Origin of the sequence: Sphingomonas flavalba (genome assembly GCF_004796535.1) — a bacterium.
Lineage (GTDB): Bacteria > Pseudomonadota > Alphaproteobacteria > Sphingomonadales > Sphingomonadaceae > Sphingomonas_L > Sphingomonas_L flavalba.
This window is the reverse complement of the sequence record NZ_SPHY01000004.1, coordinates 167,129-223,102: the sequence shown is the minus strand read 5'-3', so window position 1 is coordinate 223,102 and position 55,974 is coordinate 167,129. Positions and strand designations below refer to the sequence as shown.

At 69.3% G+C, this 55,974-nt stretch carries 51 protein-coding genes and 1 tRNA gene (2 of these 52 only partly in view); 30 read left to right on the top strand and 22 right to left on the bottom strand.

The features are described from left to right. Both dinB and E4A53_RS06440 read right to left on the bottom strand, forming a co-directional pair. Nucleotides 1-902, bottom strand: partial view of a DNA polymerase IV gene (gene dinB, locus E4A53_RS06445; RefSeq protein ID WP_136162266.1) — the 5' portion only. Its footprint begins 178 nt before the window's first position; only the first 902 of its 1,080 coding nucleotides appear in the window; the start codon lies at nucleotides 900-902; the stop codon falls past the left edge of the window. A 25-nt stretch (nucleotides 903-927) separates the two neighbouring features. Continuing rightward, on the bottom strand, nucleotides 928-2,316 hold the full coding sequence (locus E4A53_RS06440) for an MATE family efflux transporter (protein ID WP_136162265.1): 1,389 nt from the start codon (nucleotides 2,314-2,316) through the stop codon (nucleotides 928-930). A gap of 196 nt (nucleotides 2,317-2,512) precedes the next feature. Here E4A53_RS06440 and E4A53_RS06435 point away from each other — a divergent pair, with 196 nt between their 5' ends. Both E4A53_RS06435 and E4A53_RS06430 read left to right on the top strand, forming a co-directional pair. Beyond that, nucleotides 2,513-4,072, top strand: a complete 1,560-nt coding sequence (locus E4A53_RS06435) for a hypothetical protein (RefSeq protein WP_136162264.1) — start codon at nucleotides 2,513-2,515, stop codon at nucleotides 4,070-4,072. A 73-nt stretch (nucleotides 4,073-4,145) separates the two neighbouring features. Then, entirely contained in the window at nucleotides 4,146-6,851 is a 2,706-nt protein-coding gene (locus E4A53_RS06430; protein ID WP_136162263.1) for a TonB-dependent receptor plug domain-containing protein, read from the top strand. A 79-nt stretch (nucleotides 6,852-6,930) separates the two neighbouring features. On the opposite strand, the gene E4A53_RS06425 is transcribed toward E4A53_RS06430, so the two are convergent. Next, nucleotides 6,931-7,566, bottom strand: coding sequence for a prolyl hydroxylase family protein (locus E4A53_RS06425; protein ID WP_136162262.1), 636 nt, complete (start codon nucleotides 7,564-7,566; stop codon nucleotides 6,931-6,933). Between the two features lie 103 nt (nucleotides 7,567-7,669). Here E4A53_RS06425 and E4A53_RS06420 point away from each other — a divergent pair. The 10 genes from E4A53_RS06420 (at nucleotide 7,670) to E4A53_RS06375 (ending at nucleotide 15,962) form a co-directional block, all read left to right on the top strand. Continuing rightward, a tRNA-His gene (locus tag E4A53_RS06420) sits at nucleotides 7,670-7,746 on the top strand. 29 nt (nucleotides 7,747-7,775) lie between these two features. After that, complete coding sequence (locus E4A53_RS14610; RefSeq protein ID WP_168694323.1) at nucleotides 7,776-8,819, top strand: Glu/Leu/Phe/Val family dehydrogenase; 1,044 nt, start codon at nucleotides 7,776-7,778, stop codon at nucleotides 8,817-8,819. A gap of 48 nt (nucleotides 8,820-8,867) precedes the next feature. Beyond that, a complete protein-coding gene (ccmC, locus tag E4A53_RS06405; RefSeq protein ID WP_136162261.1) occupies nucleotides 8,868-9,584 on the top strand; it encodes a heme ABC transporter permease CcmC in 717 nt (238 codons plus the stop codon). Beyond that, a complete protein-coding gene (locus E4A53_RS15005; RefSeq protein WP_275401797.1) occupies nucleotides 9,581-9,712 on the top strand; it encodes a hypothetical protein in 132 nt (43 codons plus the stop codon). The genes ccmC and E4A53_RS15005 overlap by 4 nt, the downstream gene beginning before the upstream one ends. Beyond that, on the top strand, nucleotides 9,709-10,146 hold the full coding sequence (gene ccmE, locus E4A53_RS06400) for a cytochrome c maturation protein CcmE (protein ID WP_136162260.1): 438 nt from the start codon (nucleotides 9,709-9,711) through the stop codon (nucleotides 10,144-10,146). Before E4A53_RS15005 ends, ccmE begins: the two co-directional genes overlap by 4 nt. Then, nucleotides 10,143-12,365 carry a heme lyase CcmF/NrfE family subunit gene (locus E4A53_RS06395; protein ID WP_420822610.1) on the top strand — a complete coding sequence of 741 codons (2,223 nt, stop codon included), beginning with the start codon at nucleotides 10,143-10,145 and terminating at the stop codon, nucleotides 12,363-12,365. The genes ccmE and E4A53_RS06395 overlap by 4 nt, the downstream gene beginning before the upstream one ends. Then, nucleotides 12,362-12,889 (top strand): DsbE family thiol:disulfide interchange protein, encoded by a 528-nt coding sequence (locus tag E4A53_RS06390; protein WP_136162258.1) that lies wholly within the window; start codon nucleotides 12,362-12,364, stop codon nucleotides 12,887-12,889. The genes E4A53_RS06395 and E4A53_RS06390 overlap by 4 nt, the downstream gene beginning before the upstream one ends. Next, on the top strand, nucleotides 12,886-13,290 hold the full coding sequence (locus tag E4A53_RS06385; protein ID WP_136162257.1) for a cytochrome c-type biogenesis protein: 405 nt from the start codon (nucleotides 12,886-12,888) through the stop codon (nucleotides 13,288-13,290). The genes E4A53_RS06390 and E4A53_RS06385 overlap by 4 nt, the downstream gene beginning before the upstream one ends. Next, nucleotides 13,287-13,913, top strand: coding sequence for a tetratricopeptide repeat protein (locus tag E4A53_RS06380; protein WP_136162256.1), 627 nt, complete (start codon nucleotides 13,287-13,289; stop codon nucleotides 13,911-13,913). Before E4A53_RS06385 ends, E4A53_RS06380 begins: the two co-directional genes overlap by 4 nt. A 126-nt stretch (nucleotides 13,914-14,039) precedes the next feature. Next, a complete protein-coding gene (locus E4A53_RS06375) occupies nucleotides 14,040-15,962 on the top strand; it encodes a potassium transporter Kup (RefSeq protein ID WP_136162255.1) in 1,923 nt (640 codons plus the stop codon). Nucleotides 15,963-15,996: 34 nt separating this feature from the next. Here E4A53_RS06375 and E4A53_RS06370 read toward each other — a convergent pair whose 3' ends face one another. Next, the gene (locus E4A53_RS06370) at nucleotides 15,997-16,278 is read right to left on the bottom strand and encodes a hypothetical protein (RefSeq protein WP_136162254.1); all 282 of its coding nucleotides are present in this window, start codon (nucleotides 16,276-16,278) and stop codon (nucleotides 15,997-15,999) included. 134 nt (nucleotides 16,279-16,412) lie between these two features. Between E4A53_RS06370 and dnaE the strand changes: the two genes are divergently transcribed. Together dnaE and E4A53_RS06360 are read left to right on the top strand one after the other, a co-directional pair. After that, on the top strand, nucleotides 16,413-19,892 hold the full coding sequence (gene dnaE / locus E4A53_RS06365) for a DNA polymerase III subunit alpha (protein WP_136162253.1): 3,480 nt from the start codon (nucleotides 16,413-16,415) through the stop codon (nucleotides 19,890-19,892). A gap of 58 nt (nucleotides 19,893-19,950) precedes the next feature. After that, nucleotides 19,951-21,549, top strand: a complete 1,599-nt coding sequence (locus E4A53_RS06360; protein WP_206366258.1) for a long-chain fatty acid--CoA ligase — start codon at nucleotides 19,951-19,953, stop codon at nucleotides 21,547-21,549. 178 nt (nucleotides 21,550-21,727) lie between these two features. Here the strand turns inward: E4A53_RS06360 and E4A53_RS06355 are convergent, their stop codons facing one another. Further along, nucleotides 21,728-22,795, bottom strand: a complete 1,068-nt coding sequence (locus E4A53_RS06355) for a PA0069 family radical SAM protein (RefSeq protein ID WP_136162251.1) — start codon at nucleotides 22,793-22,795, stop codon at nucleotides 21,728-21,730. Continuing rightward, nucleotides 22,731-23,069 carry a hypothetical protein gene (locus E4A53_RS14870; protein ID WP_239018162.1) on the bottom strand — a complete coding sequence of 113 codons (339 nt, stop codon included), beginning with the start codon at nucleotides 23,067-23,069 and terminating at the stop codon, nucleotides 22,731-22,733. The genes E4A53_RS06355 and E4A53_RS14870 overlap by 65 nt, the downstream gene beginning before the upstream one ends. 3 nt (nucleotides 23,070-23,072) lie before the next feature. Between E4A53_RS14870 and E4A53_RS06350 the strand changes: the two genes are divergently transcribed. After that, nucleotides 23,073-23,702: a TetR/AcrR family transcriptional regulator gene (locus tag E4A53_RS06350; protein WP_239018161.1), complete on the top strand. Its 630-nt coding sequence runs from the start codon at nucleotides 23,073-23,075 to the stop codon at nucleotides 23,700-23,702. On the opposite strand, the gene E4A53_RS06345 is transcribed toward E4A53_RS06350, so the two are convergent. From E4A53_RS06345 to E4A53_RS06305, 9 genes are read right to left on the bottom strand one after another with little or no spacing between them, the layout of a single operon-like run. Beyond that, nucleotides 23,681-25,681: a pyrroloquinoline quinone-dependent dehydrogenase gene (locus tag E4A53_RS06345; protein ID WP_136162249.1), complete on the bottom strand. Its 2,001-nt coding sequence runs from the start codon at nucleotides 25,679-25,681 to the stop codon at nucleotides 23,681-23,683. The genes E4A53_RS06350 and E4A53_RS06345 overlap by 22 nt on opposite strands. A 1-nt stretch (nucleotide 25,682) precedes the next feature. Further along, nucleotides 25,683-25,922: a lipoyl domain-containing protein gene (locus E4A53_RS06340; RefSeq protein ID WP_136162248.1), complete on the bottom strand. Its 240-nt coding sequence runs from the start codon at nucleotides 25,920-25,922 to the stop codon at nucleotides 25,683-25,685. 12 nt (nucleotides 25,923-25,934) lie between these two features. Then, on the bottom strand, nucleotides 25,935-26,927 hold the full coding sequence (locus tag E4A53_RS06335) for an alpha-ketoacid dehydrogenase subunit beta (RefSeq protein ID WP_136162247.1): 993 nt from the start codon (nucleotides 26,925-26,927) through the stop codon (nucleotides 25,935-25,937). 12 nt (nucleotides 26,928-26,939) lie between these two features. Next, complete coding sequence (locus E4A53_RS06330) at nucleotides 26,940-27,935, bottom strand: thiamine pyrophosphate-dependent dehydrogenase E1 component subunit alpha (RefSeq protein WP_136162246.1); 996 nt, start codon at nucleotides 27,933-27,935, stop codon at nucleotides 26,940-26,942. Nucleotides 27,936-27,944: 9 nt separating this feature from the next. Next, nucleotides 27,945-29,243: a M24 family metallopeptidase gene (locus tag E4A53_RS06325; RefSeq protein ID WP_136162245.1), complete on the bottom strand. Its 1,299-nt coding sequence runs from the start codon at nucleotides 29,241-29,243 to the stop codon at nucleotides 27,945-27,947. Between the two features lies 1 nt (nucleotide 29,244). Next, a complete protein-coding gene (locus E4A53_RS06320) occupies nucleotides 29,245-29,718 on the bottom strand; it encodes a cupin domain-containing protein (RefSeq protein WP_136162244.1) in 474 nt (157 codons plus the stop codon). A 14-nt stretch (nucleotides 29,719-29,732) separates the two neighbouring features. Continuing rightward, nucleotides 29,733-30,494 (bottom strand): SDR family NAD(P)-dependent oxidoreductase, encoded by a 762-nt coding sequence (locus tag E4A53_RS06315; protein ID WP_136162243.1) that lies wholly within the window; start codon nucleotides 30,492-30,494, stop codon nucleotides 29,733-29,735. Beyond that, nucleotides 30,491-31,282 (bottom strand): SDR family NAD(P)-dependent oxidoreductase, encoded by a 792-nt coding sequence (locus E4A53_RS06310; RefSeq protein ID WP_136162242.1) that lies wholly within the window; start codon nucleotides 31,280-31,282, stop codon nucleotides 30,491-30,493. Before E4A53_RS06310 ends, E4A53_RS06315 begins: the two co-directional genes overlap by 4 nt. Continuing rightward, entirely contained in the window at nucleotides 31,279-31,620 is a 342-nt protein-coding gene (locus E4A53_RS06305) for a putative quinol monooxygenase (RefSeq protein WP_239018160.1), read from the bottom strand. The genes E4A53_RS06310 and E4A53_RS06305 overlap by 4 nt, the downstream gene beginning before the upstream one ends. A gap of 14 nt (nucleotides 31,621-31,634) precedes the next feature. On the opposite strand from E4A53_RS06305, the gene E4A53_RS06300 reads away from it, so the two are divergent. Continuing rightward, nucleotides 31,635-33,149 (top strand): tetratricopeptide repeat protein, encoded by a 1,515-nt coding sequence (locus E4A53_RS06300; protein WP_136162241.1) that lies wholly within the window; start codon nucleotides 31,635-31,637, stop codon nucleotides 33,147-33,149. A gap of 96 nt (nucleotides 33,150-33,245) precedes the next feature. Here E4A53_RS06300 and E4A53_RS06295 read toward each other — a convergent pair whose 3' ends face one another. Then, nucleotides 33,246-35,588, bottom strand: coding sequence for a TonB-dependent receptor (locus E4A53_RS06295; protein ID WP_136162240.1), 2,343 nt, complete (start codon nucleotides 35,586-35,588; stop codon nucleotides 33,246-33,248). A 316-nt stretch (nucleotides 35,589-35,904) separates the two neighbouring features. On the opposite strand from E4A53_RS06295, the gene E4A53_RS06290 reads away from it, so the two are divergent. Both E4A53_RS06290 and E4A53_RS06285 read left to right on the top strand, forming a co-directional pair. Continuing rightward, on the top strand, nucleotides 35,905-36,246 hold the full coding sequence (locus E4A53_RS06290; RefSeq protein ID WP_136162239.1) for a VOC family protein: 342 nt from the start codon (nucleotides 35,905-35,907) through the stop codon (nucleotides 36,244-36,246). Nucleotides 36,247-36,305: 59 nt separating this feature from the next. Then, nucleotides 36,306-36,827, top strand: coding sequence for a YbjN domain-containing protein (locus tag E4A53_RS06285; protein WP_136162238.1), 522 nt, complete (start codon nucleotides 36,306-36,308; stop codon nucleotides 36,825-36,827). Here the strand turns inward: E4A53_RS06285 and E4A53_RS06280 are convergent. After that, entirely contained in the window at nucleotides 36,814-38,571 is a 1,758-nt protein-coding gene (locus E4A53_RS06280) for a lytic transglycosylase domain-containing protein (protein WP_136162237.1), read from the bottom strand. The genes E4A53_RS06285 and E4A53_RS06280 overlap by 14 nt on opposite strands. Next, nucleotides 38,571-39,299, bottom strand: coding sequence for a uracil-DNA glycosylase family protein (locus E4A53_RS06275; protein WP_239018159.1), 729 nt, complete (start codon nucleotides 39,297-39,299; stop codon nucleotides 38,571-38,573). The genes E4A53_RS06280 and E4A53_RS06275 overlap by 1 nt, the downstream gene beginning before the upstream one ends. Before the next feature lie 106 nt (nucleotides 39,300-39,405). On the opposite strand from E4A53_RS06275, the gene E4A53_RS06270 reads away from it, so the two are divergent. From E4A53_RS06270 to E4A53_RS06230, 9 genes are all read left to right on the top strand, one after another. After that, nucleotides 39,406-41,055, top strand: coding sequence for an electron transfer flavoprotein-ubiquinone oxidoreductase (locus E4A53_RS06270; RefSeq protein WP_136162236.1), 1,650 nt, complete (start codon nucleotides 39,406-39,408; stop codon nucleotides 41,053-41,055). A 28-nt stretch (nucleotides 41,056-41,083) separates the two neighbouring features. Continuing rightward, entirely contained in the window at nucleotides 41,084-42,721 is a 1,638-nt protein-coding gene (locus E4A53_RS06265; protein ID WP_136162235.1) for a tetratricopeptide repeat protein, read from the top strand. Further along, nucleotides 42,721-43,551, top strand: coding sequence for a 4-(cytidine 5'-diphospho)-2-C-methyl-D-erythritol kinase (locus tag E4A53_RS06260; protein ID WP_136162234.1), 831 nt, complete (start codon nucleotides 42,721-42,723; stop codon nucleotides 43,549-43,551). Before E4A53_RS06265 ends, E4A53_RS06260 begins: the two co-directional genes overlap by 1 nt. Nucleotides 43,552-43,776: 225 nt before the next feature. Continuing rightward, nucleotides 43,777-44,589 (top strand): enoyl-CoA hydratase/isomerase family protein, encoded by an 813-nt coding sequence (locus E4A53_RS06255; RefSeq protein ID WP_239018158.1) that lies wholly within the window; start codon nucleotides 43,777-43,779, stop codon nucleotides 44,587-44,589. Next, nucleotides 44,590-45,324, top strand: a complete 735-nt coding sequence (locus E4A53_RS06250) for an N-formylglutamate amidohydrolase (RefSeq protein WP_136162233.1) — start codon at nucleotides 44,590-44,592, stop codon at nucleotides 45,322-45,324. Nucleotides 45,325-45,354: 30 nt separating this feature from the next. After that, nucleotides 45,355-47,076, top strand: a complete 1,722-nt coding sequence (gene ilvD, locus E4A53_RS06245; protein WP_136162232.1) for a dihydroxy-acid dehydratase — start codon at nucleotides 45,355-45,357, stop codon at nucleotides 47,074-47,076. Further along, nucleotides 47,057-47,431 (top strand): hypothetical protein, encoded by a 375-nt coding sequence (locus E4A53_RS06240; protein ID WP_239018157.1) that lies wholly within the window; start codon nucleotides 47,057-47,059, stop codon nucleotides 47,429-47,431. The genes ilvD and E4A53_RS06240 overlap by 20 nt, the downstream gene beginning before the upstream one ends. Nucleotides 47,432-47,433: 2 nt before the next feature. Next, complete coding sequence (locus tag E4A53_RS06235) at nucleotides 47,434-48,801, top strand: NAD(P)H-hydrate dehydratase (protein WP_136162231.1); 1,368 nt, start codon at nucleotides 47,434-47,436, stop codon at nucleotides 48,799-48,801. Further along, complete coding sequence (locus E4A53_RS06230; protein ID WP_136162230.1) at nucleotides 48,798-50,000, top strand: class I SAM-dependent RNA methyltransferase; 1,203 nt, start codon at nucleotides 48,798-48,800, stop codon at nucleotides 49,998-50,000. The genes E4A53_RS06235 and E4A53_RS06230 overlap by 4 nt, the downstream gene beginning before the upstream one ends. 51 nt (nucleotides 50,001-50,051) lie before the next feature. Here the strand turns inward: E4A53_RS06230 and E4A53_RS06225 are convergent, their stop codons facing one another. The 4 genes from E4A53_RS06225 to E4A53_RS06210 all read right to left on the bottom strand — a co-directional run bounded on the left by E4A53_RS06225 (nucleotide 50,052) and on the right by E4A53_RS06210 (nucleotide 54,267). Beyond that, nucleotides 50,052-51,155, bottom strand: coding sequence for a ScyD/ScyE family protein (locus tag E4A53_RS06225; RefSeq protein ID WP_168694322.1), 1,104 nt, complete (start codon nucleotides 51,153-51,155; stop codon nucleotides 50,052-50,054). Between the two features lie 280 nt (nucleotides 51,156-51,435). Next, nucleotides 51,436-51,855: an MAPEG family protein gene (locus E4A53_RS06220; RefSeq protein WP_136162228.1), complete on the bottom strand. Its 420-nt coding sequence runs from the start codon at nucleotides 51,853-51,855 to the stop codon at nucleotides 51,436-51,438. 68 nt (nucleotides 51,856-51,923) lie between these two features. Beyond that, nucleotides 51,924-52,973: a 1,9-bis(guanidino)-5-aza-nonane synthase gene (locus tag E4A53_RS06215; protein ID WP_136162227.1), complete on the bottom strand. Its 1,050-nt coding sequence runs from the start codon at nucleotides 52,971-52,973 to the stop codon at nucleotides 51,924-51,926. A 106-nt stretch (nucleotides 52,974-53,079) separates the two neighbouring features. Further along, a complete protein-coding gene (locus E4A53_RS06210) occupies nucleotides 53,080-54,267 on the bottom strand; it encodes a type III PLP-dependent enzyme (protein WP_136162226.1) in 1,188 nt (395 codons plus the stop codon). Between the two features lie 200 nt (nucleotides 54,268-54,467). Here E4A53_RS06210 and E4A53_RS06205 point away from each other — a divergent pair, with 200 nt between their 5' ends. The 3 genes from E4A53_RS06205 to E4A53_RS06200 form a co-directional block, all read left to right on the top strand. Further along, entirely contained in the window at nucleotides 54,468-55,361 is an 894-nt protein-coding gene (locus tag E4A53_RS06205; RefSeq protein WP_420822609.1) for a threonine ammonia-lyase, read from the top strand. After that, complete coding sequence (locus E4A53_RS14605) at nucleotides 55,358-55,528, top strand: hypothetical protein (RefSeq protein WP_168694321.1); 171 nt, start codon at nucleotides 55,358-55,360, stop codon at nucleotides 55,526-55,528. The genes E4A53_RS06205 and E4A53_RS14605 overlap by 4 nt, the downstream gene beginning before the upstream one ends. Before the next feature lie 169 nt (nucleotides 55,529-55,697). After that, on the top strand, nucleotides 55,698-55,974 hold the 5' portion of the coding sequence (locus E4A53_RS06200; protein ID WP_136162224.1) for a PEPxxWA-CTERM sorting domain-containing protein. 425 nt of this gene lie beyond the right edge of the window; 277 of the gene's 702 nt are visible here — the first part of the coding sequence; its start codon is at nucleotides 55,698-55,700; its stop codon lies beyond the right edge, outside the window.

The window sequence follows — 55,974 nt, the reverse complement described above, 5'->3', positions numbered from 1 at the left end:
GTGACGGTGCGGAATCCGGCGTAGCGCAGCTTCAGCGTCACCGTTCGCCCGCCGACCCCGATCCGCTCGACCCGCGTCCATAGCGCGGCGATGACCACGTCGAGCGCCTCGTGCATCGCCGCGTCGGCGGTCAGGTCGGGGAAATAGGTGCGTTCGGCGCTGACCGAGCGGTGGGCACGGTGGGGGCTGACCGGCCGGTCGTCGATCCCGCGCGCGGCGCGGTGGAAATAGCTGGCCGAGTGGCCGAACTCGGCCTGGAGGAAGGCGAGGCTTTTGGCGCGCAGGTCCGCGCCGGTGGCAATGCCGAGCCGCGCCATCTTCGCCGCCGTCACCGGCCCGACGCCGTGGAACCGCCGGATCGGCAGCGCGGCGACGAAGGCCGGCCCCTTCGCCGGGGTGATGATGCACAGCCCGTCCGGCTTGTTCTGGTCCGACGCCAGCTTGGCGAGGAATTTGTTGTAGGACACGCCGGCCGAGGCGGTCAGCCCGGTTTCGGCGCGGATGGCGGCGCGGATCGCCTTGGCGATCGCGGTGGCGGAGGGGGCGCCGCTCACGTCCAGATAGGCCTCGTCCAGCGCCAGCGGCTCGATCAACGCGGTGTGGCGGGCGAAGATCGCGCGGATCTGCCGCGATATCGCTGAATAGGCGTCGAAGCGCGGCGGCACGAAGATCAGGTCCGGGCAGCGGCGCAGCGCCTGCGCCGACGGCATCGCCGAGCGCACGCCGAACACCCGCGATTCATAGCTGGCGGCAGCGACGACGCCGCGCGCGCCGGCATCGCCGACCGCAACCGGCCGGCCGCGCAGCGCCGGGTCGTCGCGCTGCTCGACCGACGCGAAGAAGGCGTCCATGTCGACATGGATGATCTTGCGCAGCGGCGAGGCTTCGGCGGGCTGGTCCACGCCGCCGTGGATAGCGCCGTCGCCGCTAGCGTGCCAGCAACCCCAGCGGTTCGCGCCGGACCCAGCGCCAGGTCATCAGCACCGCGACGACGGCGAGGCCGCTGGCCAGCCCGATCCAGATGCCGATGCCGCCCAGCCCCGCGCCGAAGCCAAGCCCGGCGCCAACCCCCATGCCGATCGCCCAGTAGCCGAACAGCGCGAACAGCATCGGCACGCGGGTGTCGTGGATGCCGCGCAGCATGCCGGCGGTGACCGTCTGGGCGCCGTCGACGATCTGGAAGATCGCGGCGATCAGCAGGAAATGCACCGCCAGCGTCGCCACCCGCGCATTGGCGGGATCGGCGAGGTCGATGAACAGGCTGACGATCGGCCGCGGCAGCACCAGCAGCACCAGCGCCATCACACACATGAAGCCGGTGCCGAGGCCATAGGCGGTCCAGCCGGCGCGGGCGATGCCGGCGGCGTCGCGCCGGCCGAAGGCGAGGCCGACGCGCACCGTCGCCGCCTGGCCGATGCCGAGCGGGACCATGAACGACAGCGCCGCGATCTGGATGGCGATGGCGTGGGCAGCGATCTCTGCCGTGCCGATCAGCCCCATCAGGAAGATGGCGGCGTTGAAAACCGTCACCTCAAAGCCAAGCGTCATCGCGATCGGCAGGCCGAGCCGCCACAATTCCAGCAGGCGCGCCCAGTCCGCGTTCCAGAACCGCCCGAACAGCCGGTAGCGCCGGAAGCGTGGGTGGACGGAGACGACGACGACGGCGGCGATGAAGCCGAGCAGGTTGGTGATCGCGCTGCCCAGCCCGGCGCCGACGACGCCCATCGCCGGCATGCCGAGCTTGCCGAAGATCAGGCCGTAGTTCAGCACCGCGTTGACCACGACGGTGCCGGCGCCGATGACCAGCGCCCAGTTCGGCATTTCCAGCGCCGCCATGAACCAGCGCAGCACCAGGAACAGGAAGAAGGGCAGCATCCCCCACATCATCATGTGGGTGAAGGCGGCCGCCTCGCGCGCCAGCGCCGGATCCTGATCGAGCAGACCGAAGATCGGCCGGGCGAAGGCGAGGATCGCCCAGAACAGCAGGGCGAGCAGCGCCGCGCTCCACATCGCCTGGCGCACGGTGCGGCGGACGTCGCGCACCGAATGCGGCTTGCGTCCGATCTCGCGCGCGATCATCGGCGACACGGCGGTGATCAGGCCGATGCCGAAGATGAGGAAGGCGTTGACCAGGTTGACGCCGAGCGCGCCGGCGGCGAGCGCGTCCGGCCCCAGCCGGCCGAGCAGCAGCACATCGGTCGTCGCGATCATCGCCTGCGCCAGGTTGCTGAGCACCAGCGGGGTGGCGAGCACCAGCGTCGCCCGCGCCTCGCCGCGCCAGCCCGGAGGGCGCCGTATCGACTCGCCGTTGGTCATCCGGCCCGCTTGCGGGCAAATCGCGCCGCCGTCCATCCCGCCCGTCCCGGCCCGGCACCTGTCATCGAACCGTCATCTTATCGTCACACAACCATAACCGGAGCGCCATCAAAGCATCATCGGCCGTCCCTAGAGCCCCCTCAGCCCGGCCGTGCCGGCAGGGTACAGCTTTTCAACATTCGATGGGGGTTTCCCGATGCCGCGGATTCGACTGCTTCTCCTGCTCGGCGCCGTCATGCCGCTTGCCGCCTGTGGCGCCGACGATGTCGCGTCCCCCGGCGAAGGCGTGATCGTCACGCCGGCGCCGACACCGGCGCCCACTCCGGCCCCGACGCCGACGCCGTCCGGCCCCGGCCTGGTCACCCCGGCGGCGGCCTGCCCGGCCGGCCCCTATACCAACCTCGGCACCATTTCCGGCCCGACCGGCACCTATCTCAACTGCGCCTTCCCGGACCGCTTCACCGCCAACACCCAGGTGCCTTACGTGCCCGGCGTCATCTATTCGCTGCCCGGCCGCGTCGACGTCGGCACCGACCAGGGCGCCGCGAGCACCAACACCGTCGTGACCCTGACCATCGACCCGGGCGTGGTGATTTTCGGCTCGACCGGCGTGTCCTACCTCGTCGTCAACCGCGGCAACCGGATCGATGCGGTCGGCTCCCCGACCCGCCCGATCGTCTTCACCGCGCGCGGCAACGTCACCGGCTCGGTCGACGACCAGAGTTCGCAGCTATGGGGCGGCGTCGTGCTGCTCGGCCGCGCCCCGGTCACCGACTGCCTGGCGCCCGGCGCGGCGGAAGGCACGGTGGCGTGCGAGCGCGATACCGAAGGAACGTCGAACGCGCTCTACGGCGGTGCCCAGCCGGCCGACAACAGCGGTCGGATGAGCTATGTCCAGATCCGCTATTCCGGCTTCGTCCTGTCGGCCGACAAGGAACTGCAGGGCCTGACGCCGAGCGGCGTCGGTTCCGCCACCCAGATCGACCACATCCAGATCCACAACAGTTCGGACGACGGCATCGAGGTGTTCGGCGGCCGTCCGAACATGAAGTATCTGGTGCTGACCGGCAACGAGGACGACAACCTCGACACCGACGTCGGCTACAAGGGCTTCATCCAGTTCGTCATCGCCGTACAGCGCGCCGGCGGCGGCGTCGGCGACTCGATGATCGAGGCCGACTCGAACGGCAACGAGGATGCGAAGCCGCGCCAGAACGTCCGCCTGGCCAACTTCACCTTCATCTCGCGCGTCCCGACCAACTCCAACAACGCCGCGGTGCTGATCCGCGGTGGTGCCGACTACACGATGGTCAACGGCATCCTGTCGACCCAGGTCGGCCTGCCGTGTCTGCGCGTCAACGCCCCGGCGGCGATGCAGGCCGCCGACGCGGCCAAGGACGAGGCCGGCCCGCCGAAGTTCAACTCGGTGGTGCTGACCGGCTGCACGACCCCGTTCAGCGGCACCGGCGGCGTCACCAATGACGCGGTCGCGGCGCTGTTCGCGGCCGGCACCAACAACAATTCGGCCTTCACCGCGACGCTGACCGACCTGTTCGTCAACGGCGCGAACGAGCGGGGCGTCACCGCGTTCGACGCCTCGACCCTGAACGACGCGACCAACTTCCTGGTCAAGACCGACTATATCGGCGCCGTCCGCGACGCCGCGGACACCTGGTACCAGAACTGGACCTGCAACTCGGCGACCGCCCAGTTCGGCGGCGCCGGCAGCCTGTGCACCAGCCTGCCCGTTTACTGAGAATGCGACTGCGCGGCGGCGGCCAGCGGGGCCGCCGCCGCACCCATATTCCTTGATCCCTGGGGGACCATCCATGTCAAAGCCGCTTTCCCTGGCGTGCTTGTTCTTCGCTTCGACGGCGTTGGTAGCACCGCCAGCCGTCGCTCAGGCCGGGCAGCCGACCACGCTGGCCCTGGCGACGGCGGCCCCCGAACCGGCAGCGCCCGCCGCCCCCGCGGATCCCGCCGCCGGCCCGCCCGGATCGGTCGACATCTCCGTGCCCGGCGGCGCCGACAACGACATCGTCGTCACCGGCCGCGCCAACGTCGACGTGCTGCAGGCATCGCCGCAGGTCATCTCCGTGCTCTCCAACGTCGACATCGCCCGCACCGGCGAAGGCGACATCGCCGGCGCGCTGCAGCGCGTGACCGGGCTCAGCGTCGTCGGTTCCGGCTTCGTCTATGTCCGCGGCCTTGGCGACCGCTACTCGCTGGCGCTGCTCAACGGATCGCCGCTGCCCAGCCCGGAACCGCTGAAGCGCGTCGTTCCGCTCGACATCTTCCCGACCGAGGTGATCGCCTCGTCACTGGTGCAGAAAAGCTATTCGGCGAACTTCCCCGGCGAATTCGGCGGTGGCGTCATCAACCTGACGACGATCGCGACGCCGGACGAGACGTTCTTCAAGATCAGCGGATCGATCAGCGGCAACAGCGAGACCACCGGCAAGCTGGGCTACACCTATTTCGGCAGCCCGACCGACTGGACCGGCTTCGACAACGGCGCGCGCGACATTCCGGGGCCGCTGGCGGCGGCGCTGAACAGCGGCAAGCCGATCCTGGAAGGCGCCGACTTCACCAAGGCCGACCTGGGCCTGATCGCCTCGAGCCTGGCCAACGCCAGCACCAGCCTGCTCCAGAAGAACAACAACATCCCGGCCAATTTCTCCGCCGATCTCAGCGCCGGCGGGTCGTTCGACCTGGGCGGCGCGACGCTGGGCGTGATCGCCTCGGCCGGGATCAGCAACAAATGGGAAACCCACCAGACGCTGCAGCAGTTGTCGCTCGATGCCGACCTGTCCGGCATCCAGACCAGCTACGACCACGTGATCACCGACAACCGCGTCGTGGTCAACGGGCTGCTCGGCTTTGGCCTCGACTTCGGCGACAACCGCGTCCGCTGGACCAATCTGTACATCCGCGACACGCTGAAGCAGGCGGACTTGTCCGCCGGGACCGACGCCAACCAGCAGGGTCGCGACATCCTGAAGCAGGGCACCGCCTGGTACGAGCGCCAGTTGATCAACACCCAGGTCGTCGGCGCGTTCAATCTGGGCGACGTCAACCTCGACGTGCGCGGCGGCTACGCCAATTCGCAGCGCGAGGCGCCGTACGAGCGCAGCTTCACCTATGTCCGCACCAACCAGACGGCTGACCCGACCGGCGCCAAGTTCGTCAACGACCTTGGCGGCAACAAGGGCGACGCGCGGATCGCGTTCAGCGACCTGAACGAGGACCTGTATTCGGGCGGTCTCGACCTTGGCTACCGGATCAGCCCCGCGCTGAAGGTCGGCGTCGGCTACGCTTATTCGGACACCACCCGCAACTCCGTCCGCCGCGAGTTCCAGTTCCGCGCGTCGGGTCTGCCGGTCAGCGTGCAGCAATTGCGGCCCGACTTCCTGCTGTCCGACTACACGATCCAGACCTACGGCGTCACGATGCTGGAGACGACGGCGAGCGACGGCACCGCCGCGTTCGACGCCGGGCTCGAGGTCCACGCCGGCTACGGCCAGGTCATCGCGCAGGTGCTGCCGGCCGTGAACATCACCGCCGGCGTCCGCTACGAGCGGGGGCTGCAGACGGTGGAGGCGGTCGACCTGTTCGGCACCGGCCTCGGCACCGCGTTCAACACCCGGCTGCAGAAGGATTACTGGCTGCCGGCGCTGACCGCGACGATCGACGTCGCGCCGCAGATGCAGCTGCGCTTCAACGGATCGCGCACGCTGGCGCGGCCGCAGTTCCGCGAGCTGATCCGCCAGGTCTATATCGACACCGATTCGAACCGCACCTTCCAGGGCAACCCGTCGCTGGTCGACAGCACGCTGTGGAACGCCGAGGCGCGCTACGAATGGTTCTTCGCGCCGGAGCAGCGGGTGACGTTCGCCGGCTTCTACAAGAAGCTGGACAACCCGATCGAAGCCTATTCGTCGATCTTCAGTTCCGACATCACGACCAGCTTCGCCAACGCGCCCAAGGCCGACCTGTACGGCGTCGAGGTCGAGGCGCAGAAATATATCGACCTGTCGCGCTGGTCGGACGGCGATTTCTTCGCCAGCCGGCGGCTCGTTCTGATCGGCAACTACACCTACACCCAGTCGAAGCTGAAGGTTGGCGCAGGCGACGTGACGGTCATCAACGGCGTTGTCCAGCCGGCGCTGAACTTCTTCCATGACGGCGCGCCGATGACCGGCCAGTCCGACCATCTGGTCAACCTGCAGATCGGCCTGGAGGACACCGACCGGCTGTCGCAGCAGACGCTGCTGCTCAGCTATGCCAGCGACCGGGTGACGACGCGCGGCCCGTCCGGCCAGCCCGACGTGCGTGAGCGGCCGGGCCTGCGGCTTGACTTCGTCGCCCGCCAGGCGGTGTCGCTGTTCGGCATCAACGCCGACATGAAGTTCGAGGCGCGCAACATCACCAACCAGAAGTACAGCGAGTTCCAGCAGGCCGGCGGCAACCGGATCTACTATAACCGCTACATCCCGGGCGTGTCCTTCTCGTTCGGGATCGGCGTGAAGCTGTAATTCCGGCTTCGGGGCTGCCCGGCCCAGCGGGCGGCCCGGGCGCAGGCCGCGCTTGCGCGCCGCGCCCGCGAACGGCCCGCTACCAGCCCCAGGGCCGTTCGCGGAACCATTTGGTGATGACGTATTTGGTCCCGGCGCGGACCTTCATGCCGTGGTGGATGGTCGACGGGTTCGGCGACAGGTCCAGCCGCCGATTGTTCCAGGCGAGCAGCTTGCCGGTTTCCGGCTGGACGATCTTGTCGATCGCCTTGAACCGGGTGGCACCACCCGCTTCCGGTTCGTTCAGATAGATCATCACCGTCCAGCTACGGTTGCCGGCGACGCTGCAGAAGCGGGCGAAATCCGGGCCGTCCGGCTCGAAATAATCGGTGTGCGCCTTGAATTCCTGGCCGACGGCGTAGCGCTGGCCCTGCAGCGGCTCGCCATGTGCCGGGTCGAGGCCGGTGAAGGCCGCGATCCGCGCCTCGACAGCGGCGACAATTGGATCGGCGCCGTCGAGATCGCAGGTCTCGCTGGTCCGGAAGGCGTTGTCGCCGTTATAGTCGGCAACCGTCGACGGCCGCCGCGTGGCGTCGATCCGGGTGACGATTTCGGCGCATTCCGCCGGCGTCAGGAAGGCGCGGGCGATGAACAGGGTCAGTTTCGGCGACGGCACGCGCTGTACACCGGGCTGGCCGGCGATGGTCGCGGCGATGTCGGTATCGGTACGCTGCATGGGCCTGCGTTGCGAAGGATCGGCGGCCGGGTCAAGCGGCTTTGCTTGACGCTTGGGGGGTGGCGCCCTTATGTGCCGCCGCGGCCCGCCGGGCCGTTTTGCGGCGACTGTAGTTCAATTGGTTAGAGCGCCGGCTTGTGATGCCGGAAGTTGCGGGTTCAAGTCCCGTCAGTCGCCCCATTTTCTTCCCACCGCACAGGGGCTTCGGCGTGGCCTGGGATTATCCCGATTTCGACGATCACGAAGGCATTCATCTTTATCACGATCAGGCGAGCGGCCTGAACGCGGTCATCGCGATTCACTCGACCGCGCTCGGCCCGGCGGCCGGCGGCATCCGCTTCTGGCACTACGCGGAGCCGCGCGCGGCGATCGTTGACGCGCTGCGCCTGTCGCGGGGCATGAGCTACAAGAACGCGATGGCCGGGCTGCCGTTCGGCGGCGGCAAGTCGGTGATCCTTGCCGATGCCACGGGCACCAAGACGCCAGCGATGCTCGCCGCCTTCGGCCGGGCGGTCGATTCGTTCGCCGGCCGCTATGTCGCGGCGGAAGATGTCGGCATCTCGACCCGCGACGTCGTCACGATCGCCGAGCAGACCAAGTTCGTCTCCGGCCTGCCGGCGGCGGCGGGCGCGGTCGGCGGCGATCCGGGGCCGTACACCGCGCGCGGCGTCCACCTCGGCATCCGCGCGGCGGCGAAGCGGGCGCTGGGCCGGGCCGACATGGCCGGAGTCCACGTCGCGATCCAGGGCGTCGGCAGCGTCGGCGGCGCGCTCGCCCGGCTGCTGGCGGCGGACGGCGCGCGGCTGACCCTGGCCGATTTCGACGGCGCCAAGGCGAAGGCACTGGCCGGGGAGCTTGGCGCGACCGCGGTCGACAAGGACGCGATCCTGACGGTCGAGGCCGACATCCTCAGCCCGTGCGCGCTGGGTGCGGTGCTGAACACCGAATCGATCGCCGCACTGCGCGTCGCGGTCGTTGCCGGATCGGCCAACAACCAGTTGGCGACCGACGCCGACGGCGCCCGCATCGACGCGCGCGGCATATTGTTCGCGCCCGACTATGTGATCAACGCCGGCGGCATCATCAACGTCGCGCTGGAATATGCCGGTCAGGCGTCCCCGGCCGAGGTCGACGCGCTGATCGCCCGGATTCCCGAGCGGCTGGAGCAGGTGTGGGCAGAAAGCGCGGAGAGCGGCGATCCGGCCGCCGCCGTCGCCGACCGCATCGCCCGCCGGCTGATCGGCAGGGGCTGAGCGTGAAGGCGGTTCCAACCGCCGGCCCAAGCCGCTAAGGCGGCGGCGATGCACGGCTTCGCCAACCCGACCCGCTTCCTTGCGATCGCCCGGCCGGTGACGCCGTGGCTGGCCGCCGCCGGGGTGCTGCTCGCCGGATACGGCCTGTATGCCGGGCTGTTCCTGTCGCCGCCCGACTATCTGCAGGGCGAGACGGTGCGCATTCTCTACGTCCACGTGCCCGCCGCCTGGCTGGGCATGGGCGGCTGGACCGGCATCGCCGTCGCCAGCCTTGCCCAGATCGTCTGGCGCCATCCGCTTGCCGGGGTCGCGGCGCGGGCGGTGGCGGTGCCGGGCGCGCTGTTCACCGCGCTCTGCCTGCTGACCGGATCGCTGTGGGGCCGCCCGGCATGGGGCACATGGTGGCAGTGGGACGGGCGGATGACGTCGATGCTGGTGCTGTTGTTCCTTTATTTCGGGTATATCGCGCTGGCCAACGCCGGCGACGAGCGCAGCGGCGTGAGCCGCGCGACGGCGATCTTCGGGCTGGTCGGCGCGGTCAACATCCCGATCATCAACCGGTCCGTCGTCTGGTGGAACAGCCTGCACCAGCCGGCGAGCATCACGCTTGGCGGGTCGAAGATCGATGCGGCGATCCTTTATCCGCTGGTCTTTTCCGCGCTTGGCTTCACCCTGATCTTCGCGGCGATCGTGCTGATGCGGATGCGCGCGCTGCTCGCCCGCGCCAAGGTCGAGGCGCGGCTGCGGCGGATGGCGGCGGCATGAACCCCTGGCCGTTCGTGATCGCTGCCTATGCGGTGACGATCGGCGGCACCGCCGCCGCGTTCATATGGGCGTGGCTGGCGATGCGCGCCGCCGAGAAGGCCGCCGCCGGCCTGCGGCGCGAGCGATGAAGGCGAAGCATCAGCGGCTGGTGCTGGTGCTGCTGGTGGTGGCGGCGATGATCGGCGCCGCGCTGCTGGCGATGTCGGCGCTGCGCGACCAGGCTGCCTATTTCTATTCGCCCGCAGATATCGCCCGGCTGGGCGGGGTGCCGCCGGGGCAGGCGATGCGGCTGGGCGGCATGGTCGCCGACAAGTCGATCGTCCATGAGGCGGACGGCGTCACCATCCGCTTCACCGTCACCGACGGCGGCGCCACCGTGCTGGTGCGCTACAAGGGCATCGTGCCGGACCTGTTCAAGGAAAACAGCGGCGTCGTCGCCGACGGCCGGTTCGGCACCGACGGCGTGTTCGTCGCCGACACCATCCTCGCCAAGCATGACGAGCGCTACATGCCGCCGCAACTGGCCGGCGCGGAGCACAAGACAGAGACGCTGGCGCGATGATCGCCGAGGCGGGTCTTGCGGCGCTGTGGCTGGCGGCGGCGCTGGCGGCGCTGCAGCTTGTGCTGGGCCTGTCGGCGCTGCGGAAGGCGGGGGTTGCCCCCGGCGCGGGTGATGGGGCGGGCAAAGCCTCCCGCCAGCCATTCTCTACCCCGTTCCTCCCGAGCGCAGTCGAGGCGCGCGCCGGGCCAGCCATCGGAGGTCCCTCGACTACGCTCGGGAGGAACGGAAGGGGAGGAGGCCACGCGGGCCCCTCGACTGCGCTCGGGATGGGCGGGGATGAGGGCAGTCAAGCCGGTCCCTTGACTGCGCTCGGGATCGACGGAGGGGGGGGAGCCGGTGCGGGACCTTCGGCTGCGTTCGGGGCGGATGGCGATGGGCAAACGTCTGGCGCCGCCGCCCTGGGCGCGGCGATCCGGCCGCTGGCGATCGTGCAGGGGCTGCTGGCGCTGTTTGCCTTCGCCTGCCTGATCGCGCTGTTCGTGCGATCCGACATGTCGGTCAAGCTGGTCGTCGAGAACAGCCATTCGATGAAGCCGATGCTCTACAAATGGGCCGGCGCGTGGGGCAACCACGAAGGGTCGATGCTGATGTGGGTGACGATCCTCGCCGTCGCCGGGGCGTTGGTCGGCGTCGTCGAGCGGCGGCTGCGCGAGCCGACGCTGATCGCGACACTGGCGGCGCAGGCGGCGATCGCGCTGGGTTTCTACGCCTTCCTGCTGTTCGCCTCCAACCCGTTCGCACGGCTCAATCCGGCGCCGGCGGACGGCATGGGGCTGAACCCGCTGCTCCAGGACCCCGGCCTCGCCTTCCACCCGCCGACGCTCTACCTCGGCTATGTCGGGCTGTCGGTCGCTTTTTCCTTCGCGGTCGGCGCGCTCGTCACCCGCGACGTCGGCGGCGATTTCGCCCGGGCGATGCGGCCGTGGGTGCTGGCGGCGTGGATCATGCTGACCATCGGCATCACCGCCGGCAGCTACTGGGCGTATTACGAACTGGGCTGGGGCGGCTGGTGGTTCTGGGACCCGGTGGAGAATGCGTCGCTGATGCCGTGGCTGGCGGCGACGGCGCTGCTCCATTCGGTGACGGTGCTGGCGACGCGGCAGGGCCTGCGGACGTGGACGGTGATGCTGGCGGTCGTCGCCTTCTCGATGTCGATGATCGGCACCTTCCTCGTCCGGTCCGGCATATTGACCAGCGTCCACGCCTTTGCCGTCGACCCGCGCCGGGGCAGCTTCATCCTGGCGCTGCTGATCCTCTATATCGGGGGCGCGCTGGCGCTGTTCGCGCTGCGCGCGCCGACGATCCGCGAGGGCACGCCGTTCGATCCGGTCAGCCGCGAAGGCGCGCTGGTCGGCAACAACCTGCTGCTTAGCGCGATCCTTGGCGTCGTGCTGGTCGGCACGCTCTATCCGCTGGGCGTGGAGGCGGTGAACGGCGAGAAGCTGTCGGTCGGTCCGCCCTATTTCAACGCCGCCGCCGGGCCGCTGGCGCTGATCCTTGTCGCGCTGATGGCGGCGGGGCCGCTGCTGCGCTGGCGGCGGGACGAACTGGGTGCGCTGGCGCGGCGGATCGCGCTGCCGGCGCTGCTGAGCGTAGCGACGCTGGGCGCGGTGCTGCTCGTCAGCCCGATCGGCGTCCTGCCGCTGCTTGGCCTGGCGCTGGCGACCGGCGTCGGGGCCGCCAGCCTCGCCCCGCTTTGGAAGCGCAACCTGCGCCGCACACCGTTGTTCACCTGGGGCATGGTCATCGCCCATCTCGGCATCGCGGTCAGCCTGTTCGGCATGGCGAGCGAGAGCGCCTTCACCAAGGAGAAGCTGGTGGCGGCCCGGCCCGGCGACACGGTGGCGGTCGGCCCGTACAGCGTCCGCTTCGTCGGCGTCGACCCGATCGCCGGGCCGAACTGGACCGCGCTGGAAGCGACGATGGTCGCCAGGCGGGACAATGGCGCGCCGGTGACGCTGAAACCGCAGGCGCGCTTCTTCCCCAACCCGCCGACCGAAACCAACGAATCGGCGATCGCCACCCGGCTCGACGGCCAGCTCTATGTCGTGCTCGGCAAAGGCGACGATGACGGCCGCTGGCAGCTTCGGTTGTGGTGGAAGCCGTTCGTGACGCTGATCTGGGGCGGCGGCGGGCTGATCGCGCTTGGCGGCGCGCTGTCGCTGCTCGGCCGGCTGCGGCGCGAGCGCACCGCCCATGACCGGCGGGCCTATCTGTGAGGAAGGGGCTGCTCTGGGCGCCGCTGGCGCTGTTCGCGCTGCTCGTCGGCTTCATCGTCTTCGGACTGGTGCGCCCGGCCGACCATGTCATCCCGTCGAAGATGATCGGCCAGCCGGTGCCCGGTTTCGCCCTGCCGGCGGCGCTGCCCGGCAAGCCGGGGCTGGACAGCGCCGCGCTTGCCGACGGCAAGCCGCGGCTGCTCAACGTCTTCGCCAGCTGGTGCCTGCCCTGCGCGGCCGAGGCGCCGGTGCTGATGGCGTTGAAGGACAAGGGCGTGACCATTGACGCGATCGCGATCCGCGACCGGCCGGACGACCTGGCCGCCTTCCTCGCCCGCTGGGGCGACCCGTTCGCGCGGATCGGCGCCGACCATGATTCGCGCGTGCAAATGGCGTTCGGGTCGTCCGGCGTGCCGGAAAGCTTCGTCATCGACGGGCGCGGCATCATCCGCCACCAGCATGTCGGCCCGATCCGCGAAGAGGATGTGCCGGCGATCCTCGCCGCGCTGGACGGTGCGCGATGAGGGCGTTGGTCCTTGCCCTGCTGCTGGTCCCGGCGGCGCCGGCGCTGGCCGATTCGCGGATGGCCGCCGCCGCCTATGCCGATACCCAGCTCGCCGACCCGGCGCAGGAAGCGAAGGCGACGGCGCTGATGCACACGATCCGCTGCCTCGTCTGCCAGGGCCAGTCGATTGCCGACAGCGACGCCGACATGGCCGGCGACATGCGCGCGCTGATCCGCCGCCGCATCGCCGCCGGGGAGGAACCGGAGGCGATCCGCCGCTGGCTGATCGAGCGCTATGGCGACTGGGTCAGCTATGCGCCGTCGACGAAGCCGGTCAACTGGCCGCTGTGGGCGGCGCCGCTGCTGCTCGTCGCAGCAGGCGTGCTTATCGCCCGGCGGCGGTTCCGGAGGCGGCGGTGACCGGCTGGCTGATCGCCCTTGCGCTGACGCTGGCCGTCGGCCTGGCGCTGTGGCGGTTCGGCCATATGCCGCGCGTCGCGCGCGAGCCGGTGCTGGCGGCGCTGCTGCTCGGCCTCGGCGGCTATGCGCTGCAGGGCAGCCCTGGCCTGCCGGGCAAGCCGGCCAAGCCGCGCGCCGCCCAGCCGAAAGTCGACGAGGCGACGCTGGCCAAGCGGCAGGAACTCGGCAGCCGCTTCGGCAGCGACGTCGCCTGGCTGATCGCGTCGGAAGGGATGATGCGCGCCGGGCTGACCGAGGCCGGCGTCGGCTATGTGAAGCGCGGCCTGCGCGACTATCCGAACAGCCCGGACCTGTGGACCGGCCTTGGCAACGCGCTGGTCGTTCATGCCGGCGGGCAGGCATCGCCCGCCTCGGTCTACGCCTATCACCGGGCGATGGCGATCGCTCCCGACTCGCCGGCGGCGCCATTCTTTCTCGGCCTGTCGCTCGCCCAGTCCGGGCGGTTGGAGGAAGCGCGCGCGACCTGGGCGGCGATGTTGGCGCGGGCGCCAGCCGACGCGCCCTGGCGGGAGGACATCGCTTTGCGCCTGCGCGCCGTCGACATGCTGCTGAAGGCGCGCTGACGGCGATCATCGCCGCTGTTGCAGTGCCGCGAAGGCGGTGCTAGGGCGCCGCGCCGGCCAAGGGGGGCTTCGGGGCTTTGTATCCGTTATGCCAGTCATGCGTCTGAACAGCGAAGGACGACGCGGGTGAACATCCCCGTCGATGCGGCGGCGGACGCCGGCCCCGGTGCCGGCGCGCGCGGCCACGAGCCCGAACAGGGCCGGTGGAAGCTGGCGGTCGGCGCGGTCGGCGTCGTCTTCGGCGACATCGGCACCAGTCCGCTCTACGCTTTTCGCGAGACGTTCGCCGGCCACCACAAGCTGACGCTCGACCCGGCACATATTCTGGGCGTCATCAGCCTGATGTTCTGGTCGATGATCCTGGTCGTCACGATCAAATACGTCGCGATCATCATGCGCGCCGACAACAAGGGCGAGGGCGGCAGCCTGGCGCTGCTGGCGCTGATCAACGCCAGCATGGGCACCAAGAAATGGACTGGCGGCATCGTCCTGCTCGGCGTGTTCGCGACGGCGCTGTTCTACGGCGACAGCATGATCACCCCGGCGGTGTCGGTATTGTCGGCGGTCGAGGGACTGTCGATCGCGACGCCGGCGTTCAGCGGACTGGTCGTGCCGATCGCGGTGATGATCCTGGTCTTCCTGTTTTCGATCCAGAGCAGCGGAACCGCGCGGGTTGGCGCGCTGTTCGGGCCGGTCATGCTCACCTATTTCCTGGTGATCGCGACACTTGGCGCGATCAGCATCTTTCGCCATCCGGCGGTGCTGAGCGCGCTCAACCCCTATTGGGCGGTGCATTTCTTCCTGGCCAACAGCCATGCCGCCTTTCTCGCGCTCGGCTCGGTGGTGCTGGCGGTGACCGGGGCGGAGGCGCTTTACGCCGACATGGGCCATTTCGGCCGCGGGCCGATCCGCGTGTCGTGGCTGGCCTTCGTGCTGCCGGCGCTGATGCTCAACTATATGGGGCAGGGAGCGCTGCTGTTCGTCGAGGGGCAGGCGGCGCTGGTCAGCCCGTTCTACCTGCTGGCGCCGCAATGGTTCCAGCTGCCGCTGGTCGTCATCGCCACCCTCGCCGCGATCATCGCCAGCCAGGCGGTGATATCCGGCGCGTTCTCCGTCACCCATCAGGCGATCCAGCTCGGCTTCATGCCGCGCCTGAAGATCCTCCACACCAGCGCGTCGACGGTCGGGCAGATCTATATCCCGATGATCAATTGGATGCTGATGACGATGGTCATCCTGCTGGTGCTGTTCTTCCAGACCTCGTCCAACCTGACATCGGCCTACGGCATCGCCGTCACCGGCGCGATGTTCATCGACACCTGCCTGCTGGCGGTGGTGCTGTTCACGCTGTGGCGGTGGAACCCGCTCTACGCCGTGCCGCTGGTCGCGGTGTTCGCGCTGGTCGACGGCGCCTATTTCGCCGCCAACCTGACCAAAGTGCCGGACGGCGGCTGGTTCCCGCTGCTGATCGGGCTGATCGCCTTCACCCTGCTCACCACCTGGGCCAAGGGCCGCAAGCTGATGATCGAGCGGATGCGCGAAGCGGCGATGCCGATCATGATCTTCATCGAATCCGCCGCCAGCTCCGCCACCCGGGTGCCGGGCACGGCGGTGTTCATGACCTCGACGCCGGACGGCGTGCCGCACGCGCTGCTCCACAACCTGAAGCACAACAAGGTGCTGCACGAACGGGTGATCCTGCTGACGGTCAAGATCGCGGATTCGCCTTATGTCGAGCAGCAGGCGCGCTGCCGGCTGGAGGACCTTGGCCGCGGCTTCCACCGCCTCGTCGTCGTCTACGGCTTCATGCAGGAGCCGGACGTGCCGGCGGCGCTGAAGCAGCTCACCGGCTGCGGCCCGGCGATCAGGATGATGGACACCAGCTTCTTCCTCGCCCGGCAGACCCTGCTGCCATCGTCGCGCCCCGGCATGGCGATCTGGCGCGAGAAGCTGTTTGCCTGGATGCTGCGCAACGCTGAAAGCGCGATGGAATTCTTCCGCCTGCCGACCAACCGCGTCGTCGAGCTGGGCAGCCAGGTCGAGATCTAGGCGCCGGGCGCAGGCGGCACCGGTCCGCGCTCCCTCAGGCCGCCTTGTCGGCGGGGGCGGCGGGGCGGAACATCGCCTGGCCGACGATGCGCAGGCCCTGCTCGTGATCGGTGCGGTAGAGCCGGCCGAGCATGTCCAGCCCGGTGCCGAGCGCGCCGCCGAAGCGCCAGCCGGCGATGCGCTTGAAGTTGCAGCCGACGATGTGGATCGGCCCGCCATCGTAGCACAGCACCGCGCCGTCGAAGACGCAGTCGATGAAGCGATTGCCGTCCAGCCGAACCAGGCCGCCGGAGAAGGTCGTTCCCTGATAATCCATCGCCGTTCCTCCCCGTTGCCAAGGCGGCGGCGAGCATAGACTGGCATGGTTAATCAATCATTCCGCATCGCCCGCATCCGCAAGCGGCGCCCCGCCGCCTTCCCCGAATCGAAACGAACGCCCATAGTCGGCCGATGCCTCATGCCGCCTTCGTTCCGCTGCGGATCTTTTCCGCCTACACCATGCTCGACGGGGCGATCGATCCGAAGGCGATCGCCGCCCGCGCGCGCGAACTGGGTTTTCCGGCGGCGGCGATCACCGACCGCAACGGCCTGTATGGCGCCATGGCCTTTTCCGACGCGGCGAAGAAGGCGGGTGTCCAGCCGGTGATCGGCACGATGCTGTGCGTCGCCCGGCCTGACCAGCCGGCCGGCGCGCCGCGCCTGTTCGACTGGCTGGCGCTCTACGCGCAGGACGAGACTGGTTACGACAATCTGTGCACGCTGGTGTCGATGGCGCATCTCGACCGGCCGATCGAAGAGCAGGCCCATGTCGATTTCGCCGCGCTGGAGGGGCGGACCGCCGGGCTGATCGCGTTGACCGCCGGCGGCGAGGGGGCGCTCGCCCGCCTCTACGCCGAAGAGCAGATGCGCGACGCCGAGGATTATGCCGATCGGCTGGAGGCGCTGTTCCCGGAGCGGCTGTATATCGAGATCGTCCGCCGCCTCGACGAGGTCGAGGGCAAGGCGGAGCCGCATCTGCTGAACCTGGCCTATGGCCGCAAGCTGCCGCTGGTCGCGACCAACCCGTGCTGCTTCGCCGACGAGCAGTTCCACGCCGCCCACGACGCGATGTTGTGCATCGCCTCGTCCAGCTACGTCGAGAGCGAGGACCGCAAGCACAGCTCGCCGGATGCGTGGATGAAGCCGGCCAGGGCGATGAAGGCACTGTTCGAGGACCTGCCGGAAGCGATCGCCAACACGCTGGTGGTGGCGCAGCGCTGCGCCGTCGCCGCCCCGAAGCGCAAGCCGATCCTGCCCAGCCTTGCCGGCGACCGCGAGGGCGAGGCGACGCGGCTGGCCGAGGACGCCCGCCACGGGCTGGAGGTGCGGCTGGCCCGGCTGCCCGGCGATATCGACCGGCAGGCCTATCGCGACCGGCTGGAATTCGAGATCGACATCATCACCCAGATGGGCTTTCCCGGTTATTTCCTGATCGTCGCCGATTTCATCAAATGGGCGAAGCAGCACGACATTCCGGTCGGGCCGGGGCGCGGCTCCGGCGCCGGATCGGTCGTCGCCTGGGCGCTGACCATCACCGACCTCGACCCGATCCGCCTCGGCCTGCTGTTCGAACGCTTCCTCAATCCCGAACGCGTGTCGATGCCGGACTTCGACATCGATTTCTGCGAAACCCGGCGCGAGGAGGTGATCCGCTACGTCCAGGAGAAATACGGCCGCGAGCATGTCGCGCAGATCATCACCTTCGGGCGGCTGAAGGCGCGGGCGGTGCTGAAGGATACCGGCCGCGTCCTGCAGATGAGCTATGGCCAGGTCGACCGGCTGGCCAAGCTGGTGCCCAACCACCCGACCGACCCGTGGACGCTGGAGCGCGCGCTGAACGGGGTGTCTGAACTGGCCGCCGAATACAAAGCCGACGCGCAGGTGAAGCAACTGTTCGACCTGGCGCAGAAGCTGGAGGGGCTGCCCCGCCACAGTTCCACCCACGCCGCCGGCGTCGTCATCGGCGACCGGCCGCTGTCGCAGCTGGTGCCGCTCTATCGCGACCCGCGATCCGACATGCCGGTCACCCAGTTCGACATGAAATATGTCGAGGGCGCCGGGCTGGTGAAATTCGACTTTCTCGGCCTGAAAACCCTGTCGGTGCTGAAGAAGGCGGTGACCATCCTCGCGGAACGCGGCGTCGCCGTCGATCTGGACAGCCTGCCGTGGGACGACGCGCAGGTCTACGAGCTGCTCCAGCGCGGCGACACCGTCGGCGTGTTCCAGCTTGAATCGGAAGGGATGCGCCGGACCCTCGCCGCCGTCCGCCCGACCAATTTCGGCGACATCATCGCGCTGGTCTCGCTTTACCGGCCGGGGCCGATGGACAACATCCCGATGTTCGGCGCCCGCAAGAACGGACGGGAGGCGATCGCCTATCCTCACCCGCTGCTCGAGGGGATACTGGCCGAGACCTACGGCATCTTCGTCTATCAGGAACAGGTGATGCAGGCAGCGCAGGTGCTCGCCGGCTACAGCCTGGGCGAGGCGGACCTGCTGCGCCGCGCGATGGGCAAGAAGATCAAGGCGGAGATGGACGCCCAGCGCCAGCGCTTCGTCGACGGCTGCGCCGCCAACGCGATCGACGCCGACAAGGCCAACGAGCTGTTCGATTTGATCGACAAGTTCGCCGGCTACGGTTTCAACAAGAGCCACGCCGCCGCCTACGCCCTGCTCGCCTACCAGACGGCGTGGCTGAAGGCGCATCACCCGCATGCCTTCTTCGCCGCGTCGATGTGCTACGACATGGCGCTGACCGACAAGCTGGGCGTCTTCGTCGACGATATGCGGCGGATGAGTGTGCCCTGCCTGCCGCCCGACATCAACGCCAGCGAGGCCGAGTTCACCGTTGAGGAGCGGGGGGACGGACTGGCCGTCCGCTACGCGCTCGCCGCGCTGAAGGGCGTCGGCGAAAAGGCGATGGAGCAACTGGTCGCGGAGCGGGCGGCGGCAGGGCCGTTCGCCTCGCTCGACGATTTTGCCGGCCGGGTCGACCCGAAGATGCTGAACAAGCGCCAGCTCGAAAGCCTGATCGCCGGCGGCGCGTTCGACGCGCTGGTCCCGGCCCGCGCCGGCGCTTATGCGGCGGCGGAGATGGTCCTGGCGGTGGCCGCCCGCGCCGCCGACGCGCGGATCAGCGGGCAGGGCGGGCTATTCGGCGCCGGTTCGGCCAGCCCGGCGGCCGGCATCCGCCTGCCTGCCGATGCGGTCTGGACGCTGGCCGAGCGGATGGCGCAGGAGAAGGAGGCGTTCGGCTTCTATTTCTCCGCGCATCCGGTCGACCGCTATCGCCACCTGGCGGACGCGCACAGCGCCCGCAGCTACGGCGCGCTGTGCGGTCAGCCGGCCGGCGAGGAGGCGAGCCGCACCGGCGCGGTGATGGCGGCGCTGGTCGAGGATGCGCGCTGGCGCACCTCGGCGCGGGGCCGCCGCTATCTGCTGTGCACCCTGTCCGACGCGACCGGCCAGTTCATCGCCAGTTGCTTCGACGACGGCATCGCGGCGGAGCTGGAGGCGGCGGCCAAGGACGGCGGCTGCGGCCTGTTGCATGTCGAGCTTGACCGCAAGCCCGGTGAGGACAGCCCGCGCGTCACCGTCAAGCGCATCCAGCCGTTCGAGCAGCTGAGCGGATCGGCCCGGCTGGAGCTGCACGTGACGGTCGACGACACGGCGGCGCTGCCCGGGCTGGCGGCGCTGGTCTCGTCGTTGCGCGGCGGGCGTGGCGCGCTGATCCTCCACGGCGCGCTGGACGACGGCACCGCCGTCGCCCTGCGACTGGGCCGCGACTTCCTGCTCGATGCCGAATTGCAGGCGCGGGTCGAAAAGCTGCCCGGCGTCGCCGACGCCGCCCTGCGCGCGGCGGAGGCGCCCCGCCTTGCCCTGGTATCCTGATTGCTCTTGATTCCCCCGCGCCCAGGCCTGACCATGCGCGGATAAGATGGAGGAGAGCATGCTGGGCGGAATGCAGGAATTCGAACTGCGTGTGCCGCGGATCATCGACCATGCCGCGCGCGAGCATGGCGAGCGGGAAGTCGTCACCTACTGGGCCGACGGGCAGGAAACCCACACCGACTGGGCTGGCATCCACCGCGACGCGCGGCGGCTGGCGCAGGCGCTGGAGCGGCTGGGGATGAAGCCGGGCGACCGGATCGCGACGCTGGCGATGAACCATGGCCGTCACATCGTCGCCTGGTACGGCGCGATCGGCATGGGTGGCGTGATCCACACGATCAACCCGCGCCTGTTCGACGAGCAGATCGTCTATATCGCCAACCATGCCGGCGACCGGGCGCTGTTCTACGATCGTGCTTTCCAGCCGCTGGTCGACCGACTGCGGCCGCAACTCACCACGATCGAGCATTTCATCTGCTTCGACCCGCCGGCCGGCACCGACGGCTTCGAAAGCCTGATCGCGGCGGAGGACGGCGATTACGCCTGGGTCGAGGGGCCGGAGCGCGAGCCATGCATGCTCTGCTACACGTCGGGCACCACCGGCAACCCGAAAGGGGTACTCTATAACCACCGCTCGACCGTGCTCCACGCGATGACCGAGATGTCGCCGGCGGTGTTCGATCTGTCGCCGCGTGCGGTGGCGCTGCCGATCGTGCCGATGTTCCACGCCGCCGCCTGGGGCCTGCCGTTCGCGGCGCCGATGGCCGGGGTGAAGCTGGTCTGTTCGGCGGTCAACGATCCCAAGGTGCTGTGCCTGCTGATGAACCGGGAAAAGGTCACCCATTCCGCCGGGGTGCCGACGGTGTGGCTGGCGATGTTCAAGCATATCGACGAGACGGGGGAGGTGCCGCAGCACCTGCAACTGGTGACGATCGGCGGCTCGGCGGCGCCACGGATGATGATCGAGCGGCTGATGAAGATGGGCATCCGCGTCGGCCATGCCTGGGGGATGACGGAAACCTCGCCGATCGGCACCTGCGGCGCGCCCAGCCATGACTGGGACGACCTGGATTTCGAGGCGCGGGTGAACCAGGTTGTGCGCCAGGGTCGGGTGCCGTTCGGCGTCGAGCTGCGCGTCGTCGACGACGACGGCGTGGTCCAGCCGCGCGACGGCGCCAGTTCCGGTCGCCTGCAGGTGCGCGGGCCCTGGGTGATCGAGCGCTATTTTCGCGACGAGACCGGCCCGGCGATCGACGCCGACGGCTGGTTCGACACCGGCGACGTCGCGGTGCTCCACCCGAACGGGACGATGCAGATCACCGACCGGTCGAAGGACGTGATCAAGTCCGGCGGCGAATGGATCAGCTCGGTCGATCTGGAGAATGCCGCGGTCGACTGCCCCGGCGTGGCCGAGGCGGCGGCGATCGGCGTCTACCACCCGAAATGGGACGAACGGCCGCTGTTGCTTGTCGTCCGCAAGCCCGGCGCGACGGTGACGGAGGCGGAGATTATCGCCTTCCTCGCCGGTCGGGTCGCCAAATGGTGGCTGCCCGACGAGATCGCCTTCGTCGATGAGCTGCCCCATACCGCGACCGGCAAGCTGCTGAAGACCGCGCTGCGCGCCCAGTATAAGGATTACCAGCTAAAGGTCGCCTGATCCGGTCCGCCGAACGGAGCCGTCATTGCGAGCCCCCCGCGGGGGCGCGGCAATCCGCAGTGCGGGAGTGCCGGGGAGAGCCGTGCTCCTGCGAAAGCAGGAGCCCAGAATATAGCCTGACCACGAAACGCTCACGGGCGCCCATGGGCTCCTGCTTTCGCAGGAGCACTGGGGGGCCTTACAGCAGCCGCAGCTGCGCCCCTTCCGGCGGCCGGAACAGGTCGTTGCGCAGCACGATCCGCTCGCGGTTCAGGCCGTGCTTGCGCGCGGCGATGTGAAAGCGGGTGCGCAGCAGGTCGGCATAGGGTCCGTGCCCGCGCATCCGGTCGAAGAAGCGCGGATCGTTGTCGCGGCCGCCGCGCATCGCCTGGATCGTTGCCATCACCTTCGCCGCACGATCGGGAAAATGCGTATCGAGCCAGGCGCGGAACAGCGGTGCCACCTCGAACGGCAGCCGCACCGGAATAAACGACACGCCGCGCGCGCCCGCCTCCGCCGTCCGCGCGACCAGATGTTCAAGCTCATGGTCGGTGATGCCGGGGATGACCGGCGCGATCGACACATAGGCGGGCACCCCGGCGGCGGCGAGCGCCTTGACCGCCGCCAGCCGCTTTTCCGGGTGCGGCGCGCGCGGCTCCAGCGTCATCGCGATGCGCGGGTCGAGCGAGGTGACCGACAGGGCGACGCCAACCAGTTGATATTCCGCCATCCGCGCCAGCAGGTCGATGTCGCGCACCACCCGGTCCGACTTGGTGGTGATGCTGAGCGGGTGGCGCGTCTCGGCGAGCAGGGCGACGATGGCGCGGGTGATCTTCCACGTCGCCTCGATCGGCTGATAGGGGTCGGTGTTGGTTCCCATCGCGATCGGCGCCGGCTTGTATCCCGGCTTCGCCAGCTCCGCGCGCAGCAGCCGCGCTGCATCCGGCTTGGCAAACAGCCGCGTTTCGAAATCGATGCCGGGCGACAGGTCGTGCCAGGCATGGCTCGGCCGCGCGAAACAATAGATGCAACCATGCTCGCAGCCGCGATAGGGGTTGATCGAGCGGTCGAACGGGATGTCGGGAGAACGGTTACGGTTGATGATGGTTTTGGGATGTTCCACCGTAACGGTTGTGCGGAGCTTGCCCGGTTCTCCATCGATCGTATCGCGGGCATCCAGCCAGTCGCCATCCGCCTGTCGTTCAGGCAGGTTGAAACGAACACTGGTCTGGTTGCTGGTCGCGCCGCGACTTTTGCTCCGGAGCATGGCGAAATAAGAACATATAGTGAACATTTATGCAATGCGGACTTTGGGCCGATGCGCGCTTCGGTTGGGCGCCGCCCGCGATATTGGTCATAAGGCGACGATGGCGGTATATTTCCGGGGCGCCGGCGTATAACGCACCGACATGGTGGAAACAGTCGGCAGTGGGAGTGCGGTCAAACCAGCGCGCCGCAAATACAGCAGCGCCGGGATGACCGAAAGGCGCCAGAGGATCATCGAGCGCGCGCATCACATCCTTGGCGAAGGCGGCGTTCATGCGTTGACCATCGAACGGCTGAGCCGCCAGGCGGATGTCGCACCCAGGACTCTCTATCGCCTGTTCGGCGACAAGGAAGGCGTGATCTTCGCCACGGTAGCCGAGCGATTGCGCGAGGTTCGCGCGCATATCGCCAGCCGCGCGAAGACGTACACGATCGATGTCGTTTTTGAGGAGCTGGACTGGATGGTGTCGGAAATGGAGCGCGACGCGCTCTATGCGTGCACCGTCATCGACTTCTTCTTCTCGGCGGAGCAACGCCCGGCGGCCAACCGGGAATTGGGATCCGTCGCCTATAATCGCTTTCGCAACTGGATGGACGAGGAGATTCTAGCCGGCAACTGCCGTTCCGAACTGGACCTGGAACGCATTGCGCAGGAGCATGTGGCAACCGAGTTCGTCATCTATCATCGCTGGGCGACCGGTCGGGCCGACAGCGCCGCCTGCCGGCTGGAACTGCACGCCAATTTCCTGAAAAGCGCGATAGTGACGCTGCGCGGCGACGAGCACGCCCGCTATGTCGCCTTGCTGACCGAAAAGCACCGCGCTCTGGGGATGAGCCCGATCGGTGCCGCCGCCTCGACCAACCGGACTGAGCGCGATGCCGGCGATCATTTCATCGGCAAGGCGTAGGCGATGATCTGGTCGGCGCGCGGCGTCTGGAACCACAGATGCTGGCCGGTCGCGATCACGACGTACTGGCGGCCCCCGGTCGTGTAGGTCATTGGCGTCGTCTGGCTGCCGCCGGGCAGTCGGTCCCGCCATAACTCGCGGCCGTTGTGCATGTCGAAGGCCCGCAGGTAACGGTCCATCGACGCGGCGATGAACAGCACGCCGCCGCGTGTCGCGACGGGGCCGCCGATATTCGGGGTGCCATAGGTCAGGTCGAACGGTAGCGGTATCGGCGCGCGGTCGTTGATCGTGCCGAGCGGCACGTCCCACAAGGTCTTGCCGGTACGCAGATCGATTGCGGTGAGCCCGCCCCATGGCGGCGGCGTGCACGGCGCCCCCAGCGGCGACAGCAGCCACTCGCGCTTCACCTCATAGGGCGTACCCGCCATCGGCGAGACATCCTCGGTGGCCGAGAGCTTGACCGATCCGCCAGCCTCCGCCGCGCGCTTGCGCAGGGTAATTACCGACGCGACGCGGCTGGTGTTGATGTAATAGATCTGCCGTTGCGGATCGACCGCGCCGGATCCCCAGTTGGCGCCGCCGGAGGCGGCCGGATAGGTGATGGTGCCCTGGGTCGAGATCGGCGTGAATAGGCCCTCCGAGCGATAGCGGCCGATCAGCGCCCGGCATTTCGCCCGGTCCCACGGGGTGAAGCCCCAGGCATCGTCCGCGCTCAGTGCCTGCGGGGCGATCGGCCTGGGCAGGCGTGGGCGCGGCTGGGTCGGCGACAGCCACTCGCCCGGCGCCCCGCCCTGCGGCACCGGCACTTCGTCGATCGGGAACAGCGGGCGCCCGTCACGGCGGTCGAACACGAACAGAAAGCCCTGCTTGGTCGGCTGGACCAGCGCCGGAACGCGCGTGTCATCCCGGTCGATGTCGACCAGTGTCGGCTGCGCCGGCGTATCGTAATCCCAGATGTCGTGGTGGACCAATTGCTGCGCCCACACCAGCCGGCCGGTGCTGCCATCGAGGGCGACGACGCTGTTGGCATGGCGATTGTCGCCGGGGCGCAGCCCGCCATAATAGTCCGGGGCCGCACTCGATGTCGGCAGGTAGACCATGTCGAGCACGGGGTCGGCGGCGATCACGGACCAGACATTGGCCGCCCCAGCGGTGCGACGGCTGTCTCCGTGCCAGTCTCGATCCGGCCCCCCGTCGCGCGGCACCGGGTCGAAGGTCCAGCGCTCGCGGCCGGTGCGGGCATCGAAAGCGCGGACGATGCCGCGCGGCGCCTGCGCACGGACATTGTCGAGCACCATGGTGCCGATGACGACGGTGTCCCGCACGATCGCCGCCGGGCCGGCGAGCTTCACCTCACCAGGATGATGCACTGGTCCCGGATCGATCCGCACGGTGCCGTTGGTGCCGAAGTCGGCGCACGGCCGCCCGGTTGCGGCGTCGAGCGCGATCAGCCGCATATCGACGGTGGCGAGGAACAGCCGCGTCGCGCAGGCGGTGCCGGGCGGCTGGTCGGCGGCGTGCCACTGGGACACGCCGCGGCAGACATATTGATCGGGTATGCGCAGCGTCGGGTCGATGTCCGAATCGAACACCCACTTCTCCCGCCCTGTCGCCGGATCGAGGGCAATCACGCGCGCAAACGGCGTACAGGTTATCAGTGCCCCGGCGGCAAGGATCGGCGTTGTCTCGCTGCTGCTGTTGGCCAGCATGGATTCCGGTCGCCGGCCAAGCTCGCCGGTGGAATAGCGCCACGCCACTTCCAGATGCATGGCGTTGCCTGGCGTGATCTGCGCGGCTTCCGTGTAGCGTGAACCGCCTGCCGTCGCGCCCCATTGATCCCACCGCGTTTCCGCCGGCGTGTCGGTGGGGATGACGAGCGGGGGGAGGGGCGGATGGGTGAGCGTCCATCCCACCGCCCCGCCGATGACCAGCAGCAGCGCCAGGGCCAGCAGCGTCTGGCGGTGGCCCCAGCGCCGCATGTCAGGCGACGATGGTGGCGATATGGCTGCGCACCGCGACGGTATCGCCCTCCGCCGCCAGTATCTCGCTCAACGTGCCGCTGCCGGGCGCGGGCACCTCGACGTTGGTCTTCGCCGCCTCCACCTCGACCAGCGGCTCGCCGGCCTCGACGGGGTCGCCCACCGCTTTCAGCCAGCGCACGATGTCGGCGTCCTGCATGCCCATGCCGAATTGCGGCAGCAGCACCTTGATGTTGGCCATGGAATCCTCCGTTCAGGCGATGGCCGGTTCGTGCGCCGCGACCAGCCGGCGCGCGGCGGCGACAATGCGTTCCGGCGAGGGGTAGAGCGCCTTCTCGATCGCCGGGGAGAAGGGCAGGTGGGTATCGGCGGTTGCGACGCGCAGCACTGGACCGCGCAGCGCATCGAATGCCCGTTCGGCGACCAGGGCGGCGATCTCGCTGCCGGCGCTGCACGTCTGGTGGGCAGGATCGACGGTAATCGCGCGCCCGGTCTTGCGTACCGATTTCAGGATCAGCGCGGTGTCGAGCGGGACCAGGCTGCGCGGGTCGACGACCTCGGCGGAGATCCCTTCCGCCGCCAGCGCCTCCGCTGCTTTCAGTGCCAGCGGCACCGCGCCGGCGACCGCGATGATCGACAGGTCGCTGCCCTCGCGCTTGATCTCGCCCCGGCCGAGCGGGATCAGGAAATCGGGGTCGTCCGGCAGGTCCGACTTCGCGGTCCAGCAGGTCGAGTCCTCGAAACACAGCACCGGGTCGTCGTCGCGGATCGCCGCCTTCAGCATGCCCTTCATGTCGTAGGCGGTGGCCGGCACGATGATCTTCAGGCCCGGAATGTTCATGAACATCGAATAGTTGCGGTCGGAATGCTGGGCCGCGTTCGAGTTGCCGTAGAAAAGGCAACTACGGATCACCAGCGGCAGCCGGGGCTGGCCGCCATAGATGTAGCGCGACTTGGCGATGATGCTGACGATCTGGTCCATCGCGGGATAAAGGAAGGACGAGATCGTCGCGTCGACGATCGGCCGGGTGCCGACCATCGCCGCGCCGGCCGCCGCGCCGATGAAGCCGTTTTCGGAAATCGGGGTGTCGCGCACCCGTTCGATGCCGAACGCGTCGACGAAGCCGGTGGTGGTGCCGAACACGTTGCATATGATGTCCTCACCCATGATGAAGACGGTCGGATCCCGCTGCATCTCCTCCATCTGGGCCTGGCGGATCGCCTCCAGAAATGTGGCTTTGGCCATGACGTCCTCCGTTCAGCCGTTGATGAAATCGGGAATGGGCAGGCGCTCGACGAACACGTCGTCGAACGCTTCTTCCTGGGTCGGGTAGGGGCTGCTGCGCGCGAATTCGATCGCGTCGGCAACCTCTGCGGCCACCTCCTGCTCGATTGTGTCGAGCGTCGCTGCGGCGACGCCCGCGGCCAGCAAGGCGGCACGATGCAGGGTCAGCGGGTCGCGCTTGCGCCACTCGTCCACTTCCGCCCCGCGATCGAGCAGAATCCGCCCCATGTTCACGGCGTGGTCGGCGTAACGATAGGTCTTGGTTTCGACCAGCGTCGGCCCGCCGCCGGTGCGCGCGCGCTCGACCGCTTCGGATACCGCCGCCTCGACCGCGTCGACATCTTGCCCGTCGACGATGATCGCCGGCATGTTGTACGCCTTGGCGCGCTCGGCGATGTCCTTGACCGGCACCGTCGCATGCGCCGGGGTCGACACGGCATAGCCGTTGTTCTCGCAGACGAAAACCGTCGGGAGCCGCCACACCGCGGCCAGGTTCATGCCTTCGTGGAACGCCCCTTCGTTGGTCGCACCGTCGCCGAAGAAACACAGCGCCACCCGGCCGTTGCCGAGCAGCTTCGACCCGAGAGCGGCGCCTGCGGCGACCGGTACGCCCGACCCGACGATGCTCGTCTCGCCCAGGCTGCCGACAGAAAAGTCGGACATGTGCATGGATCCGCCCTTGCCCTTGCAGACGCCCGTCGCCTTGCCGAGCAGTTCGGCCATCAGCGGGCGAAGCTTGGCGCCCTTGGCGATCGGGTGGCCGTGGCTGCGGTGGGTGCCGACCATGTAATCGCTGTCCGCCAGCGCCATGCAGGCGCCGACGCCGGATGCCTCCTGCCCGGCATAGGTGTGCAGCGCGCCGGGAATCTCTCCGGCGGCATGGATGGCTTCGGCCAGGTCCTCGAACTGCCGGATACGCTGCATCCGGCGGTATTTTTCGAGGCTGCGGTCGTTCTGTTGGTCGGTCATGGCGTCCTTTCAGGCGGCTGGGGCATCGGGGTGGGGAGCGGTCGCGTCGGCGACGATCAGCTCCAGCGGGGCGGCGTACATCGGCTCGGGCGGCCCGGCCGTGATCGCGTAGACATTCTCCATGTGGCAGGGGCCGAGCCGGGCGCCGAAGAACAGGCTGTCCAGGCTGATCAGCATGTCCTCTTCCATCACGAACCCCTGCTTGACGCCGGCCAGGCCGGCGGCGGGGTAGGGAAGCGGGATCTCCAGCGGCATCAGGCCGATGCCGTGGGCGACGACCAGCAGCTTCTCGGGCGCGGCCACGCCCTTGTCCTTCAGGTGCTGGTAGCCGATCGCCGGCAGCGTGTGGGTCGAGACGCCGGGGCGGAGCCGGTCGACCATCTTCAGGAACGCGTCGCGCAAGATGTCGTGCAGGCGCTGATAGTCGGCCGACGGCCTGCCGATCACGGCGGTGCGGTTGATGTCGATCCAGAAGCCGTCCAGCACCCCCTGGGTTTCGAGGATGACGATGTCGCCGCGCCGCAGCGGTCGGTTGCCGCGGGTGCGGAACAGGTCGGGAATGAAATCGTCGCCGTCGTAGGATCCGCCGAACAGCATCGCGCCCTCGTCGACCGGGGTCACGCCGTTGCGGACCATGAAATCGCATATGCGGGCCTGCACGTCGTTCCAGTCGGCGCCTTCCTGGAGCAGCGATCCTGCATGGGCGACGACCCGGTCGGCCATCCGCCCGACCGCGCGATAGCGTTCGCGTTCCTCTGTCGTCTTGACCACCCGCACCCGCATCATCAGGTCGAGCACGTCGCGATAGCGGTGCGGCAGCCTGTCGGCGATCGCGGCGGATACCCGGTGTTCGTCGAAGCCGATCGCCTTGCCCGCCATGCCGTGGTCGGCCAGCGCGGCACCGATCGCGGCGGCGATGTCGGGTTGGCAGGCGCCGCGGATCGCGCCGGCGACCGCCATCGCGTCCTCGGCCAGCCGGCCGCCCTTGAAATCCGGGTCGACATAGCGACTGACCTCGCAGAAGTTCAGCATGTCGAAGGTACGGATCTCGTCGAACGTGCAGCGCCGGGCGTCGCGGTTCAGCACCGCGACGATGCCGATATTGGCTTCCGGAATGACCAGGATCGCCGGTCGGGCCGGGTCCGCGAAGACGATCGCGGCGGCGAACGGCTCCATCTGCGTCCAGCGTTCGAGAATGGAGTGATAGCCGGTTGCGTAGCGCACGTCGTGCGGGTGGCTCAGCACCACCGCGTCCAGCGCCTCGGCGGCCAGCATGCCGCGCAGCCTGTCGATGCGGGGATTGGTCATGTCAGGCATACTCCCGCGCCGCTTCGCCGGCTGTGCTGGCGTTGGAGATGTCGGGCTGGTCGACCCCTTGATCCAGGTCGCGCAGGAACTCGTGGTTCAGGATGAAGCGCACCCCGCCATCCTCGTCGGTGAAGGCGACGGCGCCGTGGCCCATGAACAGATATTCGGTAACCTGCTCGCAGCGCGCCTCGGTATGGCGCGACCCGATCGGCTCATACCCGTACGTCCCCGCCGGGGCGGAGCCGACATCGTAGATCAACTCGCCCTTCGTGACGAAATACTGGCCGTAGCCCAGGTGCCAGTGGGGGGCGAAGGTCGCGCCGGGCTGCATCGCCACCCACAGCACCCAGTCGCCGCTTTCCTCGCTGTAGCGCAGCAGGCGAATGGTCGTGCCTTCGCCGAGCTGATGCGGGCGGGCGTCGGCGATGTTGACGATCAGGTCGCCGGTCTTGCCGGGATGATGCTTGGCGGTCATCGCAATTCTCCTCGTCACATTGTTGCGGTCAGGCCCTCGTCGGCGATCACCACCGCGCCGTGGATGGCGCTGGATCGCGGATCGGCGAGGAAGCAGACGACCTCCGCCATCTGGGCGGGGTCCATGAAGAAGGCGCCGCGCGGCGAGGGATGATCCTTCATCAGCGCGGCGATGGCCTGCTCGCCTTCCGGGGTACGCAGGCCGGCGGTCAACGGGGTGGCGACCGATCCGGGGCAGACGCAGTTGATGCGGATTCCCTTTGCCCCCAGCTCCGCCGCCAGCGTCCGCGCCAGCATCGCCACGCCCGCCTTGGACGCGGAATAGGCGCTGTCGCCCGCGCGCCCGGCGATCCCGGAAACAGAGCCGATGAAGATGATCGAGCCCGCCCGTTTCGCCAGCATCGCCGGAAGCACGGCATGGGTGACGTAAAAGCTGCCTTTCAGGTTGACGTCGATATGCCGGTCGAACAGCGACAGCGGGCTTTCCGGTACCGGATTGGGCGCCCAGATTGCGGCGTTGTTGACGAGGATGTCGATCGGGCCGGTCTGCGCCGTCATCGCCGCGACCGCGCGCGCCACGGCGTCGGCGTCGGCGATGTCCACCTGGCGCGCGGCCGCGATCGTGCCGCCGGCCGCCGCCTCGTCCAGTTCCGCCTGCGGGGCGTTGGACAGCACCAGCACCCGTGCGCCCTCGGCATGGAGCTGGCGGCTCACCGCCGCGCCGATGCCGGATATGCCGCCGGTGACGAGTGCGACTTTGGCGGCGAAGCGGCTCACTGCGCGGTGTATCCGCCGTCGACGACAAGCTCCGACCCGTGCATGTAGCCGGCCTCGTCGGAGACGAGGAAGCGCACGGCCTTGGCGATGTCGATCGGGTCGGCCATCCGCCCGATCGGGTGGGCGGGGGCCATGCCGGCCAGCGCTTCCTCGACAGAGGGAAAGAATCCTTCTTCGACGAAGCGCTGCATGATGTGGTCGACCATGCCGGTCTTCACGCCGGACGGGTGGATGGTGTTGACCCGGATCTTTTGCTTCAGCGCGGAAAATTCCATGGCGCAAGCCTTGGCGAACAGCCGCACCGCGCCCTTCGACGCGCAATAGCCGGTGTGGAGCGGCGACCCGATCAGACCCGCGACCGACGAGATGATGACGATCGCGCTGCCGTGCGGCAGGTCGGCGCCGGTGCGGGCCATCAGGTCGGCGGCCGCCTTGGTGCCCAGGAAGGGGCCGTCGACATTGACCGCCATCTGGCGCCGCCACTGTTCCAGGCTGGTGTTGGCCAGCCGCTCGACGACGACGATGCCGGCGACATGGACGAGAATGTCGAGCCGGCCGTGATCGGCGTCGATCCGGGCGATCGCGCCCTGCCACGCCTGTTCGTCGGTTACGTCGAGCTGCAGGTAGCTGCTGCGCGCGATCGCGCCCGTGAAATCGGGGGCGCTGGCGGCGACATCGGCGCCGACCACCGTCGCGCCGGCTTCCGCCAGGCTGGCGGCGATGACGTTGCCGATGCCGCCGGTGCAGCCGGTGACCAGCGCGACGCGCCCGTCCAGTGATCCGATCATGCCGTTTCTCCTTCGATATCCGAGTCGGTAAGGGGGGTGCAGAGATGGATTTCCGGCGTGCCGTCCACGCAGTCCCAGCCGGCGGCCGCCATCGCGCGGTGGTAAGGCATGTCGGGATGGGCCGCGTGCGCGGCCGCGGTCGCGAACAGCTCGGTGAAGATGAACAGGTTGGGATCAGAGCGGTCGCGCATGATCTGCCAGATCAGGGCATCCGGCTCGTTGGCGCGAACATCCTGCTGGAGCTTCGCGATCAGACGTGCGAATTCGTGCGCCCGGTCGGGTTTGGCGCGCACCAGCATGACGACCCCGGTCATCGGCCCATTCGCGTTGCTATTCATTGGAAGGAGCTCCCTTGGTTCCGCGCGAACAGTTGCGAGAAGCGGCGCGGCTGGCGCAGGGGGCTGATCCGGCGGCGGCATTGCCGCTGGTCGCCCGCCTGCTGGCCGACGCGCCCGACGATGCGGATGTGCTGACCGTTGCCGGAATTGCCGCCCAGCGCAGCGGTGTCCTGCGCGAGGCGATCAGGCACTTTGCCCGCGCGGTAGCGGTCGAACCAGATAACCCCGCCAGGCTTGGCAACCATGCCGTCGCGCTGAAGCAGGCCGGGCGTTATGACGAGGCTATCGCGGCACTGGAACAGGCTCTGGCGTTGCGGCCCGGTGCCGCCGTCACCCTTGCCAATCTCGGTTCCTGCCTGATCGCCGCTGATCGGCCGGCCGAGGCGGAAGCGCCCCTGCGCGCGGCCGTTGCCGCCGATCCTGGTCATGCCGAAAGCTGGAACAATCTGGGTGTCGCTCTGGCGCGAACCAACAGGCTCGACGCCGCCGACGCGGCCTATCGGCAGGCCCTGACCATCCGTTCCGGCTATGTCGAGGCCGCTCTCAACCGTGTCGACCTGCTCGATCGGTCGGGGCGGGAGAGCGAAGCCGCCCGGATCGCCGCCGACGTATTGCGGGCAATCCCCGGCCATCCGCGCGCCGCCAACCAGCTCGCCGCGATTCGCGCTCGCGCCGGCGATGATGCCCAGGCGATCGCGCTTTACCGTCAGGCGCTCGACAGCAACGGGCTGAACCACCCGGTCGGGGTCAATCTGGCGACGGCGCTGCTGCGGGCCGGCGCCTATGCCGAGGCGTTGGCGCTGTGCGACCGCCTGCTCGCCGAATTGCCGAGCAGCACGATGCCCCTGGCGTTGAAATGCGTGGCGCTCGAACGGCTCGGCGATCGAGCGGCGCTCGACGCGCTGATGGCGCTCGACCGCTTCGTCGCGGTCGTCGACATCCCGGCTGTCGCCGGCTTTGCCGACATGGCCGAATTCAACATGAGTTTGATAGCCGAGCTCGCGGCGCACCCGTCGCTGACCTTTGAGCCGGAGGGCCTGGTCACCCGTGCCGGCCGCCAGACAGACGACATGGCCGACGACCGGACTCCCGCCATCGCCGCACTGGCCGCCATCGCCCGCGAACAACTGGCCGCCCATGCCGATCGGGTGACGGGATCCGACCATCCGTGGATTGCGGCACGGCCGGACGACTGGGCACTGACCCTGTGGGGGACGATCCTTGCCCCCGGCGGCGCCGTCGCCCCGCATATTCATGCGCCGAACTGGCTGTCCGGTGTCTATTATCCCGAATTCCCGCCGCCGTTGGCGGCGTCGGGCGAAGGCTGCTTCGCGATCGGGCCGCTGCCCGATCAGCTCGGTGGTGGCGGAACGCCCGCCGTCTTTCAGCCGCGTGCCGGCAGGATGATCCTGTTTCCGTCTTTCCTGTGGCATTGCACCCTGCCGTTCGGCTGCGCGGCGGAGCGGATGAGCCTCGCCTTTGACCTGGTGCCGGACGGTATCGGGCGCCGGCACCGCCTCGCGCGCTGACGGCACGCAAAAAAGGGATGGCCCGGCAAATTTGCCCGCGCCGCGGAGAGGTGCGGCGGGCGGGGGGAAGAAGAGGTGCCGGGCCATCCGGGCGGCTCAGAATTTCGCGGCCAGCTCCACCCCGAATGAACGGGGCGGGGCGTAGTTCGTGAAATTGAACAAGCCAGCCACCGAGTTGGCGGACACGCGATACACCTCGTTCAGAAGGTTGCGCGTGAAGATCGAGACGCGATATTTCTCCGTGGGATCGGCCCACTGCAGGCTGGCGCCGACCAGGGTGCGCGCGTCCCCCTGCGTATAAGGCGCGTTCAGCGTCACCGACTCATATTGCGACTGGTAGTTCAGGTCGGCGTTCAAGCTGATCTGCCCCCAGCTTGCCGGCGGAAAGGCATAGTTGGCGGTCAGGTTCGCCGTCCATTTGGGGACGTTGCGCAGCTTCAGCCCGGACGCATCGTCGTTGACGCCGTCGCCGTCGATATCGGTAAGGAACTTCAGGTATTTCGCTTTCTGGTAGCCAAGCGAGGCGCCGAGCGTCAGCCCGTCGACCGGCACGGCGCTCGCCTCAAGCTCCAGGCCATAGACTTCGGCCTTGCCGGCGTTGGTCGTGCGCGTCTCCTGCCCGGGAAGGCCGGTGATCGGGTCGACGAACGGCACGACCGCATCGCGTTGCAGGTCGCCGTAGCGAACGTAGAAGGCAGCGGCATTGAACCGCAGGCGCCGATCCGCCGTCTCGGTCTTGAAACCCAGTTCGAAACTGTCGGCGGTCTCTTCCTTGAACGGCAGGGCCGATGTCGCCGACATCGCCTGTTCGTTGTAGCCGCCGGACTTGTAGCCCTGGCTGTAGGTGAAATAATTATTCACGCCGTCGGCGATTTCCCAGCGGTAGCCGACGCGGACGGTGGGTTTGGAAAAGCTGGCGCTGTCCGAATATTCCGGCCAGAAGCCGGTCTGGATGATCGATCTGCGCACCTGCGGGCGGACCGAGAAGCTCTTCTTCTCGCTGGTATAGCGCGCGCCGACGAACACCGCGAGCGGATCGGCCAGTTTGTATTCCGCTTCCCCGAACGCGGCGTAGCTGTCGACCTTGTAGTCGGCGGTCGACTGGTTGGGGTCGGTGAGCGCCGTCGGGTCGCCGAGGAAACGCAGGAAGCCCAGGAAAGACGTCGCGTTGGCGTCCATGGTCTGGCCCCAATACATCGCGCCGGCGGTGAACTTGATGCGATCCGAGAAATCCGACGAGAAACGGGCTTCAAGGGAGTATTGCTCGCGCACGTCCTCGCGGGTCGACACGAACAGATAGGCGCTTTCGCCGGTATAGTCGGACGGCAGCGCGGACTTCACCCGACGATAGCCGCTGACGACGGAGAGCGTGCCGACATCCGTCCAGCTATGCTCGCCGCGCAGATAGAAGCCGTCGACGTCGATGCGGTGACCGGTCAAGGTGCCGGGGCATGTCGGCGCGGTGGCGCTTCCGCGGCACAGGGTTGTCCCGGTATGGAAAGGGCTCTCCCCGGTGGTCTGAATCCCGGGGAAGCCGACGGTGTCGAACAGGAACCCGACAGGCGATTCGTTGACGCTCGGTGGGGAATCGCCCCGGTCGCGCAGCAACTCATAGGTCAGCAGCAGGTTGGTATCGGGCCCCGGCTCCCACAGCAGCTTGGCGCGGCCGCTGAAATAGCGGGTGCCGCCCCAGCGCTGGCCGACCGCCGGCACGTCCATCGGTATCGGGTCGACGGTATTGGTCTTGGTCAGGCGGTAATAGCCGTCGCTTTCCTGGAACGAGCCGGCGACGCGGAAAAACAGGTTGTCGGTCAGCGGGACATTGATGGCCGCCTTCACGTCCTTGGTGTTGAAGCTGGAATAGCCGACGCGCAGTTCCGCCCCGAAGTCGCGCTCCGGCCGCTTGGTGATGACGTTGACGACGCCGCCGACGGTGTTCTTGCCGAACAGGGTGCCCTGGGGGCCGCGCAATACCTCGATCCGATCGATGTCGAACAGATCGAACAGTTGCGTCTGGACATGCGCCAGCACGAAGTCGTCGACCACGACGCCGACAGCCGGTTCGAATGTCAGGATGATGTCGCCGGTCGACTGGCCGCGTATGCCGATCGATGCGGCGTTGAAGCCCGGGACGTTGGTGATGACGACGTTGGGAATATCGCCGGCCAGGGCGCGAATATCGGTCGCGAACTTGCGCTCGATCGATGCCGAGGAGAAGGCCGTTACCGCAACCGGCGTGTCCTGCAGCGATTCCGCGACGCGCCGCGCCGTCACGACGATGTCTTCCAGGCCGCTGGCCTGCGCCGCTCTTTCGGGCGGAAGCGGGTCTGCGTTTTCCGTTGCGGTTGCTTGGGCGACCGCGACTGTGCTGGTCGTGGTCAAGAAGGCGAGAGTCACCGTTCCCAGGGCGCGTGTCGCGCCCAGGAGCACCTGTTCCATAGCATCCTCCGTCCTCGGGCGCGTCCGCGTCTGGCGAGCGAATCGCTGATCCCGCTGCACGGCCTGTCGGGCCGCCTCAACAAAGGAGCATACATTATCATTTTTTGGAAGATAAAAAACATGCAAGAATGAATTTTTTATATCCCTGCTTCTTGGGCGATAATAATGACCATATGTCAATGTGATGCCCTGGGTGCCGCGACCGGCTTGAATCCGGAGAAGCGGCGCCCCCGTCCGGCGGGGCGTGCCGGGGAAGGGGGCATTGACCCGCCTGTTAGAGGCTATAGAACATATAAAGAACGACGGAGGGATCGGGATGGCGCGTTTCAACTATCTGGAATTGCCGAGCACGGACGTGGCGGCGGCGAAGGCATTCTATGCGGCGGCGTTCGGCTGGACGTTCGCCGATTTCGGGCCAAGCTACGCGGCGACGACCAGCGGCGACACCGATGTCGGTGTTCAGGGCGACGCGACGGAGCGCACGGCGGCGGTGCTGCCCGTCGTCCAGGTCGATGACCTCGACGCGACGCTGGCGGCGGTGAGGTCCGCCGGCGGCGTGGTGACCCGCGCCATCTTCGCCTTTCCGGGCGGCAGGCGGTTCCATTTTCGCGATCCGGACGGGCATGAACTGGCGGCGATGCAGCCTTCGGCCGCTTAGGGGCGTTGTCCCCGCGGAGCATGGGGTTATGCTGGCCCCGGATGTAAACGGGGAGGGTTATGCGGGCAGCGCTGATCGCAATCGCAGTTATGGTGGCGGTGCCGGGTGGCGCGGCGGCGCAGGCGCAGACGCGGGCGGATCGGGAGCGGCCGATCGACGTGTCGCGGGCGGAAGTGGTGGCGAACGCGGTGCGCGACGCCGGCTACAAGGCGGAGCTGAAGCATAACGAGAAGGGCGATCCCTATATCGTCAGCGCCGCTAACGGCGCGCCGTTCATCATCGAATTCTACGGTTGCCGGCCGGACAGCGGCTGTTCCTCGCTGCAATTCTACAGCTGGTACCGCAAGGAACCGGGCTTCACCCTCGACATGGTCAACGAATGGAACGCCGGCAAGCGCTTCCTGAAGGCCTATATCGACAAGGAAGGCGATCTGGGCGCGACGATGGACGTCACCACCATCGGCCGGATGACCCAGGCCAATTTCGCCGACGCGCTGGACTGGTGGGCGGTGATGAGCGCCGACCTGGCGACGTTCATCGACAAGCGCGACGGGGCGCCCGCCCCGGTTACTGCGCGCTGAGCAGCGCCGTCTCGGTCGGCCCGGCGCTGATCCGCACCGCCGACGCGCCGGGCAGGCCGGGGAAGCGCGGCCACAACCCCTCGGCCAGCGCCTTGCGGCTGGGCGACGGGTCGCCGGCGTTCTGCTGGTACATCCAGTAATTGCGCATGACGACCGCGACATAGCCGCGCGTTTCCCAATAGGGGATGCTCTCGATGTAAAGCAGCGGGTCGCCCTTGTCGAAGCCGCGCCCGTTCCATTCGCCGACCGGCAACGGCCCGCAGTTATAGGCGGCGATCACCTTGGGCAGCAGCCCGCCGGTCGCGCTGCCGTCGCGCAGTTGCTCCAGATAGGCCTGGCCGAACTCGATGTTGGTCGCCGGGTTGGTGAGGGCGGCGCGGTCGACGGTCTCGCCCTTGCGCCTGGCGATCAGTTGCGCGGTGGTCGGCATCAACTGCATCAGGCCGTAGGCGCCAGCCGGGCTGACCGCGTCGGTGCGGAAGCGCGATTCCTGCAGGGTGTGGGCGAAGATCAGCGCCCGGTCGACCCGCCAGCCGCCGGCCGGCGTCCAGTCCGGCGCCGGGTAGCGCGCGCTTGCCGCCAGCCGGGTGCCGGCCGGGCCGTTATGCGCCAGCCAGATCTGCAGCGCCGGCATGTTCATCCGCCCGGCGAGCCGCGTCAGCATCTCGTGCTCGCGCCCGTCGCCGATCTTCGCCTGATGGCGCAGCGCGTCCGCCGCCAGCTCGGTCTGGCCGATCTCGACCAGCGCGGCGGCGATGCGGACGTTGGTGTGGGCCGACAGCCGGTCCCAGTCGGCGGCGAGCAGTTCCGGCTGCTGGCCCGGCTTGGCGGTGATGCCCAGCGCCTGCTGGGCGAGCAGGCCGTAGAAGGTCTCCGGGCTGCGGGCGGCGGTGCGCAGCCGTCCCTGCACCAGTTCCGGCCGCCCTTCCGCCATGTCGGCGCGCGCCGCCCAGTACTGGCCGGCCGCCTTCATCTCCTCGTCCTCGCCGCGCCGCCCGACCGAATCGAAGGCGCGGGCGGCGGCGGCGTAATCCTGCTGGCGCCAGGCGGCGAGCCCGGCGATCCAGTCGGCATGCACCGCCCATTCGCCGATCCCGGCCTGCGCCTTGGCGGCGACGCGGCGGGCGTCGGCGTCGTTGCCGGTCAGGTAATAGGACCATGCGACGCGCTGGCGCCATTCGGTCTGCGCTTCCGGGGTCAGCCCGGCGGCGGTTTCAACCAGCGCCTCGGCGCCGGCCGGGTCGTCGGCCTTGATCAGCGGCAGCACCTGCGCCGACAGCGCGACGCCGACCGGATCGACCTTGATCGTCGCGGCGCGGCCGCGCAGCGGGGCGCTGCCCAGCCATTGCAGGCGCTGCTCGGTCGGGATCACAGGTAGGTCGGTCGCCCCGCGCTTGGCGGCGAGGGCGGCGATCTGCCCCGCCTTCGGCAGGTCAGGCGATTGCGTAAGCCAGGCGAGCAGCGGCTCCAGCGCGACGCGCGGCGTCCCGGCACGGGTATAGAGTTCGGCCAGTGCGGTCTGGTGGAGCAGGCCTGCCGGCATCGCCGCCAGTTGCGCCTGCGCGTCGGCCCAGCGGCGGGCGTCGAGCGCGGCGAAGATCGCCCGATAGGCGGTCTTTTCGGCGGTGTTCAGCACCGTCGGCGCCTGTTTGTGGGCGGGGACCGGCGGGGTCGGCACGGCGACGGCAAGCGCCGGCGCCGCGCCCGCGCAACCGAGCAGCGCCACGACCGCGAAAATCCGCATCACGCCCCCTTCCTCGACACCAACAGCAGGTCCTTCCATGCCTCGGCCTTCGCCGCCGGATGCTCCAACAGCATACGCGGGGGGAAGCTGGCAACCGCCTCGACCGTGCCCGCGCCATGCTTAAGCGCGCGTATCGAACCGCGCGCCGCGCGCAGCTCCGTCCCGAGCAGCGCACGGCTGGCCGCATTGCCCAGCACCAGCACCCGTTTCGGCCCGGCCAGCGCGATGCGGTGGCGCATGATCGCGCCCAGCCGCTCCATCACCTCCGGCGCGACGGTGCCGCCCGGCGCCCGCACCGGCGCGATCGGTGCCAGATAGACCGATTCGCGGGTCTGGCCGATTGCCGCCAGCATCCGGTCGAACAACTGCCCAAGCGCACCGCCGAACAGCCGGCCTTCGCCGGCGTCGCCCGGTTCCGGTTGGCCGGTGACGATCATCAGCGCGGCGGCCGGGTCGCCGGCGGCGGCGATCCGCGTCGTCCCCCAGGCGGCGCCCGGCACGTCGTCGCCGCCGGCAAGCCAGGCGTCGAGCGCGGCGATGCTGCCCGGCAACGGTGTCGGGGCCCGCGCCGCAGCGGCATCCTCTCCGTTCCCCTTGTTTTCGCTTGTTCGTTCCGGCGGGGCCAACCACGCAAAGGGTGTTTCCCCAACCAGCGTGTCGACCCCCGCCTCGCGCCACCACGCCAGCAGGCTTGTCCTTTCCTCGGCGGTGATCGCGGGCATCAGCATCGCCGCGCATAGGGGGGAAGGTTGACGCCAGGGTCAATCTCTTGGCACGGGAGCGGGGACGGGACGGTTGTCCGCTGCGACGAACGCGGAATGAGGGGTAGGAGCGATGAGCGAACGGGAGTCGATGCCCTATGACGTGGTGATCGTCGGCGGCGGCCCGGCGGGGCTGGCGGCGGCGATCCGGCTGAAGCAGCTCGCCGCCGAAAACGGCGCGGAGCTGTCGGTCTGCGTCCTCGAAAAAGGGTCGGAGATCGGCGCGCATATCCTGTCCGGCGCGGTCGTCGACCCGCGCGCGCTGGACGAATTGCTGCCCGACTGGCGCGACGATTGCCCGTTCGCGCAGACGCCGGTGAGCGAGAATCACCACTGGGTGCTGACGGCGGGGCGGAAATACGAATTTCCCCACATCTTCATGCCGCCGTTCATGAACAACAAGGGCACCTACACCGGCTCGCTCGGCAACCTGTGCCGCTGGCTGGCGGAAAAGGCGGAAGGGCTAGGGGTGGAGATCTTCCCCGGCTTCGCCGCCGCCGAGATCCTGTTCCACGACGACGGTTCGGTGAAGGGTGTCGCGACCGGCGACATGGGTGTTGCCCGCGACGGCACCCACAAGCCGGATTACCAGCCGGGGCTGGAGCTCCACGCCAAATACACCTTCTTCGCCGAGGGCGCGCGCGGCCACCTGACCAAGCAGCTAAAGCAGCTTTTCGCGCTGGACGCGGACGCGCAGCCGCAGGTCTACGGCATCGGCCTCAAGGAATTGTGGGACATCGACCCGGCGAAACACAAGCCGGGCCGGGTCATCCACACCCAGGGCTGGCCGCTCGACGACGCCTGGGGCGGCGGCTTCCTCTATCATCAGGCGAATGGCCAGGTCGCGCTCGGCTTCGTCGTCGCGCTCAACTACAAGAACCCGCATCTGTCGCCGTTCCACGAATTCCAGCGGTGGAAGACCCACCCGGCGATCCGCGCGATCCTGGAAGGCGGGCGCCGCGTCTCCTACGGCGCGCGCGCGATCAACGAGGGCGGCTGGCAATCGGTGCCGAAGCTGGTGTTCCCCGGCGGCGCGCTGGTCGGCTGCTCGGCCGGCTTCGTCAACGTCCCCCGGATCAAGGGCAGCCATACCGCGATGAAAAGCGGGATGCTCGCCGCGGAGGCGGCGTTTGACGCGATCGCCGCCGATCGTGCCGGCGATGCGCTCGACAGCTATCCGGAGGCGCTGAACGCCAGCTGGATCGCGACCGAGCTGAAGAAGGTCCGCAACGTCGAGCCGGCGGTCGCCAAGCTGGGCGGGACGATCGGCACGCTGGTTGCCGGCGTCGACATGTGGATGCGTCAGCTCGGCATCGGCCTGCCCTTCACCCTGGGCCACGCGCCGGACCACACCAAGCTGTGGCGCGCCGACCAGTGTCAGCCGATCGCCTATCCCAAGCCGGACGGCGTGATCAGCTTCGACAGGCTGTCCTCGGTCTTCCTCTCCAATACCAACCACGAGGAGGACCAGCCCTGCCACCTGACGCTGAAGGACCCGGACATCCCGATCAGCTACAACCTGCCGCTGTATGACGAGCCGGCGCAACGCTACTGTCCGGCCGGCGTTTACGAGGTGGTGGGGCAGGACGAGGGTAATCCCCGCTTCCAGATCAACGCGCAGAACTGCGTCCACTGCAAGACGTGCGACATCAAGGACCCCACCCAGAACATCAACTGGGTGGTGCCCGAAGGCGGCGGAGGGCCGAATTATCCGAACATGTAAGCGCGCCCTGCTCCTGCTGGCGGCGGCATTGGTCGCGCCCGCCGCGGCGACCGTCGGGAACGACCGGGCGGCGATCGGCGCCTATGTCCACGCCCGGCTGGCGGATTCGACCGGCGCGACGGAGATCGCCAACCGCAGCTATGCGGAGCTGCTCGATCAGCGGCCGGACGATGTCGTCCTCGCCAGCCGCGCCTATCGGCAGGCGATGACCACCGGCGACATCACGCTGGCGCTGCGCGCCGCCGCCCCGCTCGACCGGGCCGGGGTGCTGCCGGCCGACGGGCGGCTGCTGCTGTTCGTCGCGGCGGTGCGGACGAAGGACTGGGCGGCGGCGGAACGGATCACCGACCGCGTCGCCAGCGACGGCAATTTCGATTTCCTGGTGCCGATGCTGCGCGCCTGGGTCGCGTTCGGCGCCAGGCGCGGCGACCCGGTCGCCATCCTCGATGCCGCGCCGGCCAGCGCGCTCGGCGGCGCCTACCGACCGGCCCAGCGCATCCTGCTCCAGCTCGCGCTGGGCCGCTACGAGGATGCCCGGCTGGAGGCGCGGGCGCTCGCGGCCACCGGCACCGCCCATGCCGGCGAGCTGCGCCTGACCGCCGCCGCGACGCTGGCGGCACAGGGGCGCAGGGACGCGGCGCTGACCTTGCTGGAAGGGGATGCGCCCGGGCTGGTCAAGGCACGCGAAATGCTTGCCGCCGGCAAGGCGCCGGTGCCGCCCGTCACCGACGCGCGCGGCGGCACCGCCTGGCTGCTTGGCCGGCTTGCCGCCGACATCGGCGCGCGCGCGCCGTCGCCGGGGGCGATCGCCATCGGCTGGCTGGCGCTGGCGCTCGCCCCCGATGACGACGCAACGCTGCTGCTCGTCGGGCGGATGCTGGCGGCCGGCGACGACGACTGGCCCGGCATCGACGACGCGGCGGCGTTGATGCTGGTCGAACGCGCCAACCCGGACGGCGTGTTCGCGGCGGCGCGCGAGCAGATCCGCGTCGGCCTGCTGATGCAGGCGGACGACAAGGCTGCGGCGCTGGACGAGGCGCTGGCGCTGGCCGGGCGGCCGGAGGCAACACTGGCCGATTTCGCCCGCCTCGGCGACATCTACACCCGGCTCGACCGGCATGGCGAAGCGGCGGAAGCCTATGGCCGCGCGGTGACGCTGGCCGAAGCCGATGGGCGCACGCAGGCGCTGCGCTGGAGCCTCTACCTGCTCTACGGCGGGGCGCTCGACCGCGCCGGCGACTGGAAGCGGGCGCTGCCGATGCTCGAAAAGGCGGTGGCGCTCGCCCCGCAGGAAGCGCATGCGCTCAACTATCTCGGCTATTCGAAGCTGGAGAAGAAGCAGGACATCGCCAACGCTACCCTGCTGGTCAAGCGGGCCGCCGCGCTGAAGCCGGATGACCCGGCGATCGCCGATTCGCTCGGCTATGCCTATTATCTGGGCGGCGATTACCCGCGCGCCATCCAGGCGCTGGAACGCGCCGTCGCCGGCCAGCCGGCCGATGCGACGATCAACGAGCATCTCGGCGACGCCTATTGGAAGGCCGGCCGCCGGTTCGAGGCGCGCTACGCCTGGCGGGCGGCGATGGCGACGGCGGAGGCCGCCGAGCATGACCGTCTGGCCGACAAGCTGGAGCGCGGGCTGGACCTCGTCCAAGCGCGGCGGTGATGGAAACCGCCTTCGCGAAGATCAACCTGGCGCTGCACGTCCGCGCGCGGCGGCCGGACGGCTATCATGCGATCGAGACGCTGTTCGCCTTCGCCGAGGACGGCGACCGGCTGACCGCCGAGGATGGGAACGGCGTCCGCCTGAGCGTATCCGGCCGGTTCGCCGCCGGGCTGGACGCCGGGCCGGCGAACCTCGTCCACCGCGCGGCGAGCGAGCTGCGCGCCGCCTTTGCGGTTGCCGATGGCGTTGCCCTCCAACTAGACAAGCGGCTGCCGGTCGCCGCCGGGCTGGGTGGCGGCTCGGCCGATGCGGCGGCGGCGCTGCGGCTGCTCGCCCGCCGCTGGCGGATCGCGCCGGACGCGCCGGAAATCGGCGCGATCGCCCGCCGGCTCGGCGCCGACGTGTCCGCCTGCCTCGCCAGCACACCCGCCCATGGCAGCGAGCGCGGGGACCGGCTGGCGCCGGTGGCGTTGCCGGGGCTGTCGGGGCAGCCGCTGCTTCTGGTCAATCCCGGTGTGCCGCTTGCCACCGCGCCGGTGTTCGCCGGCTGGGACGGCGTCGATCGCGGCCCGCTCACCGCCCCGGCGACGCTTGCGGCGCTGGGGGCCGCACGCAACGACCTGACCGCGCCGGCGACCGCGCTCGTCCCCGCCATCGCGCCGCTGCTCGCTTGGCTTGGCGCGCAGCCGGGCGTGGTGCTGGCGCGGATGTCCGGCTCCGGCGCGAGCTGCTTCGCGCTGTTCGCCGACGCCGCCGGGCGAGACGCGGCGGCGACGGCGGTCGCCGGGCGCTTCCCCGGCTGCTGGTGTCTCGCTACCAGACTGCGATGACCCGGCCGTCCCGATTCGATACGCGCCTGGCGCCGCCCGCCTGCCGCCTTTCGCGCCAAACCGCGCATGGTCCGCATCTTGCGTGGCGCGGGGCAGCGGATCGGCCCGCCGGCGGGCGGCGCCCATCCGCCAATGGTCCGCGCCTTTGCGTGAGGCGTGCGTCATTCGGGCGGCGGGGGGCGGCGGCCTCCCGCCCGCCTTTCCGTGCGGCCGGGGGGTATCGGCATGAGCGGTGAACCGGCGGCGCTGGATGGCCTGGTGACGACGGCGCGCGCTGCCGCCGCCGACGACGCACTGTTCCATCTTGCCTTTGACGGCCATGTTGCGCGGCTGACGGTGGCGCGCGCGCGCCGCCGCAACGCCGTGCGCGGCGACGATTGGCGGGTGTTGCCCGCACTGGTCGAACAGGCGGCGCGGGGCGGGGCGCGGGTGATCCTGCTCGCCTCCGACGTGGCCGGCAGCTTTTCCGCCGGCGCGGACCTGAACGAACTGGCGGCGCTGCACGAGGACGCCGCCGCGCGGCTGCCGTTCCGCAATGTGATGCGCGCCGGGCTCGACGCGCTGCGCGCCAGCCCGGTGCCGGTGATCGCGCTGGTCGACGGCGACTGTTTCGGCGCGGGCGTCGCGCTCGCCATCGCCTGCGACATCCGCGTCGCCGGCCCGGCCGCGCGCTTCGCGGTAACCCCGGCGCGGCTGGGCATCAGCTATCCGTTTGCCGACATCGCCCGGCTGCGCGCGCTGGTCGGTGAAGGGCAGGCGGCGCGGCTGCTGCTGGCGGCGGAGGCGATCGACCGGGACGAGGCGCTGCGCATCGGCCTTGCGGAGCTTGCCGGTGGCGCCGCGCAGGCCGAAAAGCTCGCTGCCGCGATCGCCGCCAACGCCCCGTCCAGCGTTGCGGCGCTGAAGCACGGGCTGGCCGCCGCCGGCGACGACGCCGGCGAGAATCACGACCGCGCCTTCGACGCGGCATTCGGCGGGCCGGATTTCGCCGCCGGCCTTGCCGCCTTCCACGCCCGCCGGACGCCGGAATTCGATTAGATGCCGACGCCGCCCTGGTTCGATCATCTGCCCGGCTCGACGGACGGCAGCGATATCCTGCTGCTGGTCGACCATGCCGGCGCGGCGGTGCCGCCGGACGTGGCGCTCGGCATTCCCGACGCGCTGCTCACCGCCCATATCGCCGTCGACATCGGCGCCGATCCGCTGGCCCGCGCGCTGGCCGTGCGACTGGGGGCGGCGGCGTTCCTTGCCACCCTGTCCCGCCTCGTCGTCGACCTGAACCGCGACCCGGACGATCCCCGCGCCATTCCGGCGGCGAGCGACGGCCATGCCATCCCCGGCAATACCGGATTGTCGGTGGCAGCGCGCCAGGCGCGGCTCGACCGGTTCTGGGCGCCCTATCACGCCGCCATCGCCGCCGATATCGCCGCCGCGCGCCCGGCGCTGATCGTCGCGGTGCACAGCTTCACTCCGGCGCTGGCACAGGGCGGCGAACCACGACCCTGGCCGGTCGGGCTGCTCTATAACCGCGACGACCGCGCCGCCCGCATCGCCCTCTCTCTGCTGGCGGAGGCCGGTTTTACCGTCGGCGACAACCAGCCCTATTCGGGCAAGCTGCTCAACGCGACGATGAACCGCCATGCGGAGGCGCATGCCATTCCCTATCTGGCGCTGGAAATCCGCAACGACGGGCTGGCCGATGCCGCCGGTATTGCCCGCTGGGCCGAAATCCTTGCGCCGATCATCGCGATAGTACGCAACAGACTTGCGTAATTCCCCCCGGTGGGGACATAGGCGTGCGCGATGACACAGACATTCGACAAGGCGCGGCTCCCCAGCCGCCACGTCTCGGTCGGCCCCGAACGGGCGCCGCACCGCAGCTATTACTATGCGATGGGCCTGGATGCGGAAGCGATCGCCCGGCCGTTCGTCGGCGTCGTGTCGGCGGGCAACGACAGCGCGCCGTGCAATACCACGCTCGACATGCAGGCCGACGCGTCCCGCGACGGCGTGATCGAGGGCGGCGGCACCCCGCGCCGGTTCAACACCATCACCGTCACCGACGGCATCGCGATGGGCCATCAGGGGATGAAGGCGTCGCTGGTCAGCCGCGAGGTCATCGCCGATTCGGTTGAACTCAGCATGCGCGGCCATTGTTACGATGCGCTGCTCGCCTTTGCCGGCTGTGACAAGTCGCTGCCCGGCATGATGATGGCGATGCTGCGGCTGAACGTGCCGGCGATCTTCGTCTATGGCGGGTCGATCCTGCCCGGCACCTGGCAGGGCCGCGACGTGACCGTCATCGACGTGTTCGAGGCGGTCGGCCGCCACGCCGCCGGCGGCTGCCCGCTCAGCGAGCTGACCGCGCTGGAAAAGGTCGCCTGCCCCGGCCACGGCGCCTGCGGTGGGCAGTACACCGCCAACACCATGGCCTGCGTGGCGGAGGCGATCGGCCTGTCGCTGCCCAACAGCAACATGATGCCGGCGCCCTACCGCGCGCGCGACGAATATGCCCGCGCCGCCGGGCGGCAGGTAATGAACCTGCTCGCCGCCAACCTGCGCCCGCGCACGATCTGCACGCGCGAGGCGTTCGAGAACGCGGCGCGCGTCGTCGCCGCGACCGGCGGATCGACCAATGCCGGCCTGCATCTGCCGGCGATGGCGAGCGAGGCGGGCATCGATTTCGACCTGTTCGACGTGGCGGAGATCTTCAAGACCACGCCCTATATCGCCGACCTGAAGCCCGGCGGCCAATATGTCGCAAAGGACATGCACGAGGCCGGCGGCGTCTACATGTTGATGAAGACGCTGCTCGCCGAAGGGCTGCTCCACGGCGACTGCATCACCGTCACCGGCAAGACGCTGGGCGAGAATATCGATCAGGTGACGTGGAACCCGGACCAGAAGGTGATCCACGACGCGCGCGCGCCGCTGTCGCCGACCGGCGGCGTCGTCGGCCTGCGCGGCTCGCTGGCGCCGGACGGCGCGATCGTGAAGGTCGCCGGTATGCACCGGCTGGCGTTCGAAGGCCCGGCGCGGGTGTTCGATTGCGAGGAGGATGCGTTCGAGGCGGTCGAGGCGCGCACCGTCGCCGAAGGCTCGGTCATCGTCATCCGCTACGAAGGGCCGAAGGGCGGGCCGGGAATGCGCGAAATGCTGTCGACCACCGCCGCGCTTTACGGGCAGGGGCTGGGCGAGAAGATGGCGCTGGTCACCGACGGCCGCTTTTCCGGCGGCACGCGCGGCTTCTGCATCGGCCATGTCGGGCCGGAAGCGGCGGTCGGCGGGCCAATCGCTCTGGTTGAGGACGGCGACATCATCCGTATCGACGCGGTAGCCGGCACCATCGACCTGGCGGTGGCGGACGATGTGCTGGCGGAACGCCGCGCCCGCTGGGCGCCGCGCAGCAACGACTATCAGTCCGGCGCGCTGTGGCGCTATGCGCAGAATGTCGGCCCGGCCTATAAGGGTGCGTTGACGCATCCGGGGGCGCGGTCCGAAACCCATGTCTACGCCGACATCTGATTGCGCGTCGTTCCTCGTCGCGGCGGCTGCGGCGCTGGCGCTCGGCGGCTGCAACGGGCCGGAGCCGGCGGCGTCCGCCGCGCGCGACGGCGCCTTGGCCTGCGCCCCCGCCGGCGCGGAGAGTTTCGCCGCCGCCTGCACGCTTGAACGCCGGGTTGGCGCGGACGGGCTGGAACTGACCGTCCGCAATCCCGGCGGCGGCTTCCACCGGCTGCTGGTCACCGGCGATGGGCGCGGCGTCGTCGCGGCGGATGGCGCCGAGGCGGCCGAAGTCAGCATCGTCGGCGCGGGCGAGATCGAGGTGGCGATCGGCGGCGACCGCTACCGGCTGCCGGCAACGGTCAGGAGGCGCTGAGCATGGCTGGCCTCCCGGTGTTGACCGCCGCGGAGACCCGCGCGGCGGAAGCGGCGGCGATCGCCGCCGGCACCAGCGTGACGGTGCTGATGGAACGGGCCGGGCGCGCCGTCGCCGACCTAGCCTGGCGGATCGCCGGGGCCCATCATCCGATCCTGATCCTCTGCGGCCCCGGCAACAACGGCGGCGACGGCTATGTCGCGGCACGTATCCTGGGCGAGCGCGGCGCCCCGGTCACCGTCGCCGCCCTCGCCGACCCGGCAACCGATGCCGCCCGCGCGGCGCGAAACCGCTGGACCGGGTCAGTGGTGCCGCTGGCGGCGGCCGGCCACGCCTTCCTGATCGTCGACGCGCTGTTCGGCACCGGTCTTACCCGTCCGCTGTCCGCTGGGGTGGAGGCAGCGCTCGCCGTTCCGGCGCGCCACCGCATCGCCGTTGACGTGCCGAGCGGCGTGGTCACGGATGACGGCGCGCTGCTTGGCGCGGTGCCGCGCTACACCGCGACGCTGGCGCTCGGCGCGCTGAAGCCGGCGCATCTGCTCCAGCCCGCCGCCGGCCATTGCGGCCGGCTGTTCGTCGCCGACATCGGCCTGTCGGCCCCGTCCGCCGTTCACACCGTCGCCCGCCCGGCGCTCGCCCCGCCGTCGCCCGCCGACCATAAATACACCCGCGGCCTCGTCGCGGTCGTCGGCGGGGCGATGCCCGGTGCCGCCCGGCTTGCCGCCAACGCCGCTGCCCATGCCGGCGCCGGCTATGTGCTGTTGCTCGGCACCGGTGGCGGCGGCCTGCCCGATGCCATCGTCACCCGCCCGGCCGATGCGCTGGCGGAGGCGGTCGCCGACCACCGTCTTGGCGCGCTGCTCGTCGGCCCCGGCCTTGGCGCGGATGGCGCCGCGCCGCTCGCCGCCGCGCTCGCCGCCGCGGCGCCGCTGGTCCTCGACGGCGATGCGCTGCGGCAGGTGACGCCACAGGCGGTCGCCGGCCGCGCCGCGCCCACCATCCTGACCCCGCATGACGGCGAATTCGCCGCGCTGTTCGGCGCGCTCCCGGGTTCGAAGATCGACCGAGTCCGCGCCGCCGCCGCCCGCGCTGACGCCGTCGTCATCGCCAAGGGGGCGGACACCGTCATCGCCGCGCCGGACGGCACAGTGCGGATCGCCGGCGGCGCGTCGCCCTGGCTGTCGACCGCCGGCACCGGCGACGTGCTCGCCGGCATCGTCGCCGCGCAACTGGCGCGCGGCCTTGCCCCGCTGGCGGCGGCGGAGGCTGCGGTCTGGCTGCATGGCGAGGCGGCCCGCCGCGCCGACCCGGCCTTCGTCGCCGACGCGCTCGTCGCCCGCCTGCCCGCCGCGCTCGGCGCCGCGCTGTGAGCGATGCCGACCTGATCGTCCGCGTCGCGGCGCGCGGTGACGGCGTCACCGCCGACGGCCGCCACGCGCCGCTCGCCGCGCCGGGCGACCGGCTGCAGGACGGCATCGTCGTCGCCGGCCCGCATCACGTCGCGCCGGTCTGCCGCCACTTCCCGACCTGCGGCGGCTGCCTGCTCCAACATCTCGACATGCTCAGCCAGGCCCGGTTCGTCGCTGACCGCATCGCCGGCGCGCTGGCGGCGCAGGGCGTGCCGGCGCCGCCCTTCGCGCCGACCCATCTGTCGCCGCCGCACAGCCGCCGCCGCGCGTCGCTCCGCGCCGAGCGGCGCGGGAAACGGGTGCTGATCGGCTTCAGCGAGGGCGGCAGCCACCGTATCGTCGACATGGCGGAATGCGCGATCCTGGCGCCCGAACTGTTTGCGCTGGTCGCGCCGCTGCGCACGCTGCTCGGCGGCCTGCTCGCCGACCGGCGCGGCGCGGAGGTACGGATGACGCTCGCCGATCAGGGCGTCGACCTGCTGCTCGCCAAGGTCGCGGCGGACGGGCTGGCGGCGGCGGAGGCGCTGACCGATTTCGCCGCCCGCCACGCGCTCGCCCGGCTGGCGATCGACGACGGTTACGGCCCGCAGACTCGGTGGGAGCCGCAGCCGGTGACCGTCACGCTCGGCGGCGTCGCCGTGCCGCTGCCGCACAATGCCTTCCTGCAGGCGACGGCAGATGGCGAGGCGGCGCTGGTCGCGGCGGTGAAGGCGGCGGTCGACGGGGCGGCGACGGTCGCCGACCTGTTCGCCGGCCTCGGCACCTTCGCGCTGGCGCTGCCCGGCCGCGTCTACGCGGCGGAGGCGGGGCGCGACGCGGTGCTGGCGCTGAAGGCGGCGGTGGGCGCCGCCGGGCGCCCGTTGGCGGTCGAGCATCGCGACCTTTATCGTCGGCCGCTGATGACCGCTGACCTCGACCGTTTCGCCGCCGTCGTTCTCGATCCGCCGCGCGCCGGCGCGGCCGAGCAGGTCGCCCAGCTCGCGTCGTCGCGGGTGCCGGCGATCGCCTATGTCTCATGCAATCCGTCCAGCTTCGCCCGCGACGCGGCGGTGCTTGTCGCCGGCGGCTACCGCCTGACCGGCATCACCCCGGTCGGCCAGTTCCGCTGGTCGACGCACGTGGAACTGTGCGCCGCCTTCGCACGCCCTGTAAGCGAGTAGGGCAGGATCCGGTCTGGCCCGCGGTCGGGCCACGCCCGGCCGCCGATAGGCTCAGGCCCAGCGCACGCGCGCGCGTGGATGCCGGCGCAATGCCCCGCCGATCAGCCCGAAGCCGAGGATCAGCATCGCCCAGCTTGCCGGCTCCGGCACCTGCGCGATCCGCAGCACCTGGCCGGTGCCCGGCGACGCGCTGAACTGGGTGACGTAGAAGGCGCCGTCCGGCCCGATCTCAAGCCCGGTCGACGCGATCAGCCCGCCGAAGATCGTGCTGTGGCTGCCGTCGCCGTTCAGCCGCTCGATCGACCCGAGCCCGCCGGTCAGCGGAAACTGTAACGCGTAGAGGCTGCCGTCGCTTCCCCACGCGATGTCGGTAATGTTGGTGAAGCCGGTGGCGTAGACGGTCCTGGTATTGGTCAGCGGGTCGATGCGGAAGATGTCGGCCGACCCCGGCGTGAACGGAAAGCCGGTCAGTTGACCGACGTAGAAGGCGCCGTCCGGGCCGACCGCGATGCCGGTCGGTACCACGTCGGGACCGCCGTTGGCGGGGAAGGTCGCAACGGTGGAAACGACCCCGGTGTCGGTGACGGCCAGCAGGGAGTTGCCGCCCGCGTCGGTCACCAGCAGCCCGCCGGGCCCGGCGGTCAGGTGATAGGGGTTGCTGTCGATCTGGTCGCCGGTCGGATTGTTGGCCAGTTCATAGGCGCCGAGGTCGGCGATCTTGGTCGTGGTCGCCCCGTCGAACGCGTAGAGTGATGCAAGGTTCGCCGCTTCAGGCGCCGCCCCCAGCTCGTTCGTGCGCTTGGACGGATTGGTGCCCAGGCCGACGACGAAATAGCCGGTGCCATTGTAGAAGGCGATGTCCTGCGGTCCGCTCGCCGCGCCGGTAACGGTGTTGGTGAATGCCGGCAGGCCGGTGATGATCCGCGTCTGCGTCCCGCCCGACACCTTGGTGATGGCGCCCGTCGTGCCGAAAGCGGCGGGTGCGCCTTCGCCGCCGATCGTGGTCGGGCCGCCGGGATTGAGCGCGCCGGCCTCGGCGATGTAGAGGGCGCCGTCCGGCCCGAAAGCGAGCCCGCGCGGATTGTCCAGCCCGGATGCGATGACGGTGCCGACATAGGTCGCTGCCTGCGTCGGGGCGGCCGCGGCCGCCAGCATGGCCAGTCCCCCGGCCACGGCAAGGGCGCTGGTTGTTCCGATGATTTTCACGTTTGTTCTCCCACCTGTTCGGATGCGAACGATCGCTGGGAGCGCGGCGGCTCTTTCCAATCGGACGGCCGTCATCGCAGGCAACGGTCGAACTCATTATGTCGAGCGACCCACCAAGCGAGGGAGGCTACTGCCGACCCGATCGAGTCGTCAAGAATGAGTTAACCATACCCCATTGAAACGCTTGGCGATCTTCGGAAACGCCGTCCATCGCGCGGGAGTCGGGGGCTTAGAACACCACCGCCAGCGCGCGGACCGCCAGCACGATCAGGCACAGCGTCGACAGGGTGAAGATCGCGAAGCGGACCATGATCCGGTTCCACACCGCCTGGACGATGCTGTGGGCGATGCGCAGGACGACATAGGCCCAGGCGATATGCGCGATATGGCCGTCGCCGGCGCCCGCCACCGCCAGCAGCAGCGCGACGGCGTAGAAGATCGTCGGCTGCTCCATCAGGTGGTTGTAATTGTCCGCCTTCCAGCGGACCTCGGGCGGCAATGTGCTGGTCAGCGTGCCCGGCGGCAGCGTCGGGTCCAGCCTGACCCGCGCCTTCTTCATCGCCGGGATGCGGGTGGCATACATCCACCCCCACATCACCAGCGACCAGGCGACAAGAACCGCGACCGGTTGCAGAATTTCGGCAGGCATCGGTACCCTCCCCCCTCAGGAAGCGGGAAGGGTGCGCGCATCACCCGGCCGATGCAAGGCCGTAACGGTCAGTCGAAAATCTTGCCCCAGGCGCGCTTAGGCCGGTCCTTCCACGCGCCGCGGTGCCACGCGTCGGAAGCGAGCAGCGGCATCACGCTGCCGGCTTCGGCATAGACCATCTGCTCGAGCGCGGTGTCGACCTTGCCCCAGCTTGCCGCTTCCTGCAGCGTCGAGGAGGAACAGGCGCCGTCGCGCACGTCGGCGACGGTGATCTGCACGGCGTATTTGTGCATCTCGACGCCCTCATGGCCAAGGATTTCGGCGCAGACGACGGTGTCCTGGATGAAGTTCTTCGGCACGCCGCCGCCGATCATCAGCAGGCCGGTGGTCCCCGCCTTGATCTTGATGTCGGTCAGCTCGCGGAAATCGGCGACCGCGTCGAGCACCATATAGGGCTTGCCCGCCTTGGCGCGCTCCACCTGGTGCTTGACCAGCCCGAAGCCGGCCGACGAGTCGACGAAGGCGGGGCAGAAGATCGGCACGTCATGCTCGAACGCCAGCCTGACCAGGCTGTTGTCCTTCTTGCCGTGCGCGGACAGATAACGCCCCATCTCGCGGATGAAGGCGCGGCTGGAATAGGGCTTCGGGTCCAGCCCCTCGGCGATCGCGAAGATCGTGTTGTCGCAGTCCTGAAGCTGCTCCTCGTCGATATAGGTGTCGTAGATACGGTCGATGTAGAGCGAGCGCAGCGTGTTGTCGTCCGGCACCTCGAGCGCCTGATAATGCTTGTGGCCAAGCCCTTCGAAGAAATCCATGTCGACGATCGACGCGCCGGTCGCGACCACGCCGTCGATCATGTTCGAGCGCAGCAACTCGGCATACAGGTCCATGCAGCCGCCGGCGGAGGTCGACCCGGCGATGACCAGGAAGATCGAACAGTCCTTGTCCTCCAGCATCTGGTTGTAGATGCGGGTGGCGCGGGCCAGGTCGCGGCTGGTGAAGCTCATCTTGCCCATCGAATCGATGATCGGCCGCGCGTCGAAGCTGCGGATGTCGACATGCTCGACGGTGGTCGACAGCAATTCCGCCTTGCGGGTGTCGTTGACGGGCTCGGTCATCACAAATCTCCAGCAAATTCGAACGTGATATATGCCGGCGCAGGCCGGCATCGCGCCCGTGCGGGCGGATGCCGGCCTGCGCCGGCGTGACAATCATCGGGGCCTGTTACAGCGTGACGACGTTGGACGGAACCTCGACCGCCGCTTCGTTCAGGTAGAGCGACGCCATCGGCTCGTCTTCCGCCTCGTGGGTCTCGTCCGACCCGAAGCCGTTGAAGCCGGTGCGCATCGCCGCGCCATAGGCGCCGAGCATGCCGATCTCCAGATAGTCGCCGGCGCGGGTGTCGGCGGGCAGCATGAACGGCCCGACCATGTGGTCGAGGTCGTCGCAGGTCGGCCCGTAGAAGCTGAACGGCATCGGCCGCGCCTCCGAATCCGGTTCGCGCAGCAGGGTGACCGGAAAACGCCAGCCGACGTGCGCCGCATCGAACAGCGCGCCATAGGCGCCGTCGTTGATGTACAGTTCGTCGCCGCGCCGCTTCTCGACGCGGACGATCAGCGACGAATATTCGGCGCACAGCGCCCGGCCCGGCTCGGCCCACAGCTCGGCCGAATAGCTGACCGGCAGGCTTTCGAACGCCCGGTGGATCGTCTCGAAATAGCGCTCCAGCGGTGGCGGCTCCATACCCGGATAGACCGAGGGAAAGCCGCCGCCGACATCGACCACGTCGACGGTCACCGCCGCCTCGACGATCGCCGCGCGCACCCGCTCCATCGCTTCGGCATAGGCCTCCGGCGTCATCGCCTGCGATCCGACGTGGAAGCAGATGCCAAGCGAATCCGCCGCCTGCCGCGCTGCAAACAGCAGCGCCTTCGCCTCGTCCGGCGCGGCGCCGAACTTGGCGGCGAGACTCAGCTTGCTGTGCTCGGACGACACCCGCAGCCGGACGCACAGCGTCAGGTCGGTCGCGTCGTCGGTCGCGCGCATGATCTTTTCGAGCTCGTCCAGGCTGTCGAGCGAGAAGGTGCGGATGCCGTGGGTGAAATAGGCCTCGGCGATCGCCTCTTCCGCCTTCACCGGGTGCATGAAGCACAGCGTCGCCTGCGGCAGCGTACGCGCCACCAGCCGCACCTCGGCGATCGAGGCGACGTCATAATGGGTGACGCCGGCATCCCACAGGATGCGCAGCAGGTCGGGGGACGGGTTCGCCTTGACCGCGTACAGCGTCCGGCCCGGAAACTTCTCGACGAAGAAGCGGGCCGCGCGCCGGGCGGCGTGCGGGCGAACGAGCGTGACCGGCTGAACCGGCCGCAGGGCGGCAGCTAGCCCCAGCGCGCTATGATGCTTGTGCAACTCAAGGGACCTCCGGGGGACAGTGTCTCGACAAAGCTGCCTTGCGGTGGAAGTCCCTTGGGGCAGCGGACGCGCGATATAGAAATAGCGTCCCCCCCTGTAAAGGGATTGAATCGCCCCACCCGATCATTCAGGAGAGGCCGGTGATCAGCCCGCGCCAACCCACTCGCGTCGGTGTCGTCAAGGCACTGGAAAAAATCGTGAAAGTCGTTCCGCCGACACCGCTCCTCACGCTCGACCGCGCCGACGGTCCGCTGTGGTGCAAGGCCGAATCGCTGCAGCCGATGGGCGCGTTCAAGCTGCGCGGCGCCTGGCACCGACTCACCGACCTCGATGCGGCGGCCCGCGCGCGCGGAGTCGTCGCCTTTTCATCGGGCAATCACGCCCAGGGCGTCGCCTGGGCGGCGCGGCGGCTTGGCATTGCCGCCGCCATCGTCATGCCGCGTGACGCGCCGGCGGCAAAGCTGGCTGCAACCCGCGCGCTAGGCGCCGAAATCATCCTCTACGACCGGCTGAGCGAAAGCCGTGAGGCGATCGCGGCGGCGCTCGCCGCCGAGCGCGGCGCGACGCTGGTGCCCAGCTTCGCCGATCCGTGGGTGGTGGAGGGGCAGGGCAGCGCCGGGCTGGAGGCGCTGGCCCAGATGCCGGAACCGCCGGCGCGGGTCGTCGTGCCGTGCGGCGGCGGCGGCCTGTCCGCCGGCATCGCGCTCGCCCTGCCGGACGCGGAGATCGTCGTCGTCGAGCCGGAGGGGTGGGACGATATGGGCCGCTCGCTGGCGGCCGGCACCATCCTGCCGGTCGAGACGCCGGCGCCGCCAACCGCCTGCGACGCCCTCCAGACCTTCCGCACCGATCCGATCACCTTCGACATCTTGCTGGCGCGCGGCGCGCGCGGCGTTTCGGTCAGCGAGGCGCAGATCGGCGCGGCAATGGCGGAGGCTTTCGCCCGGCTGCGGCTGGTCGTCGAGCCGGGCGGCGCGGTGGCGCTCGCCGCCGTCCTCGCCGGGGCGGTGCCGCCGGTCGATCGCACCCTCGTCATCCTGTCGGGCGGCAATGTCGATCCCGCCACCTTCTGCCGGATGATCGGGCAATGATCGGCGGCGGCTTCGCGGCGGTGCTGAGCGTGGTGATGCTGGTCGCCGCCGCGCTGATCATCGGCGGCGTCTACCTGCTGCGCACCGGTCAGGACCGCAAGCGCGGCTGGCTGATGCTGGTCGCGGCGCTGGTGCTGTTCGGCAACGTACTGATCTGGTCGGTCTAGCGATCGGCCGCTTGGGAGCGACGCCGCTTCCGCTCCGCGCCTCTGCGTTTTCGTGTCAATCTGGCACAGGCCATTTTTCCCGATGCCGCGGCTGACCCGCCGGCTTGGTTTCCGCCGCTTAAACCATAGCTGGCCGTTGCCGGCATGCCGAGAGGGGAAGGGGTGTAGCATGAAGGTTTTTCGTCTGTTGTCCGGCGGCGCTGCGGTGTCGCTGGCGGTATTGGCCAGCGGCGCGGCGACCGCCGAACCGGTCTACCTCAACAAGGACAACATCACCGTCGCGCTGGGTGCCAGCCACGCCGCGCAGGTCGCCGCCAATCCATCCAGGGGGCCGTTCGTCGACATCTCGATCGCCAGGGCGCTGGCCAACATCATCGACGCGCCGAGCGCGACCTATGAGGAAGTGCACAGCTCCGGCGGCAACGGCACCCATATCTGGGTCAGCG

What these genes read in the sequence shown, in the direction of transcription:
- E4A53_RS06270 (WP_136162236.1), top strand. Translation starts at nt 39,406, where the DNA reads ATGAGCGAACGGGAGTCGATGCCCTATGACGTGGTGATCGTCGGCGGC.
- dnaE (WP_136162253.1), top strand. Translation starts at nt 16,413, where the DNA reads ATGCCTCATGCCGCCTTCGTTCCGCTGCGGATCTTTTCCGCCTACACC.
- E4A53_RS06330 (WP_136162246.1), bottom strand. Translation starts at nt 27,935, where the DNA reads ATGACCGACCAACAGAACGACCGCAGCCTCGAAAAATACCGCCGGATG.
- ccmC (WP_136162261.1), top strand. Translation starts at nt 8,868, where the DNA reads ATGCACGGCTTCGCCAACCCGACCCGCTTCCTTGCGATCGCCCGGCCG.
- E4A53_RS14605 (WP_168694321.1), top strand. Translation starts at nt 55,358, where the DNA reads ATGATCGGCGGCGGCTTCGCGGCGGTGCTGAGCGTGGTGATGCTGGTC.
- E4A53_RS06335 (WP_136162247.1), bottom strand. Translation starts at nt 26,927, where the DNA reads ATGGCCAAAGCCACATTTCTGGAGGCGATCCGCCAGGCCCAGATGGAG.
- ilvD (WP_136162232.1), top strand. Translation starts at nt 45,355, where the DNA reads ATGACACAGACATTCGACAAGGCGCGGCTCCCCAGCCGCCACGTCTCG.
- E4A53_RS14870 (WP_239018162.1), bottom strand. Translation starts at nt 23,069, where the DNA reads ATGAACGCCGCCTTCGCCAAGGATGTGATGCGCGCGCTCGATGATCCT.
- E4A53_RS06295 (WP_136162240.1), bottom strand. Translation starts at nt 35,588, where the DNA reads ATGGAACAGGTGCTCCTGGGCGCGACACGCGCCCTGGGAACGGTGACT.
- E4A53_RS06255 (WP_239018158.1), top strand. Translation starts at nt 43,777, where the DNA reads ATGAGCGGTGAACCGGCGGCGCTGGATGGCCTGGTGACGACGGCGCGC.
- E4A53_RS06340 (WP_136162248.1), bottom strand. Translation starts at nt 25,922, where the DNA reads ATGGCCAACATCAAGGTGCTGCTGCCGCAATTCGGCATGGGCATGCAG.
- E4A53_RS06385 (WP_136162257.1), top strand. Translation starts at nt 12,886, where the DNA reads ATGAGGGCGTTGGTCCTTGCCCTGCTGCTGGTCCCGGCGGCGCCGGCG.
- E4A53_RS06260 (WP_136162234.1), top strand. Translation starts at nt 42,721, where the DNA reads ATGGAAACCGCCTTCGCGAAGATCAACCTGGCGCTGCACGTCCGCGCG.
- E4A53_RS06435 (WP_136162264.1), top strand. Translation starts at nt 2,513, where the DNA reads ATGCCGCGGATTCGACTGCTTCTCCTGCTCGGCGCCGTCATGCCGCTT.
- E4A53_RS15005 (WP_275401797.1), top strand. Translation starts at nt 9,581, where the DNA reads ATGAACCCCTGGCCGTTCGTGATCGCTGCCTATGCGGTGACGATCGGC.
- E4A53_RS06440 (WP_136162265.1), bottom strand. Translation starts at nt 2,316, where the DNA reads ATGACCAACGGCGAGTCGATACGGCGCCCTCCGGGCTGGCGCGGCGAG.
- E4A53_RS06430 (WP_136162263.1), top strand. Translation starts at nt 4,146, where the DNA reads ATGTCAAAGCCGCTTTCCCTGGCGTGCTTGTTCTTCGCTTCGACGGCG.
- E4A53_RS06290 (WP_136162239.1), top strand. Translation starts at nt 35,905, where the DNA reads ATGGCGCGTTTCAACTATCTGGAATTGCCGAGCACGGACGTGGCGGCG.
- ccmE (WP_136162260.1), top strand. Translation starts at nt 9,709, where the DNA reads ATGAAGGCGAAGCATCAGCGGCTGGTGCTGGTGCTGCTGGTGGTGGCG.
- E4A53_RS06325 (WP_136162245.1), bottom strand. Translation starts at nt 29,243, where the DNA reads ATGACCAATCCCCGCATCGACAGGCTGCGCGGCATGCTGGCCGCCGAG.
- E4A53_RS06320 (WP_136162244.1), bottom strand. Translation starts at nt 29,718, where the DNA reads ATGACCGCCAAGCATCATCCCGGCAAGACCGGCGACCTGATCGTCAAC.
- E4A53_RS06395 (WP_420822610.1), top strand. Translation starts at nt 10,143, where the DNA reads ATGATCGCCGAGGCGGGTCTTGCGGCGCTGTGGCTGGCGGCGGCGCTG.
- E4A53_RS06370 (WP_136162254.1), bottom strand. Translation starts at nt 16,278, where the DNA reads ATGGATTATCAGGGAACGACCTTCTCCGGCGGCCTGGTTCGGCTGGAC.
- E4A53_RS06225 (WP_168694322.1), bottom strand. Translation starts at nt 51,155, where the DNA reads ATGCTGGCGGCCGCGGCCGCCCCGACGCAGGCAGCGACCTATGTCGGC.
- E4A53_RS06305 (WP_239018160.1), bottom strand. Translation starts at nt 31,620, where the DNA reads ATGAATAGCAACGCGAATGGGCCGATGACCGGGGTCGTCATGCTGGTG.
- E4A53_RS06355 (WP_136162251.1), bottom strand. Translation starts at nt 22,795, where the DNA reads ATGCTCCGGAGCAAAAGTCGCGGCGCGACCAGCAACCAGACCAGTGTT.
- E4A53_RS06310 (WP_136162242.1), bottom strand. Translation starts at nt 31,282, where the DNA reads ATGATCGGATCACTGGACGGGCGCGTCGCGCTGGTCACCGGCTGCACC.
- E4A53_RS06345 (WP_136162249.1), bottom strand. Translation starts at nt 25,681, where the DNA reads ATGCGGCGCTGGGGCCACCGCCAGACGCTGCTGGCCCTGGCGCTGCTG.
- E4A53_RS06250 (WP_136162233.1), top strand. Translation starts at nt 44,590, where the DNA reads ATGCCGACGCCGCCCTGGTTCGATCATCTGCCCGGCTCGACGGACGGC.
- E4A53_RS06275 (WP_239018159.1), bottom strand. Translation starts at nt 39,299, where the DNA reads ATGCTGATGCCCGCGATCACCGCCGAGGAAAGGACAAGCCTGCTGGCG.
- E4A53_RS06235 (WP_136162231.1), top strand. Translation starts at nt 47,434, where the DNA reads ATGGCTGGCCTCCCGGTGTTGACCGCCGCGGAGACCCGCGCGGCGGAA.
- E4A53_RS06425 (WP_136162262.1), bottom strand. Translation starts at nt 7,566, where the DNA reads ATGCAGCGTACCGATACCGACATCGCCGCGACCATCGCCGGCCAGCCC.
- E4A53_RS06360 (WP_206366258.1), top strand. Translation starts at nt 19,951, where the DNA reads ATGCTGGGCGGAATGCAGGAATTCGAACTGCGTGTGCCGCGGATCATC.
- E4A53_RS06285 (WP_136162238.1), top strand. Translation starts at nt 36,306, where the DNA reads ATGCGGGCAGCGCTGATCGCAATCGCAGTTATGGTGGCGGTGCCGGGT.
- E4A53_RS06215 (WP_136162227.1), bottom strand. Translation starts at nt 52,973, where the DNA reads ATGACCGAGCCCGTCAACGACACCCGCAAGGCGGAATTGCTGTCGACC.
- E4A53_RS06280 (WP_136162237.1), bottom strand. Translation starts at nt 38,571, where the DNA reads ATGCGGATTTTCGCGGTCGTGGCGCTGCTCGGTTGCGCGGGCGCGGCG.
- E4A53_RS06220 (WP_136162228.1), bottom strand. Translation starts at nt 51,855, where the DNA reads ATGCCTGCCGAAATTCTGCAACCGGTCGCGGTTCTTGTCGCCTGGTCG.
- E4A53_RS06240 (WP_239018157.1), top strand. Translation starts at nt 47,057, where the DNA reads ATGTCTACGCCGACATCTGATTGCGCGTCGTTCCTCGTCGCGGCGGCT.